We start from the raw sequence: 57,671 nt of genomic DNA on the forward strand, positions 1-57,671 counted from the left end.
GGCACCAACCATGCCTAAATTTTTCGGATAGTAGAAATAATTTACTCGTGAATCGTTGAAGCTATCCACTATTTCTTTGACATTCACAGGCGAGGCGGTATCGACTATGAGCAGCTCAAAATCAATTTCGGACTCCGACAATACGCTGGCAATGACTTGGCGCAAATAATCATCGCGATTATAAGTAGGGATAGCAACAGTTACTTTGTCCATGACGCTAATTTCTTATACTCAGGAGAAAAATACAGCGTTTTAAAAATAGCATATGGGCCAAGAACAAACATAGCTAAGAAAGAGACGAACATCCCTCGGATACTCTTAGCTCTAAAATTGAGTTTTGTGTAAGTCCAATAAACGCGCATCCAGTCAACCACTAAGCGAATATAATTGTCCGGTCGCGCAATAATATGCCGATGCTTGCCTTGAAAATACGTCCAAGCCGAACACCTATCAATGGTCAAACCGATCATTTGCCGAACATTAGGAACCCGAACAGGATGCCTTACTTTGGCATCGCAAACAAAAAGAATCTCTGTTAACGGAAGCAAACGCCGGCGCAAGTCAGAGTCTTCTTGAGTAGGATGTCGAAAATTCTCATCAAATCCCCCAATCTCCTTAAACAAGCTTCGCTTGACGGCGATGTTTGCCGACCAAAATAGACCACCTGTCATATTAATTGGGCACTCAGAAAAAATTCTATTCATTTCACCGATTGCTTCAATTGACCCCTCTAAGGCTTGAGCCGCGCCGCCGGTATGCGCAGCATAGACAGAAAGCCAATTAGCATCAATCAAAACATCATCGTCCGTAAAAACCAGCCATTCACCAGTTGCTAATTTCGCGCCGTTATTTCTGTTAGCAGCAGGACCTTTCTGAGGGCCCTTAACGAATCTAACCCAGGGATATCCTTCTTTGACTACAGTCTCTACCGCGCTTGAGCGGCTATCATCGGTGACGATCACTTCATACTCACCAAAAGCCATTGTTTGCTTGCCGGAAGCAAGCGCGTCCAAGACGTGACGAAGAGGCTCTGCGCGTTCACAGGTAGGAATTATCACTGAAAACAACATCAACTGAATTATATACCCAAAAATTGTTTTATACTTCAAAGGGGCCGAACAGGACCGTTACGCTGGGGATGGTTAATGCCAATTTGCGTTATTACACCAAGGTTGCCACCAGCCATGGATGGGTTGGGCGATTATTGCTATCAGATGTGGCACCACTGGCCCAACAGCGAAAAGCCCCAGAGATTTTTAGTACTGGACTCAGTCGATGAAAGCCGCAAATATTGGCCGCAGGTCGCAATTGACCAATTCGAGCCATCGGAAAACGGGCTTCTAGCAAGACTTTCCAAAATGAATGTCGACACTGTCTTCTTGCAATACGTCGGCTATGGTTTTGACGTAAACGGCTGTCCTTCATGGCTACCAGCAGCACTTAAAAAATGGCTGGATGGTAATAGCGGAAGACGTTTGGTTACCATGTTTCACGAAACCTGGTCTAGCGGCAAGCCTTGGCAAAAAGTCTTCTGGCTTATGGGCAAGCAAAAAAAATGCGTGTCGGACCTGATGCAGCTATCCTCGGCAATAATCACCAGTTGCGAAGTTAATCGTCAGTCTCTACTGGCACTCGGTGTAAATAAACCAGTTCAGATAATCCCTTTGGGTTGTAGTTTTGCTGTTGATGCCTCAGCAGTGAAAAACTGGAAGCAATTGCTTATTTTTGGCAAGGAATACGCCAGAGTTAGAGGTGTTCAGACTCATGTGGAGCTTCTCGAGCAACTAATCAAACAAGGCGCGATCGAACGTATAGTGCTCGCGGGTCAATGCACCGGCAAAGACCTAGCCGCCGAGTTTATTCGGGACAAACTCCCCTCTCTAAACTTAACCACAGCCTACAATTTCGACAGTTCGCAAGTACCTTCATCGGTTCAAGAAAGCGGGTTGTCCTTGATGCATACTCAATCAACCCACATTTTGAAATCGACTTCTTTCCATTTAGCGGCAAAACTGGGACAAGTCTCCATTGCTGAGGACAGCGGTCCAGCCGACACTCCATTTATTTCCGGCAAACACTATCTTGCATATCCGGTTGACAAGCCAGATATCCTTATCGGTTCACTAAACGACCAACATCTCGAATCGATTTCGCGAGATGTTTCTCAACTTGCCTCTACTTATTTGTCTTGGCGTGAAATCGCCTCAACCTGGCATCAAATCTTTGAGTCTCTCGTCTGATATATTAGGCAACCGATACCAAAGCCGTCTTGATCAAAGTCTTCAACAAACTCGTTGACCAGAAAGTATATTTTTGATCATTCATTCAGCACCCAATCGAAGATGTCCATTATTTGACTGGCAAAGGTTTTCGAATTCCAGCCCGAATCGACCAGGCTTCTTCCCGTTTTACCCATTTCAATAGCCTTGTCGGGGTTATCCTGAAAAAACCGTATCGCTCGAGTCCACCCTTCTTCATCATTGGGTTCCACCCAGAATCCAATTCCCAGGGCTTCAATATCAATGTCAATATAAGGATTTTTCGTCATTATGACAGGCTTAGCCATTGCCAAGGCATCTACCAAGCTCGACAGTCCGTTCAGATGATCAGCCGAATATAGGGGTATCGCCAAAGCCCTGGCCTTTGCGTATATTTTTACCAGGTCTGGAAAAGGCAAAAATGAATCATCAGGTCTCACCGTAACTTCTACGCAATCGGCAACTTTAATTCCAGGGCTAAAGCTTTCTTGTAAACAAAGTATGTGAGCAGGTTGATTCATCTTGGCGCAGGCTTTAGCAAAAGTCAGAAAGTCACGTCCGGTACGACCGGCCGCTACAATTGTTTCGCCATTAGAAATGTTCTCGGGATAATAATCCTTATCCGGTCCCCATGTTAAAGCTTTTGACTTGGGCTCTTTTAAGTTTGCAACTCTTTTGTTGATGCTTCCAGAAACAGCCTTACTCATTGCCGGAAAGGCATCGCAGCCATTCACCATTAGCCTTACAAACGGCTCACGTGTGGCAGCTAGCATGCCCATATTCAATGGTTGATGGGCAACTACCACCAAAGGCGTCTTAAACAGTCCCAAAGCGCGCATATAGCTCAGTAAGTATGTCTGTGTCTGACAGGGTGCATAAATCAAATCAGCATTCTTGTCAGCTAAAATGCGCGCCTGTTGTTCAAGATCTCCGATCGGCAATGGTAGCCTCAGCCGGTTATAAGTCTTTTGCAGGGAACTTAAAAACGGATCTTCAGCAAAATCAATTAGTTCGGCCTGATAATTACGCTCAGAAAAGTAGTTAATGCCATACAAATATTGATCAGGGGTCTGTCCATCTTTAACTTCTTGCCAGACACCTGCAAGTGGATAATTGTTAACTACCAATACTCGACGCATCTGTCACACTCTCCTTTTTTGAGAGCGTGTAAGCGAACGCCAGAGCTGATAATGCGGGGAAAGCAAACTTATAAATGCCGCAGCGGGATCATTTGACTGAATATCACGCGCAGCAAGCACCTTTATAGAATAAATAACTTGCCGCAAGTACGCCCCAAAATCAACAGCTTCCTTATCACCGGCATGCCAACGCCAGTATGTTTCAAGGACATCCGACAAATTCTTTTGTCTTGCATCGAGTATCGTAAGAACAGGATCAAACACGACATCATAACCTGCTTGCAACAATCGATGTCCCAACTCTCGATCCTCACTGTGCCTGCACAGACGATTAAAATTACCTATTTCCAGCACAATTGATTTTCGTAACAGACTGCCGGCAGTTACCAACAGTCCATGACGGTTGGTCGCTCCTTCAGTCATTTCATAAATGTGTCTGTTGGCCCATCGTTCAGACAATGTTCTAGGGTGGTTTAAAATAATTCGCCCAAAGACGCCGGCCTCTTTTCCAACCAGAGGCCATGATAGGGCATGTTCCAAATACTTCGGACTAATAACTTTGCCGGCATCCAGACAAAATACAAGTTCGTTGCGAGCCATCTGCATCGCCTGTGCTCTAACTGCTCCTCGCCCGGTATTGCGGTCATTTTGTATAACCTTCACACCGCAAGCATTGGCTACCGTTGCTGAATCATCTGTTGAGCCGTCATCAATCACAAAGATTTCATCGATTGCCACGGTCTGAGCCTGTAGCGACCTAATCGTCTCACCAACGGTCGACGCGTTGTTATAGCAGGGTACATAGGTGCTGATTTTTCTTACGCTGGATACAGATTCAGGGACTGCCATTCACAAGTCCCTCCAAAGCTGCGTACCATTTACTACGTAGACTTTCCTTAGCGAAAATGACCTCTGAATCTCGTCTATTCGTCTCTGAAATAGAACCGAGATCATTGTCCGCACACCAATTAATTTTCGCCGCCAAATCATTGATATCAGGCAAACGTAAATGTGCGTGCTTGACCCACTCTGTTGAGTACGCTCGCCTTTTGAACCACTGCTTTCTAACTAATAGTTCCTTCGTCGTCACATATTCATTCATTGGAGGGTAATCGGTTGTAATAACAGGCATTCCAGTAACCAATGGCTCCAGCACCATAAAACCATTGCCTTCCATTTTGGACGGTTGTATAGCCACATCACCACTTGCGTACAATTGCGCCGGGTTATCGAGATTGCCAACCTGGACTTTGATGCGCGAATCCAATTCAGGCAGCTCGATTTCCTTTTGCATACGCACAAGTAAGGATATGTCGGCTCTTTTCACTTTCTTAAAGGCAAGGATGGTATCACGCGTGCCTTTTCTATCTTGCGGATCAACCAGTCCTGCATTATGTACAAATTGTCGGGCTTTGCCTTGAATCATCCGTTTTGGAAACCGTCCAATATCAATCGCTACAGGAATATATATACGATTATTGAAACCATAACTTGCCACTATCTTGTCGGTAAAATGCGATTGGCAAACAAATAAATCACAAAGCTGCCATTCGGCATCAGTCCCGCGAAACCATTCCCAATTGGGAATGCAGACGGTCTTCAATCCTGATTCTTTTGCGACAGCTAACATGTTTCGGTGCCAGCCATGTCGTTCGGGAAATATTATTCCTTGCAAGCCGGCATATGCTTCTCTAAGTTGAGCATCACTAAAGTTCGGATCCAAAAGTCTCTCGAAATCACCGGACAATGGGTGATCAAACAATCGCTCGGAAGGAATTGCCAGGTAATAGCCAATACCCAACACAGACTGCACGTCGGCCATTTGCCGGCCAAAGCCGGAATCGTCCTTATGCCCTACTACTGCCCACTTTGCCGGATCAAACATTTTTCAATTCTACCCTACCGGATAACCGGCAAAATCCAGCCAGGCTATCGACCGGCGCATGCCTTCGTCAAAACTAACAAGTGGCTTATAACCAAGAACCTGCTCGGCTTTCTTATGTGGCACCTTGTAAGTACACAATTGCAGGGCAACCATTTCAGCACTAGGGCGTGGCTTGTTAACGAGCTGTTCTGTGTTAGTCGAACTCACTACAGAAGCATCTTGCGCAAAAACCATTTTCTTAATTGCGGCTTTCAGCCCACCTGAAACAAACGGGAGAATGCTTTGTGTGACAGGCAACGCGCGTAAATGATTAAAGAAATCCTCCCTTGAAGGTTTCATACAGGCATTCACTTCGTCATCGCTCATTCGGTAGATGCTTGCAGGATTTATTTTTAAGGCATATGCCATTTGCTCATAGTATTTAAGCCAAGTGACGGTCTCATCATCACCCACTAAAAATGCTTGCCTGTCTGCAGATTTACTCCCAAATGCCAGCCTGATTGACTCCAATAGATTGTCCACATAAATTGTGTTGCAAATACCATTTCCATTGTTCACTAGATAGGCTGTACCAGCCAACAATTCATTGGCTAACCCGGCAGTCCAACGCCAAGACCTTGGTCCGTAAACTATGCCTGGGCGAAATATCACTATTTCAACTGAGCCTTTGTCTCTGCGTTTTAAAAGCTTTGTCTCTGTTGCGACTTTGGCATTTGAATAAACAAATCTCTGTTTCTTACTCAGTTTGTCTTCTTCGCTTGTACCGGCAGCAGGATTCAAGCCGTGAACGGCAAAGCTGCTTAAATAGACTATTTTCTCAACGCCTGCCTTTTCTGCCGCACTATAAACCGCATCAGCCGAACTAATCATTGCTTGAGCATCGCCGAGTGCTGCATGCAGAACAAACCTGCTGCCTTTGAACGCTTCCACCAATGCCTCTGTGTCAGCCGCATCAGCAATTTTGCCCGCAAGATCAAAGCGAGACACTCGAGCTAGACTCCCATAGCTTCTAACAATTGGCACGACTTCGAAAAGATTCTGCAAATAAAAGAACTCAACAGCTTGCGTGCCGATGAATCCATTTGCCCCCAATATTGCCAGTTTGTCCACGCTAGCCAACTCCTTTTAGAAGTTGTGCTCTTTTCAATTCAATTTCATTGAGCCAGGGCATTGGCATCAACTGAGCCTTTTCATAACACGCCTCAATGAGCCGCATAGCTTTCATGGCTTCAGCACCAGTTACTACAGTCTCACAAACACGGTTTTCAGCAACGGACTCAACAACCGCATGCAGCTGATTGAAAAAAGCCCGCAAATGATCCGGTTGATCAATGCTCGGAAGGCATACTCTGTTTCTTAATTCATCAATCGCCTTCATAGCGCTTGCATCGCTCGAAACAACTTCGATTTTAGTTGCTTGGGTAATACCCCAAGTGACAGATCCCTTTTCACAATCAATTGCGTATTTGTTGTCTAAAAACCAATCACGACTCAAACGTACTTTTCCACTAACACCATTCCTGAATTTCAACTGCAATCGGCAGTTTGCTTCAACTCCTCCCATAGCGTCATCCTCGTACTCTTGGCTGCTTTCCACATCTCCAAAAAACCACAAGGCTAAATCCAAAAGATGCACACCAAGATCCATCAAGACCCCGCCGCCGGCTTCTTTTTTGTTAAACAAGGAACCTGTTGCAGCCGGCCATTGAAATGGACTGCCCTCACTGAAATTAAAGCTTATCGCTTTACCTAAAAGCTCCCGTGTAAGAATTTCTTTGATAGCTAAAGCTGCTGGAAATTGACGACGAAAGTGTCCAACGGCCAACAATTTGTTGCCTGCCGCTTCGAGCATTGCCTGACACTGAATGGAGGTCTGCGCCATAGGCTTCTCACACAAAACCGATGAGCCTCGCGTTAAAGCTTCGATAGTCTGTTCGGCATGAAAAGCAACCGGTGTTGCAATTATCGCAAGGTCTATATCTTTGAATTGAGCAATTTCGTCAACTGCTGATCCCGGAAACTGCAGCGACAATTTTTCCGCTCGAACCTTTGACGAATCACATACCGCTTTTACTGACACAGTACCCGAAGCACTCAGCTTCTTTAATGCCGGAGCGTAATAATGCTCAGCCACCGCACCACACCCAACGAGCGCCACATTTACAGGCTTCATTGTTCACCGCCTTTAGCTAGCGGCACAATAGCTTGAAGGACAAGTTGGCGATAACGATCCCAGGTTAATGACTTAGCTTTGGCTCTTGCTAGTTTACCCATTTCCGTCAATTGAGACTTATTGTCAGCACACCAGTTTATCTTTTCAGCGATTGCTTCCGGATTGCGAATAGGAACTAAAAATCCTGTTTTCCCCTCTTCAATCAAGTCGTCCCCACCGGCATTCGGGGTAACAATAAGAGGCAAGCCACAAAGCATTGCTTCTTGTTGAACAAGAGCGCGCCCTTCCACAATTGAAGGCAGTACAAAAACATCACATGTCTGCATCAGGCGCAAGACTTCATGATGAGGTCTTGTCGGCTCATAAGTAAAATCGGCATATTCGCCCTTGTAAAAGTCCAAGCCGGCAATAGGTGATCCCATCACGACGAGTTCAACATCGGATCGTCTTAACAATTTCATCGCCTGAAACAAATCCGCCAGCCCCTTCCTTTGTCCCATGCTACCGGCAAACAGAACACGCAATTTTTCACCAGTGCGGTCTCCGCGTTCCTGCACTTCGATCTCCGGCGTACCAAATTCAGCTACGACGCATGTCTTATTCCCTCTAAAGTTTTCCGGCAATGAATCAAGAACGAATTTGCTTGGACAGATAATTGCATCTGCCAGCATAGCTTCTTCTGTCTTCCGTTCCAATTTTTCATTAGAATCTCTTGTGCCGCCGAGTGTAGGTTCCCATTGAGGCCAACGTTGAGCTTCTTCCTTCAACAATGTCTGCACTGTTTGCCAATAGGCAATCGGCAAATCATAAAAGCACTTGATACCCAATTCATGAGCTGCCCGAAACGTCTGCAATGCCGCATCTTCATATGCGTACACCCCAGTAACCATGCCGCTTCTAGCGATTTTCCTTAGCCTTTCGGCAACCAGGCGATCAAGATCTCGATAAACAGCATCCGTTGAAGCGAAACCAGTTTCATGTTTGACTAGAGAAGAAATGCCAAGTCTTGGTGCAAGGAGTCTCAATATCTCCTTCGTCGGGTGCATAAACACCTTTTCTCGGTCGATATGGAATTGTCGTCTCAACAACTCATCAACAATACTTTTCGGTAATAGCTCTAGTAAGAAATCAGAATCTTCAAAAGCCAGAGTAGTGTGAAACTCAGCAAGCTGATTAGCTTCCTCAAGCCCTTGAAGCACAGCGCGCAAGAAAGCGTTTCCAGTTGGATGACTTACAACAATCACGATTTATCTCCAACTAGTTCCTGAAGCTTTTGGCGAAACTTTCGCAAAACTTCTTCCTTGGAAAATTGCTTTACATAGATCCTTGCCTTTTCGCTCATTGCACTGCGCTTGCTTCTATCCGCCAGTAAATTCTCCAAGGCCTCAGCAAGAACCTTTTCATCATCAGGCTCTACACGCACGCCGAAATTACCTTCTGCCAAAGCCGAAGACAATGCGCCCTCATTTTGCGTAATAGCAAGTATTGGTCTGCCTAGTGCCAACATCTTCAACAACTTGCTCGGCAAAAACGCAGTTGCTGCACCCTTCTTCTGCGGTATCAAACAAATGTCACTATCCTGCAAAAATTGCGTATGCTCATCTTCCGACAACACATCAAGCAACATCACATTATTAAGCGAGTTATCCATCTTCAACTTGGCGAGCCTGTCTACTTCCACTCCATTGCCTGCTATAGCAAAAGTAATTGGTTTGTCTCTCAGCAATTTAGCTGCTTCAAGAATGACCGGTAGTCCCTGTTTTACACCCATGTTACCGGCGTAAGTTACAAGACTATTGCCTGAAGCGATTCCCATCTTAGACTTCCAGGCACCAGATTCAAAACCAGTATAGTCACAATCGACCCAGTTAGGAAACAAAACAATTTTCGCTTTGCTTATACCCTTCAGCGAAATCAAATCGCACATTTGCTCGCTGATTGCCGAAACTACTCTTGCTTTTTTATAGGCAAATTTTTCCAAGGCATATAGCGCTCTTAGAAAAAAACCTTGCTTGAGCATCAAGAGTCCGGCTGCCGCGTCCGGTTGCAAGTCCTGCACATGGAAAACAAATTGCCTGCCCTTAATTAGACAAATAAGCCAGGCCGCAAATCCAAGCAGCAATGGTGGTGAAACAACGACATATATATCGGCGGACGGAAGCGTAAGTTGGCGAAAAAAGGATGAGAACACAAAAGACGCTTCGTGCAAAATTCTCAAAAAGGGCGTCGGTTTCTCAGGCACGTACAAGGCGCAACGGCATACTTCGACACCATTAATCACTTCCTTGCGATAAAACGGCTTATCCTTTTCAAGATGTCTCCACTGGGGATAATAGGGAAAGCCGGTGACCATCGTCACTTGGTCGCCTTGTCCAGCCAAATACTCAGCCAAACCGGTGTTATAGACACCAATCCCTGTTAATTCTGGTGCGTAGTTAATACCCCACAGATTTATTTTCATGGTGTACGTTTCTTACCGGATTCCCGCCTACAATCCCATTTTGACTGCTGCGGTTGCTACGCTAACGATATTGACACGCGTCATCTAAAAGCATACAAGTAATACATGCAATTTACACGCCTTTTGCGACATACAGCTGCCAGTCCTCTGCGAGCCATGTTGGATATTCCGGACGTTCGGCGCCGAGTGATTTTTGATCTCAAACAAAGATATTTTGATGAATTAGAAATTGAAGTACCTCTGGGCTTTGGGCTGAAAGCCCCTATCACGTCGCAGGAATTCTGGGTTTCCTTCGAAGAGATTTTCTTTGAACGAGAATACAAACTCCTGCTTGAAAACGTCATCACGGAAAAATACTTCCCCCAACGCTGGCTGGACCTTGGTTGCCATGCCGGCTATTTTTCTCTCTGGCTTGCCTACGAACGTATCAAGTCCGGGCTGACAATTAACGACTGTCGAGTTTTACTTATTGATCCCGATCCAAATGTCGCTGATCAAGTTCGCAAACTTATAACAACTAATCGGTTGGAAAGTTCATTTCAATTTTTGCCGGTTGCCATTTCCAAAGATTCCGGACAAACAAAATTTGCCGTACGCAGTTTTATGTCCTCATCATTAGCCGAACTAAGAGACGAAAAAGCCGACATTCACAGCGTCAAATCAGTAAATACAAAAGAACTTATTTCGTACATGTCACCGCCATATGACTTAATCAAAGTAGATATAGAAGGTGCAGAATTCGACTTCATGACCGCTTACGAAGAGATTTTCAAATCGGCAAAACACGTAATTCTTGAATGGCATTCCTGGCACACCGGCGGTGGTGGAAGGCAACAATTGCACGAGCTCGCGCTAGCAAACAACTTCCGAGTATTGAGCGAATTCACGTCGCCGCGGACAATTACTATCAAAGGCAAGCCGGAAACATGCGGCATGTTTCTTCTTGAGAACAAGACCTAATTATTGCTTCTTGAGTTTGCTGCCAAAGAGAATTGCATCGAGCGCAAAGCGTCCCGGTCCAATCATCAACAGAAGAAAAGACATCGCTGCATAGCCAAGAGAAGATTCATACGATCCATCATATCCAACAAATGGCTCGCCATGAGCTGCACGGAAATAGACAGCCATACTCATCATAATCAGCATTCCAAGAGAAGCAAAAGGCATCAAAAAACCAATACTCCAGGCAATGCCCCCACCAAATTCAGAAAAAGCGGCTAGCGCCTGAAAATATCCATTAATCGGTGCATTCGGACCTAACCAAGTAAATGGTTCCTGAATTTTTAACCAACCATGAAAAACAAATGCGCTCCCTGCAACCAACCTCAGGAAAAGCATTGCCAGTGAGCCTTTTGTATCAAGGCGACTGTAGTAAAGGAATTTATTCACTTGAAGTCCTCGCTTTAACTATCTGAAAATAACGCAAGAGTTTTATCTATGGCTCTATCCCAGGAAAACCATTGGCTGGACAGAGTCAATGCGCCCTGAGAAAGTTTCTCACATAATGCTTTGTCGGCAATTAATTGTCCAATGGCTTCGGCAACAGCCGCCGGATCTTTTGGCGGGCACAGATAGACATTTTCTCTATCGACGAAAACGTCTTCTGATGTAGGCGAACTTGTCGTGACAATCGGCAATCCATGGCAGGCAGCAGCGCCAAACGAACTATTGTTCAGGTGCACACCCCAATCCCAAGGCATTACTCCAAAATCTGCCGCTCGCAAATACAAAGAAGGCACTTCACTATCAAAATCAAAGTTGCCGGTCCACGTAATTTTGTTTGCAATTCCCAATTTGTCTGCCAGATCTCGCATCTCCTGGGCATACGCATCTCTGCCGACATTTTTCAGAAGCATCTCGGGACTGCCGCCAACGACAATGAGTTTGATATCGTCATTTTTTTGCGCAGCAAGTTTGAACGACTCAAGTAAAGTCTCAATGCCCTTGCCTGGATACAGATAACCCAAATAAACCAATATAAAAGACGAATTCAGTGAGAGTTTTTTCTTAGCTTGCTCAATACTCAAATTTACAATTGGCATCAACGGCGGCGGCGGAATCAATGCCAACTTTGCCTTAAGCCTTGAGTATATTTGGCATAGTTCATTACCATGCTCTTCACTCAAAACAATTATCTTGTCACTATCACGCAAGAGCGTGCCATACGCATATGCGACGTCCTGGGATCTGAACAATTCACAGACAATTCTATGAGTAACACGAATTGTCCTGGGCCACAGGTAAACCCTACAACCGATAGGCGCCTCAATGTGGGTAACAAATCGAATCTTTGGATCAATAAAACGCAAGATTGTCGGTAAAAACGTGATCATCGGATGATCGTTATAAAGGAAACCGCCGAAGTGCAAATTCACTACGTCAGGCTTTACACTTTTCACAACCTCTAATATTCGTACTAGTTCGGACCAAGTCCAACGGTGAATAGTCGAATGAACTGTTATTGACTCGTCTTGCACCACATTGTCGATTTTTGAAGTAAGAACATGCACGTCATGTCCACGCTTAGCAATGTTTTGACACAGCCGCAAAGCATAATCAGCGCCGCCCGAGCTCACGGGTGGAAAGGTTGCTGAAATAACAAGTATTTTCATGTTCTTCAGCTATTTCCGTTGTCATTTGTTATGCAGTAACAATAGCTTCGCCAATCGTCGCAACTATCGTCCGGTACAACAGCTTTTACTATCGCACCATGTGATTCAACGAACCTTTTCATTTCCTCAACAGGAATTCCATACATCTCCATTTGCGGAGTTTGTTGTTGCTGCTTACACAAATAGCCCATACGCGTTTTGAAATACCAATTCAAGAGTGGGCGCGGTATAAGACTTTTCACTATCGCTTTTATACCTTTTGGTGCCTCCAAGATTTGAGTATTTTGTCCAGGCAATTTTTCTGTCGGCTCTTGAAAAACAATGACACCACCAGGTGCCAGTATGCGAATGAATTCCCTAACGTAATTGAGGGCATACTCAGGTTTCATGTGCTGCAAAACGCGACAAGAGTAGATAAAGTTGAATTGTCCATCGACAAACTGTGACAAATTTGGTTGTCTGTTTACTTCATAGAAACAGCTTTCCGGATATTGATTGTATTCCTTTGCCAATTTGATCATTGACTCAGCAATGTCAACACCGTAGGTTTTTTCAAAGCGTTGCGCCAATGCCTGAGTTAATCTGCCGGCACCACAGCCGAAGTCGAGAGCCGAGCCATAGTTAATCCGCAATCCCTGCTGCCCGACGAATTCAAGAGCCTTGTCGATTTCGTCTCTACCGGTACGGAAAAACTCATCCCGGTTCCACTTATTGCCTTCTTTGCCCGGGAAAGAAAGAATCGCCCAGAAGGGATCCCTTCTGCCGAACTCATTCCAATTTTGCTCTAGTTGCTTTAGATCCATATCTTGCTCGGATATAACCTAGCACTATAAGTAGGTGTGAGGCAAGCCAAGACATAGTATTATTCACCTATGTCTTGGAAGCGGGATATAGCTGAAGCTCTCGTGTGGTTGGCAAGTCGCTTTGTCCCTAGTGGCACGCCTAGTGCCGCACCTGAGTCCATTTTCGTTTTGAGAAATAACGACTTAGGAGACTTACTTGTAATTACGCCGTTATTTCAGGCGCTTCACGACCGATATCCCAATGCCAAAATCGTAGCCGGCGTTGGCGACTGGGCAAAACCTCTTTTGGAACTGAATCCCTATGTAAGTGAAGTCTTGCCGATGAACGCGCCCTGGCACAATCAGGTAATAGCGGATCAAAGCCTCAATGCAGCACTGACTTATATCCTTACTTCGGCTGAGGCGCAGCGGCTATCGGATAGTCATTTCGATGTAGCAATAGATGTAGTCGGCAGCCCCTTTGGACAACTTTTGCTCATTAAGGCAGGCATTCCATACCGAATAGGCGTCAGAGGCTTTGCCGGTGGTCACTCCGGCGCTCATAGTTTTGTCAATTACAATCATGAAGAGCACGTCGGACGGCAGGCTTTACGCTATGCGGAAATTCTCGGGGCGACTAACTTACCTAGCAACTATCCCCAAGTATTTCTTTCCGAAGAAGAAAAATTAGCGGCCGAAAACACTTGGCACAAAAAAGCTGTCAAAAGAATTGTGGTTGGCCCAGGCGGCGGATTTGCAACGAAATGCTGGCCGGTCGAAAACTTCAGACAATTGCTTGAGCAGTTGGATAACCAATCGGTAGAGATTATAGTAGTCGGGGCTGAAAAAGACGTGGAGAATGCATCAGCTTTATGCAAAGACTTGAAGAATGCCGGAAATCTCGCCGGTAAGCTAAGTCTCAGACAGAGTTTAGCGCTAGTGGCAACAAGCCACTTAGTCATTTGCAATTCCAGCATGTTGATGCACGCGGCAGCAGCATTTAGCATTCCACATGTGATACCACTCGGGGAATACTTCACTGACAGCAACCAGCATATGTCACAGTGGGGTTATCCAGACCTCACACACTGCCTCGGCAAAAACGCAGAGCGAAAGACGATCTATAATCCAGGTGAAGTACTGGCTGTTGTAAACAAATTACTATAGTCCTCAGTCGTACTCGTTAAAAACAGTACGCATTAATTGCTTGCGCAATTCAACCTTTTCCGGACTTGCTTTACCACTCAAACGAAGCGCCTGTAAAAGAATATATTCGGCTGCATGTCTGGCAAATAATAGTGGTTTTACAGAGGCGACATCCCGCGCGTGTCTTTTTAAAAGCTGCATACGCGCATGATGAAAATGGATAACTCTCTTGCCTGACCATTCAGACAAAGTTTCCTTGTTGTCGTGAATTACGCCAACTGCCTTAATAACAGCCAGCTTCCAGCCAAGTTTTGATAAGCGCCATGCCCAATCAACATCGCAATCCGAAAATGGAAATTCGCGAGCATCCAGCCCTCGACTTTTCTCCCACGCTGTTCGTCGAACGACCAGGGGACTAGTAAATACAACATCACAAATTGTCCATTCAATTTGCTGGTCTTCTTGATCTTCCTGTTGCCATCCATGTTTGATTGGTTGATCGAGATGAAGCATACAGGTTAGGTGTTGTCCCAAGACAAATTGCAAAACCGTCGGAAAAGAACAACCGATGCCGGCCGGTTCACCCGAATGCTTGGTCACGGTAAAGCCGACAGCTGCCAGATAACTTATGGACTTAAGTAACTTAAGCGCCTTACTTAAAGGCTCAGCGGAAGTTATGAAGTTATCTGTTTCAAAGAAGAAATAGTACTCAAGTTGCGGAAAACAGTCAGCTGCGTACCTGGTAGCTCGATTAATACCGCCACTAAATGAAGTGTCATCTCCAGGCTCAGGAATTATGAGTTCGATGCGAGTGCCGCTCTCGCGCGAATATTCATTTATCCATTCAAGACTGCCGTCTGTTGAGCCGGCATCAAAAATAACAATCGCCGACGGATAATCAATGTTCTTAAGTGCGGCAACAAGACTGGGAAGCCCTTCTTTCATAAGCGCCAGGCGATTAAACGAGTTGACAATAGCAACAAGCTTTACAGTCATGAGCCTAACTTTAGCAAATCCAATTACAATTAGAGACATGTTTGAAATTGGCTCAAAAAGATTTTGGCGATCATTAGCCGTCAAGTATTTGCCGGAATGTCTGAAGTCCCCACTCAGAAAAAGGCTACACGGCTGGACTGACAGTCAGCCGCCTTTTAATGTTTCCTTTCAGCCAAGCGATAGGGGACTCTTAGCCAAAATCACTAACGACCTGGACTTATACATAAACGAAGAATTCAAGCCAAACGTCGATTACCAGTTTGTGCAAAATGCCGATTGTATTGAAGAATCGCGAGCTTTCATTGCCTTAGCCAAAGAAGCAAAAGTCTTATTTGACGCAGGAGCCTACGCGGGGCTTTTCTCGCTTGTCTTTTGCCGAATGGGAAAAGATAAAAGAGCAATAGCTTTTGAACCATCACCTGTGATGAAGCCCAAAATTGAAACACTGATTGCCATAAACCAGCTAGAGACCCAATTGCGTCTGAAACCCAAAGCAATAGGCAGTGAGGAAGGCTCTCTAAATCTGGCTTTGGAAGACACGGGTTTTGTGCAGATACTGCCGTCCGACAGTTCCACCAAAACAATGGCTGTTGAGGTGACAACGCTTGATTTGGAATGCAAGCGTTTAAATGTCTATCCGGATTTATTAAAAATCGACGTTGAGGGCTTTGAGCTTGAAGCTCTAAAGGGAGCCGAGGAATTACTCGCGAAGAAGAAACCGGCAATCTGCTTAGAACTGCATCTTAATTACCTGGAAGAGCGTGGTATAAAACCAAAACTGGTAACAGACGAGCTAGAAAAACATGATTACCGGTTTTATTCCTGTGCCGGACAAGAACTATCCGCCGCTCAAATTTATGATTCGGTTAAACCCGTAGTTCGCTTCATCGCAAAATAGTTATTTGCGCTTTTTAAGTTCATAAGTTTTGGCAACAATGAGAAATTCATAGAAGCCATGCAGACGTGCAAAATAATAGCCTTCAATGCCGTCTAAAAATCCCTTCTGCCAAATGTAGACATAGAGAAAACGCATCAATGGGCGAAAAGGCAACGAGCGCGAAAAGGCGCGCAGCTTGCGTCTAAAACCAACGTTTTTATCTTGAATTGATGACGCGCTCTTTCCCTCATATTCATCACAAGCTACCCGGGCTTCCCAATTGGAATAACGATCATGCTTTTCTAAAAATACTTCCACCGTGGGAAACGCATAGTGGTCCATCTCCGCTTTCATGTGCGCGGTCTTGCCCTCAACAACGACATGCTCATGGACTTCATTGTCACCACTTGCCGTGTCTATTTCAGTCAGTTTTTCGTAGCGACCAAGTTTGTGTTTAAAAAGGCGAAGGTTCCAATTGGGATAGTACGCATGCTTCAACCACTTTCCCATAAACTGAAAGCGCCTGTTAACCCAATAACCGGCAATATCATTTTCAGTGCCGACTATTTGCCCGACCTCTTCCTCAAATCCCTTGGGCAGAACTTCATCGGCATCAAGAATAAACACCCATTCATTGCTAAACGGCAAATTATCCAGAGACCAATTTTTCTTCTTCGGCCAGGTGCCTGAGAATTGAAACTGCACAACCTTTGCCCCGTATGATTCAGCGATGGCAACAGACTTGTCCGTGCTTTGCGAATCGACCACAAATATTTCATTAGCCCATTTTATAGACGACAAACAGCGCGGCAAATTGCCTTCTTCATTTTTAATAGGCACGATAAAACTTACTGGTACTTTGTTCATTTCGCAGTTACGGATTAAAGGAAAGATCTGACGAACGCGTTTCTGATTGAGCAATTATTCGTTTGCCCATCACCCGCGCTGGATTGCCTGCCGCAATCATCCATGGTGGCACATCGGCAGACACAACAGCACAAGCGCCAACCACTGCACCATCACCGACATTGACACCGGGCAAAACAAAAGCACGAGCTCCCACAAAGGCATCTTCACCTACAACTATCTTAGCTGTCTGCAAGGGAATGTTAATGTCATCGAACTTATGCGTACCCGTACATAGATAAGCTTCCTGGGCAATTGTGCATCTTGCTTTGAGCTCAATTTCATCGAGCGTATAAGCATTTGCCCTGTCTCCCAAGGCACTGCGATGATGCATTGTTAAATTCCAGGGCACGAGAATTCTTGCCCGCTGATGCACAAAAGGCGTGCCATAGAGGTGTGCGCCAAATAGCCTCAACAAAAATAAGCGCCACGGATTAAACGCCTTGGGAGTCCAACTGCAAAAGAAAAGCCATACGTAGTCCCATATTATCTGCAACAGGCGCCCGCCAAGCGGTCTACCTGATTCATATGCCGACTTTTGGTCATAAGTACGTTTACTGCGCATATATTGATTCTAGCCGACTCCTGTAAGTTCTTGAAACAGAATCATTAACCGGCGAAAAGCCATCTCCACATCGAAGTAGTGGTTGAAACATTTTCCGGCGTTCTCCTTCATCTTCAGACGCTCATCTTCATTCAGTTCAAGCCAGGAATTGATCAACTCTTCGGCGCCTTCAAGGGTATCGCTGGCCACAAATCCTGCTTTGGCAGCAAGAATTTCTCTCCAGATATTCACCTTGTTGGATATAAGCACAGGCACATTGCAACCAAGCGCCTCGGCGACGACGACACCAAAATTTTCTTGATGCGAAGGCAAAATTAACACTTCGGCATTACATATTGCCGACCACTTAGTTTGACCATTGATCATTCCTGTCCACGTTACTCGCGACTGAATGCCCAACTCTTCTGCCAGGTCTTGCAATCTTGCCAGATAATGCTCCATTGCCGGTCCGGCAATAATTAGGTGCAGTTTTCTATCGACAGCTACTTTTGCAAAGGCTTTAAGCAGGAGATCACAACCTTTCTTTTCATGCACACGACCGAGAAATAAGAAAATTCGCTTGTCGGCAAGCTCAGGAAATAATTCCGCAAACTGTTTCTTCAAGATATCCGGAGAATTAGGTGGTGAAGCGGCACCATAACCAACTACCACCTGATTGCATTCATAGATAGGAAAAGACTGGAATGACAAAATGCGTTCTTCTTCTGAGGTAAATAAAACTGCCTTGGCATCTTTCAAAACCCAGTATTCAGCGAATGGCCAATACAGGCTCTTTTTCAGATGTTTTAACGGATAGTGTTGCTTAAACCAGGGATCAAGCATGCCATGAGTAAAGACAACATACGGCGTATCGGTATCCTTGAGAGCGAGCCACGTGCCAAACGACGAGTACTGCCAAATTCCATTTACAACGACAATATCGTATTTTTTTCTGTTGGCTCTTAGCCATTGAAACCAACGCAGGCTGAAGCCGTAGCTTAGAAAGCCTGGTCCCAGGGCATGAACTGGGCAGGGAAAGTCTTTTACCCAGGGGTCATTGGGACTATCCAGGCAAATGATTTCAATCTCCGTGCCGCGTCGCAAGTGCAGTTGGACCACCTGCCGAATGAACTCAATTGGTCCGCCACCGGCTGGATTTACGGAATGTATACAGTGGAGAACCTTCATGGCAAACCAATTCACAAGGAAATTTTCGGCGTTACACTAGAATAATACCCGTGATGAGCCGCCAAGAGACTAGCGAAAGGATATCTCAGCAATGAAGAGGCTAATAATGCTTATAAGCCTGCTTCTGCCCTGGTGCATAAGACGTCCAATTCTCTGCGCCCTTGGTTATCAGCTTCATCCAACTTGCCGGATTGGACTGTCCTTGATTATGGCGGACCATTTAATCATGGAAGCCAATTCTAGAATTGGCAATTTGACCGTCTGTAAAAACATCCACAAATTACACCTTGCGGAAAATGCCACCATCGGCAACTTAAATTGGATAACCGGATATCCGGCAAATGGCGTCAAGCACTTCAGACATCAAACCGATAGAAAACCTGAGCTTGTACTTCATGCTCACGCTGCAATTACCAACAGACATTTAATTGACTGCACAAATTCCATAACAGTCGGTAGTTTTACGATTGTTGCCGGATTTCAATCACAACTAATTACGCATAGCATTGATCTCAAGGAAAACAGGCAGTCATCCAATCCAATTTCCATCGGCAAATACTGTTTTGTCGGTAGCAATTCTGTTTTGTTGGGCGGCAGCGTCTTACCTGATTACTCAGTATTAGGAGCCAATTCCTTTTTGAGCAAAGCCTTTTCTGAAAGTTACTTTCTATATGCCGGCGTGCCGGCGCGCCCTGTAAAGCAACTGCCTTCAGGCTACAAATATTTCCAACGACAGATTGGTTTTGTTGACTGACTTAGTACCGAACAGGATAAATTTGGCCTAAATGCGACAAATGATTCACTACATTCGTGAAAAGTTTCATCCACTTCACACGCTTAGACGCAATCCAACAATCTACAATCTTCTGCTGGCTACTTGCAATTGGCAAGTTGCCTGTCCTTTGCGCGGTGTTCTTTGGCCTGTGTATCTGTATTCTTTAAGAGACCTCAGTTGGATAATCGGAAGTGATCTTTTCGAACCATCAATAGTGGCACTGTGTCACGCGGTTTTCAAAGTAGCCCGACCAAAAGTTTTCTGGGATATTGGCGCCAATATTGGTTATTATTCCTGGCTTCTGCTAAGCAAAGATGAGACTATAAAGAGTTATCTATTTGAGCCGGACCCCTCAAACGCAGACTGCATAAGAAAAACAATTAAAAGAGCAAAACTGTCAAACGCAACTTTATTTCAAGTCGCAGCATCGGACATCAATAGCATCACCGATTTTGCTGTCGATACCTTATCTGGTGCGACCGGCACCCTGGAAATCGACAGTGGTGAATTTAATAAAACGCAGTATGGAAGCCGGTCTCCAATAATTCAGGTACAGCAGGTTGCTCTAGATGACTTGTTCACACAAGGACTATTGCCGGCTCCGGACTTGATCAAGATTGATGTCGAGGGAGCCGAGCATCGAGTGTTGCGAGGAGCGCAAAGAGTAATACAAGAGAATCAGCCTATTCTAATTATTGAGTGCCTAAATGAAAAGACAAAAGATTTACTATCGTGGCTTCAAAAGCTTGGTTATACGCTCATGGATGCAGGAAGCGCAACCGAATACAAAACAAATACGCAAATGGTTCTGGCTATTCCACAAAAACACGACGCGAAACTATCTCTCATATTGAATGAGTGGCAGCTACTGCTTTCGAATCTCGACAAATAGTAGACAAAGGGTTTCCCAAATCTGTCCATAGTAACCTTGAAGAGATAAAGGAATTTGCCTCAAGTTGTACTTACCACGAAGATAAAGTCTTAGATCCCAGAAAGACACCCAGTGAACGGCATCAGCATCACAAAACCATGGCATGTGCAAAATGGCAGGCTCTAGATGTATCAGGAATTGAGGAGACCAAGTTATCATTGTAACCAGGCGTTTCCACGCAATCCAACAACCAATTGCTATCTGTTCCCATTTAGCTAAGTGCCTTGAAGATGGACTTATGTAAAATGGAAAATCATAACGCGGAGAAGCAAGAATCAGACTACCGCCTGCACTAGTTAACGAGAGCAAATGATCCAGACATGCTCGTGGATTGGTTATATGCTCCCAAACAAATGTAGCAAAGATAATATCGAAAGAACCACTAAGAGAAGTAATCGGCATTATATGAACGTGATCAGCCTGTGAATTTAAATACTCAACATTGCGGTCGGTTATGTCTTGAACATGAAATTCAACTTCTTGTCGTAATTCACCTAGGAAGTTTGCAAAGTTAGTACAGCCGGCACCGATCTCTAAGATCCGCAACTTGTCGTTGCTGCCATTTCGCTTTGCTAGACGCTGCGCGACAATTGCTTTGATTGGCTGCCAGAACGGACCTTGATCATTAGCACCGTGAAAGGCCGGATAATTTTCCCTCGCATAAAAGTCATCAAGCCTTGTTCTAAGTAGCGACACGCGCGTGTCGCCTTCTTTGGCAAACAACTGTGGAATCGACAAGACATTCATAGGCCGAGTCCCTTCTGTTTCATTAACCTTTCATAGAGTTCAAGATACCGCTCAGTCATTTGCTTAGGGACAAATCTTTCAATATTTCGATAACCCAGTTGCTGGAGTTCATTTCTTCTGTTTTGATCTTGTAACTCACAGATTGCTAAGGCAAGTGACTTGATATCGCCAGGCTCGCAAAAAATAGCCCCATCGCCGGCAGTCTCCGGGCAAGGTTCGATATTGCTGCTCACAACAGGACAGCCGGCAGCTTGTGCCTCAATAATTGGCCAACCAAAACCTTCACTGTACGAGGGAAAGATAAAAGCATGCGCCTGACTGTAAAGCGCCTCGAGAGTATCAGCATCACAACTTGTAACTTGAACAACACGGTCAAAAATTCCTAGCTCTTTGGCTAAGGAGTTTTGGTCATTGGTAAGCGATGAACCGGCAAAGACACACTGTCCTTTAAACTTATCTTTTATAGAGGCAAATACTTTCATGACTGACTCTCGATTTTTACGAGGTTGGCTGGAGCCGACATGCAATAGATAAGGAATTTCCGACAGCAATCCCGCAACCTTACTCAATCGTATATTTGCCTCATCAGACGGCAATTTTTTGAAACTGACGTGCATCGCTAAGGGCACCAGATAGATTTGCCTACCGCCGACATACCCAAGTAATCTTTCTGCATCAATTTTGGTCGCCGTCGAATCGCAAGCAATCATTGATGCTCTTCGTAATCCATGCAAGATCCAGAGTTGCAGAAGTCGACCCAAAGGTGTTAGCGGGCAACACGTATCTTCACCAAGTCCCGCCCTGACTGCCAACAGATCGTGGCAAGTCACAATGTGTGGAATGTCATTAACAAAGGGAACATAAACAGCATTTGAATGATCACAAATGTGGACAATATCCGCCCACTGCTTTTCCTTCAACAGATGCGGCAAAAACAATAAATACTTATCGACATAGGCCAGCCATTTGGCAAGAGACTTTCCCAATAGCCGAAACTTGCCAAGAGTTGCTGCAGGACGAATTGTTCTTACTTCAAAGCTACGCGCTTCTAGTTCAGTCGCCATCAGTTTACTGAAAGCCAGCATGGATGCTTGACCATCAGGCTCATAATTTGCCAGCAAAAGGATCTTGGTTTTAGCTCTATCGGCTAACTCCACACCCCATCCTCTTGATTCTTGCCGTAAACGCCCAAACGATTTGCGGCAATGCAGAAACCAACAAAGAGCCAACCGTATCCATTAATTGTCCCCTGCAAGGAAATTTGTCCTTGAAAAATAGTAATACCGATAAAAGCAACAAGAATTAGTGGCAATGGATTGAGCGTTCGTTTCACCGCTGTTATGGCATTCCTAATAAGCCAGCCTAACAGCCAAAATCGATACAAGATATAAGCGACTCCAAATAGACCGCATTCGAGGATGACCCGCGACCACTCGTCTTCAGCAAGAGAAAAGATAGGCGATCCAGTCGCCAGCCTAGCACCACCCATGGTGCCTGCGCCCATACCCAATCCCAACACGCTCGCCGAGGGCAAGACTTTGGCAAAGCCGGTCATCATATTAAAGAGTCGATTGGTAATCATACCTTCGGCTCCTTCGGCAGCAATTTGTCGTTCCTTCATTACCTCAAATGCGCTGCTGAAGACGGTGACATATAGCAAACCCCCTGCTAGAACAAGCGCCGGCAAGATCAAAAGCACCTTAACCCGAGGTTTTCGTTGAAAGATGATAATCGCACTTCCTAGCGAACCCAACATAACAAGCGCTCCCTGGAAGAACACCGAACGGCTACCACTTACGGCAAATGTGGCTAAAACAGCGGCTGAGGCTATAAGCAGAATTATGTTGTTAAATGGTCTCTGCTTGCGCGGTAAAAGCCATGCGGTTAAAAGAAAGGCAATGACGCTGCCAACGAACAGCGTTTGAGCTGCTGCCACTGTGAAAGTACCGGATGTTCTAACTACGCCATGAGAGACGAGCATCGCCTGGCTGCCACCAAGCGAGGAGTTAATGAAAGAATCTGCTGACGATCTGAATTGCGCCAATACCAAAAGCGCAATTGGTACACAGACTATCAAACTATGTTTAACCAGCGTCTTCAGATCCTTACCGCGAAATTGCTCGCCAATAATGAAGGCTAAGGGCAAGTACCAGAAATACATTCGCCAGCCATATATGGCAGTAAATGGGTGCAAGTGGCTGGCTACCATTTGCACAGCCATCAACGGAAAAGAGATAACAGTCAGCGCCATACCAACCTTGAAAATGGGCGTCCATTTGGGCCACATATCATTTTTAATAGCCAGAAAATAAATGCCCAAAGCAAAAGGATCGCGCACAAAGAAGAGCCATTCTTGTGCGTTAGGCAAAACCCATTTACGTAAGGCCCCCTCAAAAATTAGGAGCCAATAGATAATAAAAGTGAAAATGACAATGATGCGACGGACCTTTTCCCTGTCCGTAAGCTTTACCTTCTTCTTAGCCGGCTTTTTGCCGGACGGAGGCTTTGTAGAGCCTTTGCCGAGCTGCCCGCGTCCAAAGTTCTGTCGAGAATAAGATGCAAGCGACTTTGCCATAACATCCACCTTAGCAACATGCTATCACGCCGCTACATTGAGCTGGTTACTCTTCCAGTTCGAGAGCTTCGCGACGGCCGGCTTTAGCTAAAGCAGAAGCCAGAGCAAACTCATCAACATCGGCTATGACCATTGAACCTGAGGCGAACTCATGATGTCTCAATTGGCTGGCCAAAATCAACAAGGACTGCTTGAGCGTATGATTCATGCGCACTACAGACAATAAATGAGTCTTCGGTGAGATTAAGGCCAATGCTGCCGGCGAATCGGTAATTGCCGGCGTGTCAAAGATAACTACGTCTGCTTCAGATTTAGCAATAGTCATCATCTCGCGAATAGCGTCTGTTGCTAATAGTCCAACTCCGGCAGGTCCTGCGCCGGCAGTAATTACTTTCAAATTCTTGCCTACAGGTCGCATTAGCTTATGCCAGAGATCCGGCACCGGATTGACCAAGTAATCAGCCAGACCAGGAGAAGGTGGCAAATTAAAGACGTAATGCTGTGTTGGCTCCAGCAAGTTCGCATCTATTAATAAGACTTTCATGCCGCTTTCAGCAAAACTCATTGCCAAACCGGCAGCAATGGCGCTCTTACCGTCACCTCTATCAGCAGATGCAATGACAATTTCATTACTTTCGCCAGTGAGCAGTCCTTTAATGGATAGTCGCAACCGGTGCATGGATTCACGTAATTCAGGCACTCTATCGGCTGGTACCAATTCGCTAACCCAGCCGATGACCGGCAATGGCAAGGTGTCAAGCACAGGCGTAATTCGGCGCATACGGGGATCGAGTAGATCCAAACCAAAAAATACAGCAATCGCAAAGACCAGTCCTATGACTATTGCTGATGCAAATTTCGGCAACTTCGAGGCAATGGTCACGCCGGACACTTGCGGCCTATCAATAACTTGATAGGAAGATGTTTTGGATGAAACTGCTTCAACCAAGCGTGCTTGATTAAGCGACTTCTCCGTTTCGGAAACAGTCTCAATGGCAATTTGCTCAGCTCGCATTAACTCAGCCAATTGAACTTGTTCAGCCGGCATATTTGTTAATTGCTTGCGAGCCTGCACCAAAGATCCCTGCAATAAACCGATGCGTGTTTCCAGGACAATTCTTTCGGGCAAAGCAGCGATCAACTGCTCAAGCATTCTTGCCTTAACACCTTCAACACTGGAATCGGCTTCCGACTCTAGGGCAACTTCGTTAGCACCCAAAAGTTTGCGATACCGATTGGTCAATCTTCGTTTATCTTGCTCAATCATTCGGCGCAACTGTCGCATCTGTGGATGCTCCGGACGCAGTCGCATAGCCAATTCATTGTACCGTCCCTCACCATCGGCAATGCTCTGCTTCAGCTGAAAAACCATTGCGTCTTGAGACAATCCTTCTACCTTTAAGGCCTCACTTGGATGCACTCCTGACTTCGATGATAGGTACTCAATGCGGCTATTGAGCTCAGCCAGCGCAATCTTGGTATTTTCGATACCCTCCTCGAGTGCAGAAATTTGCTCGAGTGCCTGTTCGGTTTCTCCTTCGAGATCCAGTATGCCGTGTGATGTCTTAAATACTTGCACCTTTTCGCTCAATTCTTTCATCTGGGTTTTGTATTCGAGCAACTGACTTTCCAAAAAGATGCGAGATTGCTTGGCGCTAACTGCTGCTTGAGCACTATTTACTCTAAGAAAAGCATCAAGTACAGCTTGCACAACTTCCACACCGACATAAGCATAATTGTTGCGGTAATAAATAATAAGGATGTCCGCGTCCCGAACAGGATCTACACGAAGTCCACCACGCAGATCACCAAGCCCCGGCAGACGTTCAGCCGGCAATTTTTTCTTGAGTTCTTTAATTGCCTCTTCTAATACGAGAGTAGACTTCATTACTTCGCCGGCAGTATTAATTGGACTATTAAAGTAACTCAAAATAGGAGATAACCCGGCCCCTCCGCCTGAACCACCGCCTTCCGTCGGCAACTTCGACTGCACCCAAATACGAGCGGCCACCTCAAACACGGGCGGTGGTGTCACCGGTACAAAAAACGCCGCCGTCGCTACAACAGCAAAGGCCAAAGCCCCAGCTATAAATTTAGCGACAAACGATCGGAAGATACTTAACTCAATTGGTACTTGCATAATTAGAACACCGCTACACGAGCATTGTTTGTGGGTTCGCCATCGCTGTTGGTTTGGACGTTGACGTTAGTTACCTTGTTACTGAAGTAAATTACAAGCATAGCTAGAGCAGTAATCATGCCGGCTCTCAGTACTTCAGTTCCAACTGTTTTGATAAGTGATGTGGACGCTATTACCACATCACCAGATTGCACCGGCAATCGAGCCAGTGCTTCTCTATCTCTCATTCCTTTGGGCAGAGAAATTCGCTTGGAAAAAACAGTGCCGTCGCGATTCATTCTGCTTAAAACTACCGATCTCGTAGCAGCTGACGGCAAGAAACCACCAGCTCTTGCCAGTACGGAATATATGTCATCATTCGGTCTTAATTCGACAAGTCCGGGAGACTTCACTGTCCCCAAAACTCTAACCCATCTTCCTTTATAGGCTGCCAGGGCACCTAACGAGTCAGGATTGAAATCAGATCCACCCTGAGGAATAAAAATTGTGTCGTTAGGCTGCATAACTACATCTTGGCTCGTATCGCCTTCACTGACTAGTTTCCAAATATCTACATTTATCACTTCTTTGCTTTCAGCACGGCGCACCTGAATGCGACGAACATTGGCGGTGTCTCGCAAACCACCGGCACGCTCAATGGCTGTCATTACAGTTACGTTATTAACGCTGACCGATGCTTGGGCAGGGATTACTAAACTTGAACTTGCGGCATAGCCGGGTCCAGGAGGCATACCACCTCCAGGTCCACCAAAATAATTACCGCGACGTGCACCACCATAACCAGCACCCAGAGTAGGGCCGCCCAAGCCGCCTGTTGGACCAACACCGGCCTGTCCGAATCCAGGTATTACAGGATTTACGCCGCCAAGTGCATCACCAAAACTAAGCGATCCAATATTGCCCTGCATTGATGTATAGCCACCGTTTAGCGAATTTAGATTTCTTGCCGGCGATCCTGTCCCCGGCGCAATAAATGGCTGACTTAACGGAGGCAATCCCGAATCATCCCCAGATTGTCCTTTGTTTTTGGACATCCCGTATGCGGCCAGTCCACCGACCGCGCCCCATTTAGGCGCCCACTGAGCAAACTTGGCGCCATAGACTGCACCCAACATTGCTCCTGTGGTTTTCATTTCTGGTGAGAGTTTCGTTCTACCGCCGGTTGTTCCAATCATGCGGCTGCGCCCCATCCCAGGACCAGCACCAAAACCTAAATCAGGCGATGCGACATCTCCGCCAGCTCCAAAAGAATAAAGACCTGGATTCGCTACCTCTCCAAGAACATAAACTGAAATTGGGCGAGACTGAACTATGTTTACAACATACTGTGGATCAACAACTGTTTCCTTGGCTTTATCAATCAGTTGGTCATTGAATTGCTTAAGTGTTAAGCCACTAACTTTCATCAGTCCGACAGGATAGATATTTACGGTGCCATCAGGCAAAACGGTGACTGTTTGTGTCGGGAAGTCAGAATCATCAGTCATCGCATAGTCAGTGACGCTGAGAACATCACCAGGTCCGAGCGTGTACGCCTGTGAGCTATCCTTATCCTTGTCAACAGCGCCCTTGGTTGCTGTCGGATTGCTACTGTGCTGCGCCGGAGTTTTTCGCAAAAGTCCGTCGTCAGAAGCTTTGGAGGAATTCGTTGGCTCTGCTTGCGGAGCTCTTAAAACTTTCAATCCGGGCAAATTGTCATTATCGTCAGCGAAACACGCAAGTGGGCTGCTGACAGACACAAGAACTAGAGCACTCGCTAATGCCACTAGTTTTTTTAGAGATGCCTGGTAATTGTTCATCAAATGATCAACAAGCGACTGTAGGGGAGCCGGAAAACTTACAATTACTTTTTAAGTTGTAAATTTCCTAGTCAAGTTTATCCTATCTAGGTAGCCGGCAACTCATCTTATACATGCAGCATTAAGCGCAATTTAGAATTCATTTCTGCTGACTGATACCACACTGATATCACTACTGGTCGACAACTGCAGACACATCAGCACGTACAAGAGGATTCACATCGTGCTATCAATATATATCCATCAGGAATCGTAACGCCACCGCTTTGCAGTTTAGGCAATTATTTTTATCCAACAGTATTTATCTTAACTTCACAAGGAACGTTGAGAATACCCGCCCACTCTCTACTCTGATGAGCAAGTGGCGAAGTGGCAATCATCATGCTGGGAATTGCAAACCAATTATCAAGTATTTCATTGCCATCCCAAAGACTTAGTTGCCAATGATACAAACCGGGTCTTAAAGGCAACTCAGGAAGATCGTAGACGAATTCGTGCAGTCCCTTGCCCAGCTTCAAGTTAGTAACAGACGATCCCCACATCAGCTGACCATCGTCATCCCAAAGCGCAATGCCCTGCAAGCCCGCAGAAATTTTCTTGTGCACCCAGGCAGTAAATTTCACTTTCAACGGACCGGTTGTAGAAAGCCAATTTGACTCTTCACCGCGTCCTTCCAATATTTCCCAACCGGTAAAATGCGAAACGCTTTTCTGTTGTTCGGAAGCTATTACTTCTTCTTTTGATCGCGTCAGCCATGCAGACTCATAGCTGCTCACCACGTGAGCAGTCGGTCCTTCCATTCTTACTTTGCCATCATCAAGCCAGACACAGCGACTGCAAAGTTTACGAATGGAATTCAGCTGGTGACTCACAAACAGAATTGTTCGTCCTTCTGATACCACTGATTCCATTTTGCCCAGACATTTCTTCTGAAATTCCACATCGCCAACGGCTAGAACTTCGTCAACTAAAAGAATTTGCGGCTCTAAGTGAGCTGCAACAGAAAAAGCCAATCGAACATACATACCTGATGAATAGTGCTTTACCGGAGTATCGAGGAATTTGTCTATTCCCGCAAAGCTGACAATCTCGTTAAACTTACGATCAATCTCCTTGCGGCGCATACCCAAAATAGCACCGTTCAAATACACATTTTCCCGACCGCTAAGTTCAGGATGGAATCCAGTTCCAACTTCCAGCAAACTACCCATTCGTCCCCAAGTCTCAATGCGACCTTCGGTCGGTTCCGTGACACGAGACATGATCTTCAACAATGTGCTCTTTCCAGCACCATTGCGGCCGATGATACCAATCACCTCACCGGCATTAACTTCAAAATTTACGTCTTTCAACGCCCAAATTGTTGCTTCCGGGCTCGGCGGTTTTCCTATTCGTCTCAATCTGTGAAACGGCTCCAGAAATAGTCCTGCTAACTGTTGCGACAACAAACCATGCGGTTTCTTCGTCAAGCCGATGCGGTATCGCTTGCTCACGTTGCTAACTCTAATGGCCAAATTAGACATATGTAGCGCTCCGGCTCCGTTGCACTTTGCCTTCGCTTGCCGGCCGGCTTTCCACGCTCCGCTCCGGATTGCTCTGTCGCAATCCTTCACTCTCGCTGTAGCATGTTGAATGATACTTACACGACATCTGCGAACGTCCGTTCCATGCGCTGGAAGTAGATGATACCACTTACGAGTAATACCACTCCCACAGCAAAAGAAATGCATATTTCATTGATGGGCACTCCATAGTGACCGAAGAGACACCAGCGGAAGCCATCGATGATACCGACCAATGGATTCAAGGCATAGAGCGGCTGCCATTTCCAGGGAACCATCTTGCTGGAATAAACAACTGGAGAAGCAAACATCATGAATTGCATCAAGAATGGGAATATGTAGCTGATGTCACGGTACTCGACGGAAAGTGCCGAAAACCAAATCCCAAGCCCGAGAGCATTTATCATCGTGACAACAATTAGAACAGGAATTACAACCAGACGCCACGTCGGCAGAATGTCGTAAATCTCCATCATTAAAAGTAAAACCAATAACGCTATTGCCAAATCAACCAGTGGTGGCAACACACTTGACACTGGGAGGATCAAGCGAGGGAAGTACACTTTTGTGAAAACATTGGCATTTCTCAAAAGACCGCCCGCGGCATTAGACAGCGCCGACGAAAAATACTGCCAGGGCAACATAGCAGCGTAGTTGAAAATCGGATACGGCACACCTTCAGATGGAATACCTGCCCAACGATGGAAGAAAACCGAAAAGACAACCATCAAGGCAACCGGTTGAATAATTGCCCAAGCCGCCCCAAAAATTGTCTGCTTATATCTAACCGATATATCCCTTCCAGCCAATACCAATGCAAGCTCGCGGTATTCCCAAAGCTCATGCAAACGCAAAAATGACCAACCGTGCATAGGTTCTATAACTCGGCGCGCGTTATCGCCATTTGCGCCATTTTTAAACAATTGGCGCTCCCGGGCGACGAATTCGTTAGTAAGGTGGTTACTTTGAGTTTCCAAGCAGGTGTGTTTCTAGATGTCAGAATGAAAGCTTTATCGGCATTAATCAATGCTGGAATCGCCCATAGGATGACAGAATCGACGATTTTCCGCAATACTTTATACTAAACCACAGGGTTGCCGGCACCTGTTGTATATATACCCTCATTGTAACTATCTATTAATTTGTTCAAATAAAAGCAAAGCTTCAATAGCGCCTGCTTTACAGCTATTTGCCGCCAGTTTCATATAATTGACAGTCGACTGCATAGAATTTGCATACATAGGTGAAGTAACTATCAGGCAATTTAGCGGTTGTAAGTATAGAATTGCCGGATTGATTCTTAGCTTTCAATGCGTTGAGGTATTTGGCATGAAGCGCAAAATCGCGTTATCAACTGTGGGCTTGTGTGGAGCACTGATTCTGACATCAGCTGCCTCGGCGCGTAGTTCGGACTGGCAATCAAGCTTTGAACTCGGACGTCGAGCTTTTGCCGACGGTCGCTACGTTCAAGCCGAGCAAGAGTTTCGAACTGCTCTTGAAAGTGCCGAATCTTTCGGTAAATCCGACCCTCGCCTGGCGGAGACTCTGACAGCCCTTGCTGAACTCTATGAGAAAGAAGGCAAGTGGAGCCAAGCTGAAGCTATTTACTGGCGCTGTTTAGAAGCCCAAGAAGTTGCCCTTGGTCCTGACAACCAACAGTTGTCGGAAACGCTAAGTCGCCTGGCACAGATTTACACGCTCAAACTCAATGAACCAAGCAAAGCAAGTGGTCTGGTTGAGCTGGCAAATGCTATCGACGCCCATGCGCATGCCAAAAGCGACCTGGAAACAGTGCAGTCCTTGCACAATCTGGCAACCATCTATGCTGCACAAAACAAATCTGCCAGCGCCCAAAAGTTGCTCAAGAGCGCAATGAAATTCGGCGAGAAAGCCCTGGGCAGCCAGAACCAAGAAATGGTTGCAGTCCGTAGAGACTACATTGCTCTGACCAGAACAGGCAAAGTACAACCAGCACAGTCACAACGCGTTGTTGACTCTGTTGCAGAAAGCCAAAATACAGAAGCTCCAGCAATCCAACCAGTTGCAACTGCTGAGCCGGCTGTAAGCGAAAGCTATCTGGCTGACGATCCGGAATTACAGCAAATTGCCGAGCAAGAAAGACTGGCTCGCATGCGCGCTGCTCACGCTAAAGCCTTGGCTCAACAAGCCGCTGCTGAGCGTGTTAATGCTGAAAGATTAGCCAATGAAAGAGTAACTGCTGCTCAACAAGCCGCTGTCGATAAGGCAGCTGCTGAAAAAGCCGCTACAGATAAGGCTAATATGGAACGCCTGGCTGCCGAGCGTGCTGCTGCCGAGCGTCTTGCTGCTGAGCGCATTGCCGCTGAAAGAGTAGCTGCTGAAAAATATGCCGCCGACAAAGCGGAAGCGGAAAAATTTGCTGCAGAAAAAGCTGCTGTTGAGCGTGCGATAGCTGCTAAAGCTCTGGCTGAAAAGCTTGCCGCTGAGCGTGCCGCTGCCGAAAAGGCCATGGCTGAGAGAATGGCCGCCAAAAAAGCTTTGCTGGAAACAGCATCAGCTGAAAGAGTAGCTGCTGAAAAAGCTGCTGCTGAAAAAGCCGCGCAAGCCAAATTAATTGCTGAAAGAGAAGCTGCCGAGCGCGCTGCTGCCGAACGTGCCGCTGCCGAACGCGCAGTTGCTGAAAGAGAAGTTGCCGAGCAATCTTACAAGGCAAAGCTGGCTGCCGAACGCGCTGCTGAATCAGCAAGACTTACAGCAGAAAGACTAGCTGCTAAAAAAGCTGCCTTGGAAAAAATCGCTATTGCTCGTGCCGTACAAGAAGAAGCAGGTGCGGAGCGCGTCGCTGCCGACTCGCAATATGCTCGCAAGGCTGCCGCAGCTCGTAAAGCTGAAGCTGAGCAAGCACAGGCATTGCAATTGGCAGAGCAAAAAGCCAATGAAGCACGCATCATTGCGGAGAAATTAGAAGCTGCCCGTTTGGCGTCAGAAAGACTCTCTGCTGAAAAAGCTGCTGCTGAAAAGGCTGCCACTGAGCGTTCGCTCGTAGCCGCTAGATTAGCTTCGGAAAGACAGGCTGCCGAAAGATTGGCTACTGAGCGCCGTGCCGCAGAACAAGCTGCTGCTGAGCGCGCCAACGCCGAACTTGCCGCCAGTCGCGATCTCGTATCAGATGTAGCAATGGAAGATCCGGCCGCTGCAGCTCGTGCTGCCAGCCAGAACCGCATTGCCGTTAGTGCTGCACAAACAGCTCAAACGGAAATTGCCCGCCAGGCTCAAATTGCCAAGCAACGACTGGAACAACAAAAAGAAGAGCTGGAAAAGCTGCAAGCTGAAAGAGAAAGACTGGAACAGCAATTAGCTGAAGAGAAAGCTGCTGCTCAACGCGCTCAAGAACTAAGAGCACAAGCTCAACAGCAAGCTTCGGACAACGGCTTAATTGCTGAACAAGAAGCGGCAAGAAAAGCAGCTCAAGAAAAAGCTAGCCTTGATCGTCAAATAGCGATGGAAAAGGCAGCCGCTGAAAGAGCAGCCATGGAAAGCCAAGCAGCCGAACAACGTGTGGCATTGGAAAAAGCCAGATCACAAAGAATTGCCGCTGAAAATGCCGCCGCTCAGAAAGCCACAGCAATGAAGGTAATTGCTCAGTCAACCACTAAGGTAGCGCCAGTAAAAGCGACCACCAGCGTCCTACCTGCCGCACAGCCTGCATTAGAAGGTGATCTTGCACCAATAACCATGCCGTCAGGATTTGCTGATCAAACAGCATTGAATACTTTGCTGGAAGAAATCAAAGCAAGTGGACCGCAAAACAACAACGGTCTGGCTGTAAGAATCAACCAGTTGGCAGAGCGCTATTTGGGCAAAGGTGATCTAGTCAGCGCCGAGAATATCTTCAAGCAAACACTCAACGCATACGATCGCGTTGGCGCATTGGATACACCAGCAAGCGCTACCCTGTCGAGCAACCTGGCAGGACTTTATTTCAGCCAGAGAAAATATGAGGAATGCCAACTTATGTATGAACGTTCACTTCGCGTGTACGAACATACACTTGGTCTCAAGCATCCTTATGTATCCGGTGCTGTAAATAACCTGGCCATTGTTCTCATTCAACAAGGCAAGTACAAGGAAGCGGAAAATCTCTATCAAAATGTTCTTTCTCTCCGCGAGAAAACACTTGGACCTGATGATCTATCCGTTGCTGAAAGCTTGTTTGAATTGGGCAGCTATTATTTGAACCGCAAAGACTTCCCGCAGTCAGAGAAGCTCATCAAGCGCGCTCTAGCGATAAGAAGCAACAAGCTTCCCGAAAGAAATCCGGAAGTCATTGCCACCCTCAATTGCTACGTTAAGGTCTTGCGCCTTAACAACCGCAACAGAGAAGCCGATCAAATAGAAGCTCGCGCAGTTGCTGCAAGAATGAAACATGCGGGAATGTGACAAAATCGTAAAAGCGATTTTGTCATCCTAACTTGCCCTCGCTCTATCCTGTGTAGCCGCCGCACACTATCCTGACTTGCCGTCGCACACTATCCTGTCTTGTAGGGGCGCATTGCATGCGCCCTTCCCGAAGACAACTAAAATCTGTTTGTGTACCAACCAAAACGTTAGTAAAGATACTACCGCTTGCTTGCAGTGCCGCACTGCGCTAGATACCAGTCTATTGTTTCCTTGAGTCCCTTTTCAAAAGAAGTCTGCGCTTCAAAGCCGAAGAACTTCTTGGCTCTGGATGTATCAAGCTTTCTGCGGGGCTGACCGTTTGGCTTACTTTTATCCCAAACAATTTCACCATTAAAGTCGGTCAAGCGAGCAACAAGTTCAGTCAAGTCCTTAATTGAGATCTCAAATCCAGAGCCGAGGTTAACAGGCTCCGATCCATTGTATTTTTCAGCTGCCAAAACAATTCCTTCTGCACAGTCATCAACGTACAGGAACTCTCTTGTTGGACTACCATCGCCCCAAGCAACAACTTGCTTTTCATTTTTCTCTTTTGCTTCAACGAACTTGCGTATTAATGCTGGAATGACATGCGAAGACGAAGGATCAAAATTGTCACCAGGTCCATATAAATTTACCGGCATCAAATAAACAGCGTTGTAGTTGTACTGCTGCCTGTATGCCTGCGCTTGTACCAAAAGCATTTTTTTGGCCAAGCCATATGGTGCGTTTGTTTCTTCCGGATAGCCCAGCCAAAGATCTTCTTCTTTGAAAGGAATTGGTACCACTTTCGGATAAGCACAAATGGTCCCAATGGCAACAAACTTATCAACTCCAGCTTTGCGCGCCTCTTCCATAAGCATGGCGCCCATAACCATATTCTCGTAATAGAACCTGCCTGGATTTTCTCTGTTGGCGCCGATGCCACCGACGACTGCGGCCAAATGGATAATCAAATCGGGATTAAGGTCTGCCATCAATTGGCGAACGTCGTTTTGTTCAATTAGGTCGTATTCCTTATGTGAAGGCACTAGAACCTCGCCGACGGCTCTTTGTTTCAGAACGTTGACGACCCGCTTGCCGAGGAATCCCGAACCCCCAGTGACCAAAACACGATTGTATGGAAAACTGCCCATATATCAAGTCATAATACAACAAAGTAGGAACGGGTCCGATAAAGCCGCCGCTACTGACAATCAATTACTTGCTCGGCCGGGTAAAATGATCTAGATAGTGTCCTTGATAGTACTGACGGGGTTCCAAGATGAAAAAGCGCGTACTCATAACCGGAATAACAGGCATGGCCGGTTCACATCTGGCGGATTTGTTATTAGCAGAAGCCCCGGACTATGAAATCTTCGGCACCAAGCGCTGGCGCAGTTCTCTTACCAACGTCGCTCATTTAGATGGAAAAGTTAAGTTTATTGACTGCAATTTGACCGACAGCACAGCTTGCTTGAAGCTTATTGAAACAACACGCCCCGATTATGTCTTTCACTTAGCCGCGCAAAGCTTTGTACCGCACTCCTGGCAAAACCCCAATGCCACTTTGAGCGACAACATCATGATGCAATTGCATCTATTTGAAGCAATCAGATCAGTAGGCATTGATCCTGTAATTCAGATAGCACTGAGCTCTGAAGAGTACGGCAAAGTTTTGCCACACGAAGTGCCGGTCAAAGAAAACAATCCTTTGCGACCGCTGAGCCCATATGCGGTAAGCAAAGTTGCTCAAGACATGCTTGCTTATCAATACAATCAAAGCTATGGATTTAAAACCATTCGCACCAGAGCCTTCAATCATGAAGGACCAAGACGCGGCGAGGTGTTTGTAACATCCAACTTCGCTAAGCAAATTGCTGAAATTGAGGCAGGATTGAAACCACCACAATTGAAAGTCGGCAATCTAAATGCCAGACGCGACTGGAGCGATGTAAGAGACGTTGCTCGCGCCTACTGGCTGTCAGTTCAGCATTGCGTACCTGGAGAAGAGTACGTAATTGCCTCCGGACAGACTCGTTCCATTCAAGAGCTTTTGGACTTCCTGCTCAGCCAAACAAAATCAAAGATAGAAGTAGTTGTCGATCCAACTCGCCTGCGCCCGTCTGACGTGGAACTCCTGCAGGGCGATCCAAGTAAATTCATCAAAGCTACCGGCTGGAAGCCACGCTATACATTTGAGCAAACAATGGGCGATTTGCTCGAATACTGGCGTGAGCAAATCCGCAGCGGCAACAGTGTCATTGGTGTCGGCTCGTAATTACTTGCCTTCAACAAGCAATCCAGCAAGTCTTTGTGCTATAGGAAGTTCCAATGCTTCTTGAAGCCAAAGAAATTGCCCCTGTGGATTTAGTTCAAAAAATACAAACCGCCCATCCGGCGTCAAAGCAAAATCAAAAGCAGCATAGACCAATCCCAGGTTTTTCATGAGTTGTCGACACTTGGACTCAATATCATCCGGTAGTTTGAACTTGCTTAGTTTGTTATTTCGAGCCACGCGCCAATCCAACTTGGCTCCTTCTACTTGCGGTTCAATTTTCACCGCAAAGATTTCATCACCAACAACCATTACTCTCAAGTCGCAGATTTTTTCAATTTTTTCCTGAAAAAGCTGCAGTGAATACTTAGTTTGTTCCAAATGGGATAGATCAGTTTCACGAAATTCAAGCGTGGGCATTCCCCGTGGCTGCTCTTGTTCAGGAAAATATTGCCAGCTCGCCTCGTCGATAAGCTTGTAAATGATTCTATTTGAAAAGCGCTCAGCAAATTGTTTTATCAGTTTGGGATCGTTGCTGACTAATGTATGTGGGATTTTGAAGCCTGCATCCTGAGCAATTTTCAATTGATTCAGCTTGATTAGTGCCTCTTGCTGCTTAGTAGGATTATTTACCCAAAAGGCGTGCGACAGAGTTCTATAAATCCCCTCCAGCGCCCTTCCAGACTCCCAGTTGACCAAAGCTTCCAGCCACCGCTTGGGCATACTACCGCTCTTTGGTGTACCAGGACGCCTGTACCAAATGGCATCAAATGCACCTAATTCAAATGTTTGGGAATCCTGTGAAACAAGACTGGCACACTCATTGCCGCCCAGCTCAAACCCCAGCAAGCTTTCTTGCGGAATCCTGCGCGCGGACCAGACAACAACTTTACACTTGAGCTTGTCCAACTCGTCACAAACAGCACGAGTATGAACGTCTTTATCAGGCGCCAGAATGAGAATACTTCTGCTCATATATTTTCATCGCAAATTGCAGAAGCAACATCGCAGATTGGATCTGAATATTTCGACCACAAGGGCGCACAAATGTTATCAGGCTCACCCCACATTATGTCCGCATACTCACTGGTCTGACGCAGCCACCAGGCACGTAAAAAGAAAGGCACCAAATTGGCTAGCTGAGAATTGTCCATGTAGCCTATATTACATCAAGGAAGAATCTTGCAGAATCGCTTCGGACTGCTGATAAAATTTATAAAGTGACTAGCCAAACAAACACTGCAAAAAAAATGCTGCTCATTAGCCTAGATGGGCTATCAGCTGAGCAGTTCCGATATCTGTCAACAACATTTGGCTTACTCAATACCTATTTAAAGTCAGGCATTAAGAAGCTGACCAGCAATACTCTGAGTTCAACTCAGGGAGCATGGGGCGAAATCTTATCCGGCAAGCCTTGGTGGGAAACCGGCTGTGTAGGATACGCCGTTCCAAAAAATAGTCTTTGCGACTTGGAAGTTAGCAGCGAGTCTTCTTACAAGCTTGATTCCGCAATGACACAGCTACCAAGTCTTGTCGTCAACGTGCCTTTGTTGGAACCAAAAGACAGGCTCTGGCTTTCCGAAGGCTTGTCAGCCATCAGCGTTAATCCGAAAAGACTGATGTCTAGTGAACCTTTTAAGTCGTATCAAGCCCGTCCGTTTTCTTCACCGGCATATTTCTTGGGAAAACCTTTTGAAGGCACTCGACTCTGTCTTGAAGCGGAAAAGCAAAGACTCATCTGCGCCGAAGCCTTGGCTCGCGAAAACAATTGGCAATTAGGCATCATCCGCCTAACTACTTTTGATCAGTTAGCTCACTTGCTCGGCAACGACTATCTTGGCAAAACCACTCTGGCAATCCGCCCGGAAATTGAGTCTTTCATCAGCGAAATCAACGATGTGCTTGAACGTATTATTGAATCTGCAAAACCATCAACAGTTGCCGTTATGTCTTCGTACTCACACGTCGAGTGCAAGAAACGCATCAGCCTGAATCAGCTATTGGCACAATTAGGATTCTGCACACTTAAGGATAAAGCCTTGGTACAAAAAGAACAGGTTTTGCGATATGAGTCAACAATTGCTCTGTCCACCAGAAAAGTTTCCTCACCCTTAATTTCTACAACAAACGCTTTTGTTGAAGAATCTTGCATCGCAGCTTCTCCTATTCAAGGTGCCATTTATGTAAACGTAAAAGACCGATTCAAAAATGGAATCGTCTCCCGCGATAGCCAGCAGTCTCATGTCAAGCAAGTTGAATCACAGCTGAAGTCGGCATTGCATGAAGCAGGTGTGACCAATTTCAATATTGAGTTAAATCCGGAACCAACAAATTCCTCAAAGACGCCTGCTCCTGATTTAATGGTGTACGCAGATGGAGTCGACTTTCATAACCTCTACGATGCTCCTGTTGTTGACTCCTTTAGCCATCCAATTAGTTGTCACTCCACAAACGGCTTTGTTTGCATAGATAATAATGACGGAGATTATTTAAGTCGCTTATCACTGCATAGGTTGTTGGAAGCGAGGCTAAATTGAATTCGCACATTTATATACTCGGCAGTCACCTTTATCATCTTCAGTCTAAAGATGGCGAACTTTTGGAACTACTAAATAAACTGCTGCCAAACTATGACAGCAGTATGCACGCGAACAATTACATCAACACTGCCATCGAAACAATTGACTTGGATGGACCTCTTCCTATACGAGGACTGGATCAATCCTTATTTGCCAAAGATAATCCGGAAATAGCGTTAATAGGACTCTTAGACCGCTGTCTAGCTGATCATGCAGGTTACCTTTGGATTGACGCCTCAGCACTCTTAACTCCACAAGGCGCACTTGTTTTGCTATCTGGTCCATCCCATAGCGGCAAAACCACCCTTACCTTGTCTATGGCATTGGCGCACAATTGGAAAATCTTGGCCGAAGATATCGTACTCATTGATTTGAAAACTGGACTACTGGTCCCATTTGCCAGACCCCTTTCGCTGCGATCGGACACAGCCGGCAAAATTAAAACAGCAACCGGACTTGATGTCGGGTCGTTTGTCTTAGAAGGATGGCTCACCAATAGCCAGTGGTACAGTCTTAAACCGGTGCCGGCCAACTTCGACCTAGCCATAGACTTAGCTGTAACCGATAAGGATGCAGCAACCAGCCTAAAAATTAACACTGTGGAGAATGGCGAGTTTCTGCGAAGCCTGATTACCCATTCAAATGCGCTTCGTTACGACAATGGTGTCCAAGTCTTATCGAGCGCGTTTGCCAAAGCAACGCTCAACTTGCTGTCAGGCGGCTCACCTAGGGACAGAATCAACCATTTGCTCAAGCTAGGCTGCTAAAATGAGCCAATGCATTATCAACGCAATGATGAAATTAAGACAACTCTGATGCCGGATGGTCATGTGGTTCTATTTAACACAAAGACCGAATGGGCTCAGGTGTTAAACCCTGTCGGCGCTCTGGTCTGGGAGTATTGCGATGGGACTACTTCCGTCATGGAAATGACAGACGAAATCAGCAAGTTGCTGGAGACCGATAAGACTGCATTGCAAAATGATGTTAATTCCTTGATTGACGAACTTTTGACCCAAGGACTAATTAAACAGGCGCAGCCAAGTAAGCCATAAGCCAGGCTGAGCTTAGCTTTTGCCGTGCTGATATAATATGCTTTAGGGGGAGCTTGGTCTTCAAGTAGGGCTAGCCATAAGGTCGAAAACCATGACACACGACAACCAAAACGACATCACCATCAAAGACGCTAACTCTCCGGCCAGCGACAAAAGCATAAGCCGGAAAGAGTTTGTGCACTTGGTCTTGAAGCGCGGTGCCATAGCAGGCGCAATCGTTGCGGCCCCCAAAATTATCGATAAATTTCTAGTACCACCAGTCTATGCAGGCACTAGCACACAACCTCATGGACACTTGGCCTAAACTGGAACAATGCTTGCCGTGGTATAACTCCTGAGGACCTGAAAGAAAGGCCCTATGGATACTGCATTAAATAATAAAGTTATGGCAACTTGGAAGACCTATGCTGGGGTCTTTTTAGTTACTGCCGCAACGCTGCTACTAGAATTACTACTGACCCGAATCTGGTCTGTCACAATGTGGTATCACTTTGCTTTTGTGGCAGTTTCACTCGCTATGTTTGGCATGACTGGCGGCGCTCTTTTAATTTACCTTATGCCGAACCGCTTCCCTCAGAACAAAACGGAAAGCCAACTATCGCTAGCTACATTATGCTTTGGCATATCTATCATTATCTCCTTCCTTTGTCACCTCGCCATGCCCTTCATGCCGGACAAATCATTGAGCGGTTTATTTGCTATGGGTCTTTCTTACTTGACCATATCCATTCCGTTTATATTTAGCGGTATCGTCATAACTCTGGCTCTCACGCGTTACTCTCAGCAAGTAAATAAGATGTATGCAGCTGATCTCTCAGGAGCTGCCATCGGTTGTCTTTTATTCATCGGAATTCTAGACTTGGTCGACGGTCCCACAGCAGTAATCGTCTCTTCACTCGTAGCCCTTTGTGCTGCACTACTACTTTCGACCAATAAGAAACAAACTATGGCAACAATCATCGCTGTGGTTTCGGTCGGGCTATTGGTAGTTCTGAATGTCTGGTCTGTGCAAATAAAACATCCTCTTGTGCGTCTAATGTGGGTAAAAGCCAACTTTCAAACGCCATCATATTTCGAACGTTGGAATTCACTATCACGCGTTTCTGTCGATGGCGACCCTGAGCACAGATTTGCTTCTCCAGATATAGCAACTTCCAATCCTAGTGAAAAGGAGAAGGGCAAGCAATTACTACTGACCGTAGACTCACTTTACTCCACGCCATTGCCTGGGTTCAGCGGGAAGCTGGCAGATGCCGATTACTTGAAGCACGATATCAGCTTTTTGGCTCACTACCTAAGACAAGACGCTAATGTACTGGTAATTGGAGTCGGTGGGGGTCGCGATATTCTGGCAGCTCTCAACTTCAATCAAAAATCAATTACCGCCGTTGAGATCAACAAAATATTTACCGATTTGCTCCTTAATACCTTTGCTGATTTCTCCAGCAATTTCGCACGTGACAAGAAAGTGACGCTTGTAAATGACGAGGCCCGTAGCTTTGCAAGCAGGCAAAAAGACAAGTTCGACATTATTCAGTTATCTTTCATCAGCACGGGTACTGCTAGTTCCACAGGCGCCTTTGCTTTGACGGAAAACTCGCTCTATACAAAAGAAGCCTGGCAAATGCTTCTTAACCATTTAACTGACGATGGGATTCTGACGTGCACTCGCAACTATTTCGTGGATGAGAAGGGACTGGCTCGTCCTGGCGAACTGCAACGCCTAATTTCCCTTGCTCGCGCCGCGCTTGAACAAAACAACATTGCCAGCCCGGAAGCTCATATTGTCTGCATATCGCATACTCCAAGCAAGGCGATAGACGAAGGCATCGCTTCAGTAACGATGCTGGTAGGCAAAAAGGCTTTTTCAGAAAAAGATTTGATAATTCTCGCTCAAGTAGCTAAGGACAACAACTTTAATATCTTGTTGACACCGAAATATTCATCGGAACCATCGCTCAAGACATTGGCATCAGGCAACGGATTAGCTGAACTCACCAATGAATTTCCCACGCGGATCGATGCACCCACGGATGACAATCCGTTTTTCTTTTACATCTTGCGATTGGAGAAGCTTTTCACAACCAAAGCCAGCGAAGTAGGCACCTATGCAATTTACACCAAAGCAATGGAAATTCTTATCGAATTACTGATTGTGGTCGTGGTGCTCACTGCTGCCTGCTTTGTCGTGCCATTGGCCTTAACCAATAAGTCTCTGAAATTGAAGCGAGATTTACCACTGCTTACATTTTTCGCCTCAGTAGGACTCGGTTTTATGTTTATCGAAGTATCGCAGCTACAGCGTCTCGTTATATTCCTCGGACATCCGACTTATAGTCTGTCTGTTGTACTTTTCTCGCTGTTGTTATCTTCCGGACTGGGCAGCTATCTGGCAGGAATAATCAAACAAGATACGACTTATAAGGGCGACTTAACAAGACTCACACTGTTACTCTTTGCACTTGGTGCATATGCGTACGTATCACCTGTAGTTGTTCATTCCCTACAAGCTGCCACTACGCCAGAGCGTGTCATAGCCACGATAGCGATGCTCTTTCCACTCGGACTGCTTATGGGTATGGCCGTTCCAGCGGGCTTGCGATTAGCTCAACAGGAGTCCGCAGAAATTCTTCCCTGGCTGTGGGGAGTTAACGGCGCAACATCTGTTTGTGCATCAGTGGTGGCAGTTGCCGTCGCTATCAACTGGGGACTTACCAATTCCTATTGGATTGGCGTAATTTGTTATCTAGCAGCATGTACGGCATTCGCTTGCGCAAGAAAATCCTTACCGGAAAGCAAGTCTTAGCGTCGCGTAACAGCTAAGGGACTACTACCAAACATCTTTTCGATTTCTTTGGTCAATTCAGTCAAATCCTTAGCAGTATCAACTGTCCGCCAGAAAAATTTGGACTTATAGGCTCTCAATTGCCCGCTCTTAGCCAATCCCGGTAAAGTTGTCTCCTCATGATCGCCGACATCCGGCAAAAGATCAGTGATATCAGAATCAAGCAAATAAATACCGGCGTTAATCCAAAAAGGCAATTCCGGCTTTTCTCTAAAGCCAGTCACCAAGGCATTTTCCTCAATATCGACAATGCCATATGGGCTGCGCAAAGGGACCGTAACCAGCGTCGCAATTGATTTATGCTGAGTATGCGTTTTGTAGAGATCGTCAATCGGCAAGTTGGTAATAAGGTCGCCGTTGAGAGCTATCAAAGGGCCACCATTGGCACTATTACGCAAATGAGTCATGCACGCCTTAAGCGCACCACCACGTCCCAGTGGCTTTTCCTCTACAAGATAGTCAATTTTGAGATCCCACTTGGAACCATCACCGAAATGCTTCTGGATAATCTCGTGTTGGTAGCCGCAGGCAATAGCCACGTGCTCAATGCCATAAGACTTTAACCAATGAAGCTGATAAGCTAAAAGCGGATTTCCAAGTATTTCCACCATCGTTTTTGGACGGTCATCCGTCAGGGGCCGAAGCCTCTCCCCGCGTCCCCCGGCTAAGATAATGGCTTTTTTCATCGTTATGATTCCCGAACTAATAAAGTAAACAAATAGATTAAAGAGCTATGATAGAGGAAATGGCAAGATATTTCGAGCTAGGAGTCTCATCTTGGAAGCCGGCACCTTTGATACTGCGTCACATCATTCGGTAGCAAAGAAAACCATTTATGGTTTGTTCGGCAAGAGATTCTTTGACCTATTGTTCGGCAGCATCGTCTTTATTTTTTCCCTACCTGTCCTGCTTTTAGCATCCCTTGTAATCATGATTGATAACCCGGGAAGCCCTATTTACAGGCAAAAACGGGTAGGCAAACACGGCACCGTCTTTGACTTGTACAAGATTCGCACCATGTACATCGACCAGGAGCATCACGGTTTTCGCACCACCGATGGTGACAGCCGCGTCACCCGTTTCGGCAAAATTCTACGCGATACTAAAATAGATGAACTGCCGCAGCTGTTTAATGTTATTAAGGGCGACATGAGCCTCATTGGACCCCGTCCATTATCCGTCAGCGAATTTGAATACATTGAACACCTTGGATTTGCTGAGACACATCCAGGCTTTTGTCCGGAAGTCGCTCCCGGGCTAACAGGTCTGGAGCAGGTCAACCGCGCCGGATTGCACATGCCTTACGTAGACCGTTTCATCTTCAACAAATTCTATGAAACTCACCTGTCGCCATGGTGGGACTTCAAAATCCTGGTCAAAACTTTCCTGCTTTGCACACCCGTCTGCATCCTGTTAGGGCTAGCCGGACTTGCCGAGCTTGCCTGGCTAACGATACCTGCCTATTTAATCGTTAAATAGGTGGCGTCTTTCGACATTAGCAGCCAGAATTGTCTTAGACAGTAATGTTGACTGGGCCGTGCGCAGTGAAATTAAACGCTTGCGAAGAGCAACTAATGTCTTCGGCAGGTCTGACTTCACACCCTCATTTACCAGCCAACCTGGGACTGGTACGCCCGGATCGATAGACATCCAATAGGATACTTCCGTCTTTCCGCTTGCGCGCGGTGTTAGTTTCCAGCCACCATCCAGCGCCTTCAAAGACCCTTCTTTGCGGTGGAATGAAATCCTCTGCATTGGTTGATAGTCCGTTTCAACAACTGCATCAATATCGGGGACAACAAGTCCTATTGCTATTTTGCAGCGCATTACGGAACGTCGAGGCTCATCCTCCAACATCTGCACATCCTTCATACGCGAGTAAATACCATTTTGAAATTCATAGGGATTAGCTAAAACAGACCAGATCTGCTCAGGACTGGCATCCAAAATGATGCGGCCCAGGACGTATCTCGATGAGCCCTTTTTGGTAAATCCAACTACAACTTGACCTTTTTCAAGGTTCTGTTTTTCCTTGGCGGTCATTTGTACTGCACCTTCAATTTCTTCATTCGTTAGAGCAGGCACCGCCGCAAATGCTCCAAGTGTGCCAATCTGCAAGCCTAAGACAAGTGCCATCACCAGGGGAAGTATTCGCATTTTCAATTTTCCTTCTGTCGTGCATGAAGCTGCGCGAAAACTCAGCCGGCAGTGAAGACACTCCCCCCTTCACGGACTTAATTTACGCTGCTAGAGATAATTGACTGGGACTTACCAAAAAGGTTCCCAGACGGCTTTTGAATGGCTTTAAATAGGTCATTCAGGACTTCAGCTGCTAACGAGAATACGTCCCCATAAGCTTCGCCTCGGCCAGGATGTGCCCCTGCATTGTGCACAACACCTGATCAGCTGTTGCCTTCGCCTTAAGATGCAGACGTCCATCAACCGCATACAGCTTGAAGAAATAGTGATGCGTCTTGCCTGGCGGTGGCGACGGTCCATCGTAACCAACTCCGCCAAAACTATTAATTCCCTGGCGACTTCCATCACTCAAATCCCGACGAGTGCTCAGTCCTTCCGGAATGCTTTCCGAATTTCCCAGCATGTCATAAATTACCCAATGAACAAATGTCCCACCAGGAGCATCTGGATCATCGCATATCAGAACCAACTTCTTCGCATGCTTGGGCACATTGCTAAACAAAAGCGGCGGCGACATATTGCTACCATCCGCAGTATAAATTTTCGGAATCGGTTCACCATCTTTAAACGCCGGACTCGAAATCTTCATCGGCCGATACGGTGGTGCACAGCCATTGGCTAAGCCCTTCGGCGCCACACCTACAGTTGCCGCAATTATTGCAAGGCAACCCACTGCAGAGCAAATCTTAGTCATTGTGCCAAATCGCATGGTTGAGCCCCTTTCGATAAGCCTTATCAGCCTCTGCGCCGCCAATTTACGGCATTTCCACAGAATTTATGCCCAACAACTCTAAGTAAACTCGCCTATGTTAAGCAAACAAGACTGGCTGAAACAACAAAGAACAGCGGAGCGCCGGATTGCGACATAGCAATCCAGAGCGAGAGCGTAGAAATGCCAAGGAGACGAGACTAAATGTCTCGTCGGGGGCAAGCGAAGGCACTGGCTCAGCAGTGCCGGAGCGTTACAAAAAGACGGTCAGGGACCAGCGCTACATGCTGGCCCCTATCCCGGAGTCTCCGGCTGCCCAATTGTTATGGATGAACGTTGCCGACGGCCCTCAAACTTATGGTGATCTGCTGCGCAGTATCCATGGCTATTGGCTGATTCTGCGATATGGACATAACGGCAGCTTGTACATTTAGCTTATTAAGCCTATCGAGGGACACTTTCGTGAGCACTGCCTGCGCGTCTTTCTTTTCTGCCTTGCCAACCAGAATACCGTCTTCGCCAACGACTATTGTTTCGGTTGGCTCTTCAGAGGGGACCGGCGCTGGAAATGCCTGGAGGTTAGAGGAGGAATAAATAATAAGAGCTGCTACTGCCCATCTCAAAAGACTCATGATGTAGGACCTCCGAACGCCGTCAATACAACGAGCTTACGGGAGTGCCTTCCAACATCACAATTGGAAAAGTTTCTAGCCAGGCTTAACTTTAGTCAATGAAATCGCTTTGCCAACGATCATCTTGAGGTCATCTGGAGAATTAGAGTGCGCGCCCCGCTCGGCACGAAAAACTAAATCCGCTCCCTTTGCCTGCAAACTAAGTGTTGAATTTTTAGTCCACGAGCAATTGATACCAATGCTTTCCAAATCACGCTCTAGAATCCGCATTACATAAGCGGCATTATCTCTGCTCGTTAACGACTGCAACTCTTCTTGTATGCCATCAGCGTCGGCGAGAATAATGTCTCGTTCTAATCTGGACAAAACACTCATGCTTTCACTGTCGCTGACGCTCAAATTAGCCTTGTCTTCGAGCGTAAAGACATTACGGTTCATCTTTTGCATTATGGCAGTCACAGCCTTGAATTCTGCCGTCGAGTCCATAAATCACCTTAATTGAGCTTGGATCAGCTATATACCCAACCTCGGCTAAATTAACTGTGTCCATTCAGCATGGGAAAGCCCCCCTGATAACCTTTCCAACTATCAGTTAATTGCTAAGATCTCGACAGATAGGCGCTTTGAGGCATCCCCCTATGTCCCACGATAGAAATCACGACAGAACTCACAAATCCGTAGAGGAAAGAGCACATTCCATTTACTCGTTTGCCTCAAATGGACAGACGGACAAATTACTGGAAGAACTCAACGCCACAAAACCCAAGGAATTATCAAAACTTGCTGCTCGCTTGCAAGAGGAAGCAAGCAAGAAGGCAAACAAAGATTTACCCGAAGTAAAAATCACACAGCAAGCAGACACCAAAGAAGGTGGATCTCTCCAGCCGATTCAATTATCCTTCGAGGGAGACAATAAGGTTTCTCGAGCACAGGTATTTTCATACGACGTGCTAAAGCACAAGTGGTACCATTCGGATCTTGACGAGAAAGCTAGAAAAATTGAGTTATACGCAGCCGATCAAAGTCCGAGCAAAGTAATAGAAACTCTTAATTCCATAAAGCCCAAAGACTTTTCTGATCTTGAACGTAAATTAAATGAACAAACAAGCCACTTCACGCTTGGCTCCGAATCTTTCCCAAAAGTGGAGGCTACTCGCAACGGTCCAACAGAGGGCGGCATGCAGCCCGTGCAGTTTGCATTAGACAACAAATCCGACTATCACGCGCACGTCTACGAATACGACGCCTTAAAACATACGTGGAAGGAAAACAAACATGCAAGCGACAGAAGAAGCTTGCAGCGTCTGGGAAGTAATTGGCAGTTATGGCTGCATGACACTAAGCACATGTTTGGACAAGCCGGCAAAGAGTTTGCCTCAGGCTCAGACAAGTGCTATCGTTTCTTCATCAAGATGGAAGGCGTGACGAAAAGCCTTGAGAGCATAAGCGGCGGCAGTTCTGAAAACAAATAAGCAACGTTAGTTGCTTCTAGAGCAATTGCTCTAACGCCTGCCAAGCCGTCATCACTTCTTGTTTAGCATGATCAATCTCAGCAGCTGTCGGGAATACTTTTACGTTCTTGCCGCGCATTAAATCGCGAAGAGTACCTAACTTTTTGAGCACATTTTCAGCCGCCGCCAATCGAGTCGGAGCAAAAACATGTGCATCTGGATGACACACTCTGGCCATGTCACGGAACATTAGTTCCTGAGCTCTACCCCAATCACGATCAGTTGATTCACACATTGCCCTAACAGCTAACTTTGCCCTGTCAACTACTTCCGCCTTAAGATTGTGGGAGACCTCGGCTTGTGATTCTGGAGCATCGGATTCTTGTTTCGGTGCCTCGGCTTCTTGCTTCGGAGCTTCAGCTTCTTGTTTCGGAGCTTCAGCTTGCTGCTTCGGTGCGTGCGGCTGAGGAGCTTCCGCCTGAGGATTCGGTCCGCCTAATTCTGGACTTCCCTTTGTGCCACCAATTGAGGTTACTGGTTTTGGTTGCTCAGGAATCTCTACTGGCTTGGCTTTGAAGCGATAGCCTAGTCCACCAGATATTGTGCCCAGAAGAGCGCCACCAGCAAAACCGGCACCGATTCCCTTCAAGGAGTCATTAGCGCCTTGCCAAACGTCGTAATTGCGTCCTTCGTTGCGTGCGTGCGCATATCCGACATTCACCCCTTCAATAGCACCACCAGCCGCACCGCCGGTACCACCGGAGACGAAGCCTCTCAATAGGTATTTCGGCAAAGTCTGAGCCTTGAATTTCGAATCGACACCGTGCATTACTTTGTCACCGGCAAAGAATGCCAATCCGGATACGGCTCCCGAGCGGAAATCTTCTGCTCCGGTGCTGAAATTGCCATGTTCTAAAGCCTTGGCACCTGTTTTAACAGCACCACCGAAGCCGGTCATGAGCAGTCCTTGTTTCATAAAGCTGCCTATACCTTTTGCTTTACCCAGATACGCTGACAAAGCCCAGTTTGCGGCCAGCGTAGCTGCTTCGGTAAGATTTTCAACGGTACTTGTGTGGTTCTTGTTGAATGAATTGAATTGTAGATCCATGTTCAAGCGAGCAGTTTGTTTTTGATTCGGATCGAAATCGACACCTGTAAGCGCTTTATGAGCTTTGGCGAAGTCATCCAATTTGCCTTCGTTAGCATATTTGCCCAGTGCCTTGATGCCATTCTGCTTATCGCTCAAATCTTTCCTGACAGCATTGGAGCCATGATCGAAAAGATTCTCCCAAGCATCTGCACCATGACCGAATACATTGCCAACACTCTTGTCTAAGCAAGTTTGTTTGCACAATAAATCAGATTGCAAGTCTTGGGCAACTTTCTTCGCTACGACAATATCGTGATCAAGCTTTCCCTGACCAGAGGCTTCAGGCTTACCTGATGGATTTTCAGCAGGGTTTTCTTTGCCGGTACCTGGAGTCGGCTCCCCTTTAGGACCCTTATTTTCTGGAGTTTTCGGGACCCTAGGCTCTGCTTTTTTGTTCGCCGGATATTTCTCATTCCAATACTTAAATGCTTGCTTGTCCAGCTCCTTAAGCTGACCGGCTTCCGGCAACTTAATATGATCGCCTTCATGTATGTAAGGCAGTTTGAAGGATCTGGTTGCCTTACCGGTTTTCTCATCAACATGGACTTTGACCTTGTCCAGCCAGCCGTTGACCACGCAAATGGCACCCAAGTGAGCATCCAGACCTAGATATTTCGCTCTGCCGAAGTTGTAGACGGCATCGTGCAGCTTTACCTCGACGTCCTTAGGACTTTCCGGAGGTCCGACCCTTTCATGAAGATGACTAAATTCCTTGCCCGACACTTGCGTATCCCCCTAGGTTTGTGAGCGAATCTAATTCGCGCATCGTGCATCATTAAATGAAAAATGGCACTCGCCAACAATGGGGAAACTACGGCTGACTCATTAAAAACGAAGCCGCGTTATACTTAGCTGCACCAGCTAAGGAGATCACACGTGCTTAAGAAGGTAGCCCTCATCGTTGTCATAGCAATCGTTGCGTTTCTTGCTTATTGTGCAACCAAACCCGATACGTTTCGTATCGAGCGTTCAATAACGATTAATGCCCCTGCAGAAAAAATCTTTCCGTATATCAATAACCTGCATGATTTTGGCTCATGGTCTCCTTACGAAAAAAAGGATCCCGCTATGAAAAGAAGCTATGCCGGTCCGGATAGCGGCAAAGGTGCTATCTACGCCTGGGAAGGCAACGATGAAATTGGACAGGGACAAATGGAGATAACAGACGCGACAGAACCACACAACGTGACCATTAGCCTGGACTTTACAAAGCCATTTAAGGCTCACAATACTGTTGAGTTTAATCTGCAACCCAAGGGTGAATCCACAAATGTCACCTGGTCGCTGGCTGGGCGTAATGAATTCATGTGCAAAGTAATGCAGACCTTCTTTGACATGGACAAAATGTGTGGCAAGGACTTTGAAGACGGTCTAAATAGCCTTAAGCAGCTAGCCGAAAAGTAATCCTGACAGTGTCGAATAGTCTGGTCAAGTTTTAATAGTCAATCTGCTAAGAGACGGAATGCCGCTTAAGTTGCCGGTCAAATTATCAACCGGACGCGCCGCATAAAGCTACAACGGATCTCCGTCCTTTAGAGGTCTTACTTTGCCTGTTCCTCTACAAACAGGACAACGCGCACCGGCAACTGGATGCCCTCTGTTGAAGCTAAGTAACTGTCCTATGTGGACCTGGCTCAAATAATGAGGTCCATCAGGTGTATTGAATTTTATCCATAGTCCAGGGTGATCAGGAGAAGTTTGCCAACGCGGATCATTGGCTTTCACACAATTCTCGGGACAAACTCCCTTCATGTAGTACTGCAAAGTTCTAGCAGTTCTGGCGGCGGAATGCTGAAGGCTAATACTGTTCTTGCCATTCTTAGCGACCCATTCATATTCTTGGATTGCTTTACTGTATTGCCTCTGATGGTAGTAGCACTGTGCCAAATAATCATGTACTCGTTCATCACTAGAACCATTTTTGACAAAACCTTGAAACGCCTTCGTAGCCTCCGGATATTTCTTCGCGTTGAATGCTTTTACAGCAGCATCGAAACCGGCCGGCAGCGGAGGTACAACCGGTTTTATAGGCACTGCTACCTTAACGGGGTCTGGTGCTTCTACCGGCACGGGCGCAACTGGTACAACCGGCACTTCTTTTGATTCGGCAGGTTGCACAACTTCTGTTGTTTTCGGCTCTTCTTTCGCAACAGGCGGCGTCTCTTGTGCATACACCGGAATTATCAGAGCCGTGCACGCCAAAAGAAAAACAATTTTTTTCATTGTCGAACTCCCCAGTTTATCGAGCACCGTCAACATCAAAATTCAATTCACGTGCCTTGGCAAAATCTTGTTCCATCTTCGCATTGTTTTTCATCGCCTTGTAAATCAATCCACGCTTGAAGTAATGATGACCAAAAGTTGGATTTAACTCAATTGCCTTGTTCTCGTCGGACAATGCTTTTCTGTAAAAACCTAGCACGAGATAGGCGCAAGCTCTGTTGTTCCAAGGCCAATGATCGTCAGGATTAAGCTCAATAGCTTTGGTAGTGTATCGAAGTGAACCCTTCGCATCACCACTGCGCAAATAAGTCATTCCGATGCCATTCCACGCAAGCGCACTTTGGTCATTGATCTGACTAGCTTTATCAAAATCACGGAATGCTGCCTTCTGGTCGCCTTTATCGGAAATGAGAATACCGCGATTTACATATCCCAACGTAGCGTCCGGTCGGAGCTCGATGAAGGTCGTGTAGTCTTTAATTGCTTCGTCGTTACGTCCAAGCTCTTTCAGCAATGAAGCACGATCAGAATAGTATTTGTCATTCTTAGGCTCAATCTCGATGCACTTGGACAATAAATCTACAGCCTTTTCCGTTTGTCCATCCGACACAGCTTGAACGGCTTCTTCGTAAAGTTGCTTCGAATCCACCTCTGAACTTGTGACAGCACTAGGTGCTGCTTCTTGCGTTTTAGCCGGCACTTCCGGTTCCGTAGCAGGGACAGCCTTTTTAGGAGCCACGACAGGAGCCTGAGGCACAACCGATGCCTTGGGAACAGCTAGCGGAACGCCCGGAATCATTGGCGCTCCAAATACCAAGCTTGCGCTAATTAAAACGCACGCACATAAATTAGCCACAAAGAAAGCGATTACTTCAAAGCGCCTCATAGACACCACCCCTAACGCATCAAGTTATTTAGTAAGTGCTTTGATTGTCACAGAATTAATGTCGCTTGACAAGCGGAATTTAACTCTCTGGCACAAAAACAGGGCAAACTTAGAAACAATGGACCGCAGTAACTTCCTACCCTTGCCTCTTTTGTTGAAACTAGCTCGGCTAGTTCTAATACTTATTTGCATACAAATGCCCTTTCTGTCTGCGCAGAGCCAGGCAAGCATGGAGGGAGCAGACACAGCCTTTTGGGAGCAAATAAAAGCTGTCAGCGACGGTTTTACTGAATATGCTGACAAAAATGGTGTTTTTCCTGCCTTCAACCAGTTCGGCGGACAAATGCTGCCCGTTGTGATGAAAGCACTCGATGGCAATCTTACAAATCCATACTTCAAAGAGCGTCAAGATCTGGTTCGTCAAATAAGACTCGAAGAAAGAATGATGCACGATGTAGACTTTCGCTACATGATGGATAAAACTCTTGATGATGAACGCATTGATTATTATCGAGAAAATCCACCTGCGGATTGGAAAGGAATTCCCGGTACAATTGTCGGAGTAGGTAACAGCAAAGGCGACATCATTGCCTTCTTCGGAATTGGTGCTGATGGTAAACCACTAGCAGATACGACCGAACACGAAATTCAAGTTAGATTTGCAGTTGTACATCTAAATCAAAAACAATAAGCGCAATTGCTCCTTGCAACATCTGACACTTGCCCGCATAATTGTTTCATTCGGACCAATCAGCGCCACCATTACTAAAAAAGTGAATATGAAATATAAAAGAACCGCCATAAGGCGATCACACACAGGTGCTGCTATTGCAGAGTTTGCTCCTGCATTAGCTTTACTACTCCTTTTTGTGTTCTTTCCACTTCTAGATCTAATGCCTATACTAATTGGTTATGTCGGCTGCAATTATTTAAATAGCCAGCAATCAGATCTTGCAGCACAGTCATTGCGCGCCAGAGGCTCAAGCTTTACTAACCAGGCAGAAGTACAGCCTCGCCTTGACACATTGGCCACCGATTGGAAGTCCTCATCTCTGGGCAAACTGGCCAATTTAAATAGCTCCACAACTACAATCGCAGGTCCTTTGAACAGCACCCTCCATAGCGGTTATTTGACCTGCTACGTACGAGTAACGACAGCAGTTCAATGCGCACCGTTTCTCTTATTGCCGTTTATGGGTCCGGTTCCCGGTTTGGGCGCCCCAGTAAATATTTCCATTTCATCGGAAAGGGTGGTTGAAGATGCGACCCCATAGAAAAGGCCAAAGTATTATCGAAGTTGTTGTAGGAATAATACTTATTGTTGTCGCATTACTAGGCTTAGCCGATCTTGTAGTTGTTGTTCAGGCAGGCATAATCAATGGCGACTTAGCAGCAAGGGCAGCTCGCGCAGCGGCGAATCAAGAAGACTCAGCATCAGCGACAAGCGTCGCAGAAGATGTAGCTAACAAATTTGCGACCTCAACAATCATTTCCAGCGTTGAGGACATCAAGGTTACCTTAAACTCACCGGCCAATGGTCAGCTGACGGTTGATTCAGCGATAAAGGTCAATGTGCCTTTTCCTATTCCCGGACTCAACCTAAACCCCGTCACGCTGCGTACGCAATCCGTCGGACCGATGCTGCGCTAATTTATTTACTGATAAGTGATCTTCTATCAGCTAAGACAAATGCTTGAAGTTGAGCACGCCTATATCTTGCGACAAGGTATATTGAGCCATTTTGCCGGGCAGATATTAACTTGACAACATTTTCGGCTGCCCTTATGGTTGGTGGGTTCGATCTTACTAACTATAGGCTAAACCTTTGTTCGCAAGCCACCTTTCTTAGCTGAAAATCGTTTTTTTTGGGCATATTATTCTTGCCCGACACACGTCTTTTTGATCTCGCAAACATTTCTAAGGGGTACTGCTAATGCAGAATATTAAAGAGCGCAATGCAAAAGGTAGCACTTTGGCTATCGCAGCCGCTTGCTTCATGATTATTGTCTTTATAGGCATAGGATTTGCCTATATTTCTATGGCAGTCGGCAGCAAGAAGCAAACAGAACACGCCGTGCAAAATGGCTCACTAAGCCTTATGAATGCAGTCTGTAAAATTTCCGTACCCTATAGCTCTCTCACTGCCAAGCAGCAAGAAATTGTTCATGGTGCATTCGCCGGCAAACCACCTGAAGGAATCGATCTAATTAACTACAACCAGATCATTGGTTATGCCATGAGACAGTCTCAAAACGCCATTAATGGTGCCGGTGGCGAGAATGGCCAGCAGTACAAAGAAGCTCAAGTAATTATTGACGCTATTCAAAACGACTCAGACAGCATTAGTCAGCGACTTATTGCAGAAATCAACAAGAAGATCAATGATCCATCTTTCGTTGAAAGCAATTTTTCCTCTGTAGCTAATGCCAATCCGTCCGGCTTGTACGCATTCTTTGGCGGTGGCAATAAAATTCAATTGAGAAGCTGCACGCCTGTCTATGTAAATCAATACGGCTCAAGTACCGTCCCAATTTCCAACGTATCTGTGGACTTGAACAGTTCAGCTTACGACGACTTAGCGCAGTGGGCGCAAGGTGGTCCGGATACGTCAAAGACAAATCCAGACAACAAGCAACCCTTCACCTTTGTATCGGGCTACACTGCAATTGAGCCAAACATCGTGGCTGGCTCGGGCACAGGCGCCGCTACACCATACAGAACCTTCTATGCCATCAGCATCAATCCTAATGAGCCCGTACACTTAGTAGCTGCTTCCGAAGTCACAACTCCTGCTTCGAAGGTTTCAAAAGTCGCCGGCGGTAAGATGCCACCATTCAACGGCTTAAATTTAATAGCCGATGTCCAGGGCTCCGGCTCCAACGCAAATTACCAAACATCAGTATTTGTGGTTGCCGGTGGACAAACCTCCAGCGAAACTCCCATGCTGCCACCATCAGTACCTGGAGGCTATATCACAGTAAAAAACGCCGCACCCTTAAATTTTCCCAGCATCATAGAGATAGTAGACATCCAGGAAGCTCCGGAAGCCAACGAGCTTATGACCGGCGTTTACATTACCGGCACTACTGCTCCCTTTGGATATCCACTATTCTCAACAGATCAAAAAACCCTGCAAGCTTGGGCTAAATACAACTATTTGCGTTTGAATAATAAGTCGGCAACCAAGCCGGCGACAAATGCTGATCAGCCAATCTTTAATATAGGAGGGGCAATTGCCTCGAATGAGGAGCTGGAAGCAATTCGCTACGTCAACACTAAGGATGAAATCCTCGGTGTCGGCGTTGGTCCAAATCCCACACCAACTACAATTTGCTCGGAATGTTTCTGGAATAACTTTGAAGGTAAATTGGCAAAGAAAGCCTGCCAAGACTTGAAGACCTCTTTTACGATGGCATACGGTGTGCCGAAAATATTGAGTTCCTTTAGCCCACAAAACATAACTTCTGCAGAAGCAGCTAAAGGAGCCTACCTGGCAGCCTATCAATATGCGACCAAGAATTTGGCCGAATATGATTTTGCAAAACAAAAGACAACCACCTCATCAACCATATTCATAAACGTTCGCAAAGGCGCCGGTTATGGTGGTGTTGCCGGCGATCCCGGTGAAGATCAGTGGATAACAACCACCACAACAACCGAGTCTTGGAACAAAACCGGTACCGCTCTCACATTAGCGGCAACCAAAAATATAGGGGAATGCATAAACAATATCGGCAAAACTCCTGACAGTGACTTTTATGTCGGCATATCAGGATTACAGAAATTCCCGCACGATAAAATGCTCTATGCTTCAGGCACAAACGGCTCAGGAGATTTTCTCTCCTTCATGTCCACAGTCGCAAAAGCACCAACAAATCCCGCTGAAGTTAAAAGTATTAAGGTCGGACTAGACGGCACAATTTTAGACTACATAAGCGAAGTTTCGGTTAACCACACTCCAGGCGTTGCGGCAAATGCGCCAATAATGTTAACGACCGAGGGCACGGTAGTAAAAAGAAAGGTTGCAGGACCTCTTGCTGAATTGCTTAAACCTGTGACAACGAGCTATCCGTTTGCCACTATCACCCAGTACGCTAATGGCACAGCTAAGGTAACTCCTGGAAAAGCCCTGCAGACAAGAGAAAAGTTTGCAGCGGAACTAAAAAAACAAATGACCATTAAGACCGGAAAAATTGGTTCCCTAATGCAAGCCATGCACCAAATTGTGCCTAACAAAGATCCGGAAATCTTTGGTGGTGAGGTCTATGACATTCTTACCGGGCAGACGATTGGTCTAGGCCAGACGATGTATATTTACGCGGATCAAAACAACAAAGATTCGCAGGGACAACCAAAGTTGATCCTGACCAAGACACCACCAGGCAACAATGCTAATCAAATTCCAAACGGAAAAATAGTAACGTTCCGCAATAGCTACGCTGTTATGGGAAAAACCGTCAACCCGAAAAAGGAAATGGCCATCGTTGATTCACTCTTTACAAAATTGACCAAGCTCTCCGGAGCAAGCAAGCTGAGAGGCGTTGACGAAATCACCTGGACGCCCAATACAGGCACCAACAATTACCTGGGAGAGTTAAGCTTCTCTAGTGGCTTGACTGGAATGTCCACTACAGACTTTAATATGCTACTCAGGATGATTTCACAGACGACCACAAAGAACGTCGTCAGTATCCCCAACTAATAAATCCTGTCCGGAGGACTAGTTGTGAATCGAAAAACAAATTGGTTTGCAGTTCTGGCATCGTTGTGTCTTGTGCATTCATTTTTTGGGATCGATGTATGTCATGCCCAACCTAATGCACCTACCAAGCCTAATGCAACTTCCAAGATTGATACAACCCAACCACAACGGAAAGAGCCACAAGGAAGAAAACCAACAAAACCTGGTGAATTCTATAAGCGCTCAACAACAGCGTTTAAGTCCAATGATCTGGTCCAAATACCTAACCTGCGCGAAGTCCCCCAATATACGGGATCCAATGTGGTATTTGGCTGGGGCGAGGAATATCCAAACGCCAGTGGCGGCAAGGTAATTGCCTATACTTTTTCCACTTCCGATTTGCAGAACACTGTCATCCAGTGGTATCAACAATATCTAACTCGGATTGGCTGGACTATAGAAGCAAAACCCGCAGAGTATACGGACGATACAGGGGCCATTTCGGCACACAAAGGACGCAGCGTATGCCAAATCTCCACAGAGCCGGACGATGACAACCGCATCCAAGTGCGCGTGCACTATCATGATGCGCCCAACTGACTTCTAAAACAACATAGCTAGAGTAACGAAAAATTTGCTAAGCAATGCAAATAAAGACTAATTCCAGGGATTAGTTTAAGCTCTGATGGGTAAAACCCTTTCAGGCTAATTGCAAAGCGAGGCACGCATATGTCGGTCCAGGAGCGTCTTGAATCATCTCTTGATAGTTCTAGTCCCTATTTGAACCGAGAGTTGTCGCTCCTTGCCTTCCAACAAAGAGTCTTGGAAGAGGCTCAGGACAAGTCTAATCCGCTTCTTGAGCGATTTAAATTCCTATCCATAGTCGGCTCCAACCTGGAAGAGTTTTTCATGGTGCGTGTTGCCGGTCTTAAGAGGCAACTGCAAACAAGCAACATCGCTACAGCAAAAGATGGCATGACTGTCGGCGAACAACTACAAGCAATTCGAGAAGCTGTTGTAAAACTAGTTGCCAGCGCCAATTACCTTCTCAAGAATGAACTTCTGCCGGCGTTAAACGAAGCAGGCATCGAC

Annotated in this window: 55 protein-coding genes (2 of these 55 running past the window's edge); 22 read left to right on the plus strand and 33 right to left on the minus strand. The window is 46.2% G+C overall.

The window, feature by feature from the left end:
• Positions 1-213: the 5' end (the start) of a glycosyltransferase gene (locus K2Y22_13610; GenBank protein ID MBX9879492.1), read on the minus strand. The gene continues 771 nt to the left of window position 1, outside the view; the window shows 213 of its 984 coding nt (coding positions 1-213); the start codon lies at positions 211-213; the stop codon falls past the left edge of the window.
• Entirely contained in the window at positions 201-1,109 is a 909-nt protein-coding gene (locus K2Y22_13615; protein ID MBX9879493.1) for a glycosyltransferase family 2 protein, read from the minus strand. Before K2Y22_13615 ends, K2Y22_13610 begins: the two co-directional genes overlap by 13 nt.
• 36 nt (positions 1,110-1,145) lie before the next feature.
• Here K2Y22_13615 and K2Y22_13620 point away from each other — a divergent pair, with 36 nt between their 5' ends.
• The gene (locus K2Y22_13620; protein MBX9879494.1) at positions 1,146-2,240 is read left to right on the plus strand and encodes a hypothetical protein; all 1,095 of its coding nucleotides are present in this window, start codon (positions 1,146-1,148) and stop codon (positions 2,238-2,240) included.
• Positions 2,241-2,317: 77 nt separating this feature from the next.
• Here the strand turns inward: K2Y22_13620 and K2Y22_13625 are convergent, their stop codons facing one another.
• The 7 genes from K2Y22_13625 to K2Y22_13655 are packed head-to-tail and all read right to left on the minus strand — an operon-like array spanning position 2,318 to position 9,916.
• Entirely contained in the window at positions 2,318-3,397 is a 1,080-nt protein-coding gene (locus K2Y22_13625) for a hypothetical protein (protein MBX9879495.1), read from the minus strand.
• Positions 3,398-3,400: 3 nt separating this feature from the next.
• Positions 3,401-4,246 carry a glycosyltransferase family 2 protein gene (locus K2Y22_13630; protein MBX9879496.1) on the minus strand — a complete coding sequence of 282 codons (846 nt, stop codon included), beginning with the start codon at positions 4,244-4,246 and terminating at the stop codon, positions 3,401-3,403.
• Positions 4,233-5,282: a glycosyltransferase gene (locus K2Y22_13635; GenBank protein ID MBX9879497.1), complete on the minus strand. Its 1,050-nt coding sequence runs from the start codon at positions 5,280-5,282 to the stop codon at positions 4,233-4,235. The genes K2Y22_13630 and K2Y22_13635 overlap by 14 nt, the downstream gene beginning before the upstream one ends.
• A 9-nt stretch (positions 5,283-5,291) precedes the next feature.
• Complete coding sequence (locus K2Y22_13640) at positions 5,292-6,392, minus strand: NAD(P)-dependent oxidoreductase (protein MBX9879498.1); 1,101 nt, start codon at positions 6,390-6,392, stop codon at positions 5,292-5,294.
• A 1-nt stretch (position 6,393) separates the two neighbouring features.
• Positions 6,394-7,455 (minus strand): Gfo/Idh/MocA family oxidoreductase, encoded by a 1,062-nt coding sequence (locus K2Y22_13645; GenBank protein MBX9879499.1) that lies wholly within the window; start codon positions 7,453-7,455, stop codon positions 6,394-6,396.
• The gene (locus K2Y22_13650) at positions 7,452-8,699 is read right to left on the minus strand and encodes a glycosyltransferase family 4 protein (GenBank protein MBX9879500.1); all 1,248 of its coding nucleotides are present in this window, start codon (positions 8,697-8,699) and stop codon (positions 7,452-7,454) included. Before K2Y22_13650 ends, K2Y22_13645 begins: the two co-directional genes overlap by 4 nt.
• Positions 8,696-9,916, minus strand: a complete 1,221-nt coding sequence (locus K2Y22_13655) for a WcaI family glycosyltransferase (protein MBX9879501.1) — start codon at positions 9,914-9,916, stop codon at positions 8,696-8,698. Before K2Y22_13655 ends, K2Y22_13650 begins: the two co-directional genes overlap by 4 nt.
• A 105-nt stretch (positions 9,917-10,021) precedes the next feature.
• On the opposite strand from K2Y22_13655, the gene K2Y22_13660 reads away from it, so the two are divergent.
• Positions 10,022-10,876: an FkbM family methyltransferase gene (locus tag K2Y22_13660; GenBank protein MBX9879502.1), complete on the plus strand. Its 855-nt coding sequence runs from the start codon at positions 10,022-10,024 to the stop codon at positions 10,874-10,876.
• Here K2Y22_13660 and K2Y22_13665 read toward each other — a convergent pair whose 3' ends face one another.
• The 3 genes from K2Y22_13665 to K2Y22_13675 are packed head-to-tail and all read right to left on the minus strand — an operon-like array spanning position 10,877 to position 13,331.
• Positions 10,877-11,305, minus strand: a complete 429-nt coding sequence (locus K2Y22_13665) for a DoxX family protein (GenBank protein ID MBX9879503.1) — start codon at positions 11,303-11,305, stop codon at positions 10,877-10,879.
• Between the two features lie 14 nt (positions 11,306-11,319).
• On the minus strand, positions 11,320-12,528 hold the full coding sequence (locus K2Y22_13670; GenBank protein MBX9879504.1) for a glycosyltransferase family 4 protein: 1,209 nt from the start codon (positions 12,526-12,528) through the stop codon (positions 11,320-11,322).
• 5 nt (positions 12,529-12,533) lie between these two features.
• Positions 12,534-13,331, minus strand: a complete 798-nt coding sequence (locus K2Y22_13675) for a class I SAM-dependent methyltransferase (GenBank protein MBX9879505.1) — start codon at positions 13,329-13,331, stop codon at positions 12,534-12,536.
• Positions 13,332-13,400: 69 nt separating this feature from the next.
• On the opposite strand from K2Y22_13675, the gene K2Y22_13680 reads away from it, so the two are divergent.
• On the plus strand, positions 13,401-14,477 hold the full coding sequence (locus K2Y22_13680) for a glycosyltransferase family 9 protein (protein ID MBX9879506.1): 1,077 nt from the start codon (positions 13,401-13,403) through the stop codon (positions 14,475-14,477).
• Positions 14,478-14,480: 3 nt separating this feature from the next.
• Here K2Y22_13680 and K2Y22_13685 read toward each other — a convergent pair whose 3' ends face one another.
• Entirely contained in the window at positions 14,481-15,452 is a 972-nt protein-coding gene (locus K2Y22_13685) for a hypothetical protein (GenBank protein MBX9879507.1), read from the minus strand.
• Here K2Y22_13685 and K2Y22_13690 point away from each other — a divergent pair.
• Positions 15,451-16,350 carry an FkbM family methyltransferase gene (locus tag K2Y22_13690; protein MBX9879508.1) on the plus strand — a complete coding sequence of 300 codons (900 nt, stop codon included), beginning with the start codon at positions 15,451-15,453 and terminating at the stop codon, positions 16,348-16,350. The genes K2Y22_13685 and K2Y22_13690 overlap by 2 nt on opposite strands.
• Here K2Y22_13690 and K2Y22_13695 read toward each other — a convergent pair whose 3' ends face one another.
• From K2Y22_13695 to K2Y22_13705, 3 genes are read right to left on the minus strand one after another with little or no spacing between them, the layout of a single operon-like run.
• Positions 16,351-17,196, minus strand: a complete 846-nt coding sequence (locus K2Y22_13695; GenBank protein ID MBX9879509.1) for a glycosyltransferase family 2 protein — start codon at positions 17,194-17,196, stop codon at positions 16,351-16,353.
• A gap of 7 nt (positions 17,197-17,203) precedes the next feature.
• Positions 17,204-17,800 (minus strand): hypothetical protein, encoded by a 597-nt coding sequence (locus K2Y22_13700; protein ID MBX9879510.1) that lies wholly within the window; start codon positions 17,798-17,800, stop codon positions 17,204-17,206.
• A 9-nt stretch (positions 17,801-17,809) separates the two neighbouring features.
• Entirely contained in the window at positions 17,810-18,967 is a 1,158-nt protein-coding gene (locus K2Y22_13705) for a glycosyltransferase (protein MBX9879511.1), read from the minus strand.
• 91 nt (positions 18,968-19,058) lie between these two features.
• On the opposite strand from K2Y22_13705, the gene K2Y22_13710 reads away from it, so the two are divergent.
• Complete coding sequence (locus K2Y22_13710) at positions 19,059-19,721, plus strand: hypothetical protein (protein MBX9879512.1); 663 nt, start codon at positions 19,059-19,061, stop codon at positions 19,719-19,721.
• Positions 19,722-19,752: 31 nt separating this feature from the next.
• A complete protein-coding gene (locus tag K2Y22_13715; protein ID MBX9879513.1) occupies positions 19,753-20,634 on the plus strand; it encodes an FkbM family methyltransferase in 882 nt (293 codons plus the stop codon).
• Here the strand turns inward: K2Y22_13715 and K2Y22_13720 are convergent.
• The 7 genes from K2Y22_13720 to K2Y22_13750 form a co-directional block, all read right to left on the minus strand.
• Positions 20,608-21,420: a class I SAM-dependent methyltransferase gene (locus tag K2Y22_13720; GenBank protein MBX9879514.1), complete on the minus strand. Its 813-nt coding sequence runs from the start codon at positions 21,418-21,420 to the stop codon at positions 20,608-20,610. The two genes, K2Y22_13715 and K2Y22_13720, sit on opposite strands and share 27 nt — an antisense overlap.
• On the minus strand, positions 21,417-22,577 hold the full coding sequence (locus tag K2Y22_13725) for a glycosyltransferase family 4 protein (GenBank protein MBX9879515.1): 1,161 nt from the start codon (positions 22,575-22,577) through the stop codon (positions 21,417-21,419). Before K2Y22_13725 ends, K2Y22_13720 begins: the two co-directional genes overlap by 4 nt.
• Positions 22,568-23,995: a hypothetical protein gene (locus tag K2Y22_13730; protein MBX9879516.1), complete on the minus strand. Its 1,428-nt coding sequence runs from the start codon at positions 23,993-23,995 to the stop codon at positions 22,568-22,570. The genes K2Y22_13725 and K2Y22_13730 overlap by 10 nt, the downstream gene beginning before the upstream one ends.
• Positions 23,996-24,041: 46 nt before the next feature.
• Positions 24,042-26,135: a hypothetical protein gene (locus K2Y22_13735; protein MBX9879517.1), complete on the minus strand. Its 2,094-nt coding sequence runs from the start codon at positions 26,133-26,135 to the stop codon at positions 24,042-24,044.
• Positions 26,136-26,137: 2 nt separating this feature from the next.
• A complete protein-coding gene (locus tag K2Y22_13740; GenBank protein MBX9879518.1) occupies positions 26,138-27,934 on the minus strand; it encodes an SLBB domain-containing protein in 1,797 nt (598 codons plus the stop codon).
• A 287-nt stretch (positions 27,935-28,221) separates the two neighbouring features.
• On the minus strand, positions 28,222-29,457 hold the full coding sequence (locus K2Y22_13745) for an ABC transporter ATP-binding protein (protein ID MBX9879519.1): 1,236 nt from the start codon (positions 29,455-29,457) through the stop codon (positions 28,222-28,224).
• Positions 29,458-29,573: 116 nt separating this feature from the next.
• On the minus strand, positions 29,574-30,419 hold the full coding sequence (locus tag K2Y22_13750; GenBank protein MBX9879520.1) for an ABC transporter permease: 846 nt from the start codon (positions 30,417-30,419) through the stop codon (positions 29,574-29,576).
• 406 nt (positions 30,420-30,825) lie between these two features.
• Between K2Y22_13750 and K2Y22_13755 the strand changes: the two genes are divergently transcribed.
• Positions 30,826-33,915, plus strand: a complete 3,090-nt coding sequence (locus K2Y22_13755; protein ID MBX9879521.1) for a tetratricopeptide repeat protein — start codon at positions 30,826-30,828, stop codon at positions 33,913-33,915.
• Between the two features lie 179 nt (positions 33,916-34,094).
• On the opposite strand, the gene K2Y22_13760 is transcribed toward K2Y22_13755, so the two are convergent.
• On the minus strand, positions 34,095-35,048 hold the full coding sequence (locus tag K2Y22_13760; GenBank protein ID MBX9879522.1) for a GDP-L-fucose synthase: 954 nt from the start codon (positions 35,046-35,048) through the stop codon (positions 34,095-34,097).
• Between the two features lie 128 nt (positions 35,049-35,176).
• Here K2Y22_13760 and K2Y22_13765 point away from each other — a divergent pair, with 128 nt between their 5' ends.
• Entirely contained in the window at positions 35,177-36,172 is a 996-nt protein-coding gene (locus tag K2Y22_13765; protein ID MBX9879523.1) for a GDP-mannose 4,6-dehydratase, read from the plus strand.
• Here K2Y22_13765 and K2Y22_13770 read toward each other — a convergent pair whose 3' ends face one another.
• Entirely contained in the window at positions 36,173-37,144 is a 972-nt protein-coding gene (locus tag K2Y22_13770; protein ID MBX9879524.1) for a hypothetical protein, read from the minus strand.
• A 275-nt stretch (positions 37,145-37,419) separates the two neighbouring features.
• On the opposite strand from K2Y22_13770, the gene K2Y22_13775 reads away from it, so the two are divergent.
• The 5 genes from K2Y22_13775 to K2Y22_13795 all read left to right on the plus strand — a co-directional run bounded on the left by K2Y22_13775 (position 37,420) and on the right by K2Y22_13795 (position 42,609).
• Positions 37,420-38,706, plus strand: a complete 1,287-nt coding sequence (locus tag K2Y22_13775; GenBank protein MBX9879525.1) for an alkaline phosphatase family protein — start codon at positions 37,420-37,422, stop codon at positions 38,704-38,706.
• A 104-nt stretch (positions 38,707-38,810) separates the two neighbouring features.
• Positions 38,811-39,515: a hypothetical protein gene (locus tag K2Y22_13780; GenBank protein MBX9879526.1), complete on the plus strand. Its 705-nt coding sequence runs from the start codon at positions 38,811-38,813 to the stop codon at positions 39,513-39,515.
• 9 nt (positions 39,516-39,524) lie between these two features.
• Positions 39,525-39,803, plus strand: coding sequence for a PqqD family protein (locus K2Y22_13785; protein ID MBX9879527.1), 279 nt, complete (start codon positions 39,525-39,527; stop codon positions 39,801-39,803).
• Positions 39,804-39,894: 91 nt separating this feature from the next.
• A complete protein-coding gene (locus tag K2Y22_13790) occupies positions 39,895-40,107 on the plus strand; it encodes a hypothetical protein (GenBank protein ID MBX9879528.1) in 213 nt (70 codons plus the stop codon).
• A 54-nt stretch (positions 40,108-40,161) separates the two neighbouring features.
• Complete coding sequence (locus tag K2Y22_13795; protein MBX9879529.1) at positions 40,162-42,609, plus strand: hypothetical protein; 2,448 nt, start codon at positions 40,162-40,164, stop codon at positions 42,607-42,609.
• Here the strand turns inward: K2Y22_13795 and K2Y22_13800 are convergent.
• Positions 42,606-43,334 carry a nucleotidyltransferase family protein gene (locus tag K2Y22_13800; protein ID MBX9879530.1) on the minus strand — a complete coding sequence of 243 codons (729 nt, stop codon included), beginning with the start codon at positions 43,332-43,334 and terminating at the stop codon, positions 42,606-42,608. The two genes, K2Y22_13795 and K2Y22_13800, sit on opposite strands and share 4 nt — an antisense overlap.
• 91 nt (positions 43,335-43,425) lie before the next feature.
• Here K2Y22_13800 and K2Y22_13805 point away from each other — a divergent pair, with 91 nt between their 5' ends.
• Positions 43,426-44,127, plus strand: coding sequence for a sugar transferase (locus K2Y22_13805; protein ID MBX9879531.1), 702 nt, complete (start codon positions 43,426-43,428; stop codon positions 44,125-44,127).
• On the opposite strand, the gene K2Y22_13810 is transcribed toward K2Y22_13805, so the two are convergent.
• The 4 genes from K2Y22_13810 to K2Y22_13825 all read right to left on the minus strand — a co-directional run bounded on the left by K2Y22_13810 (position 44,113) and on the right by K2Y22_13825 (position 46,674).
• The gene (locus K2Y22_13810; GenBank protein ID MBX9879532.1) at positions 44,113-44,805 is read right to left on the minus strand and encodes an SRPBCC family protein; all 693 of its coding nucleotides are present in this window, start codon (positions 44,803-44,805) and stop codon (positions 44,113-44,115) included. The two genes, K2Y22_13805 and K2Y22_13810, sit on opposite strands and share 15 nt — an antisense overlap.
• A gap of 175 nt (positions 44,806-44,980) precedes the next feature.
• Positions 44,981-45,556 (minus strand): YbhB/YbcL family Raf kinase inhibitor-like protein, encoded by a 576-nt coding sequence (locus K2Y22_13815; GenBank protein ID MBX9879533.1) that lies wholly within the window; start codon positions 45,554-45,556, stop codon positions 44,981-44,983.
• A gap of 323 nt (positions 45,557-45,879) precedes the next feature.
• Positions 45,880-46,188 (minus strand): hypothetical protein, encoded by a 309-nt coding sequence (locus K2Y22_13820; GenBank protein MBX9879534.1) that lies wholly within the window; start codon positions 46,186-46,188, stop codon positions 45,880-45,882.
• Between the two features lie 75 nt (positions 46,189-46,263).
• Positions 46,264-46,674 carry a hypothetical protein gene (locus tag K2Y22_13825; GenBank protein ID MBX9879535.1) on the minus strand — a complete coding sequence of 137 codons (411 nt, stop codon included), beginning with the start codon at positions 46,672-46,674 and terminating at the stop codon, positions 46,264-46,266.
• A gap of 152 nt (positions 46,675-46,826) precedes the next feature.
• Between K2Y22_13825 and K2Y22_13830 the strand changes: the two genes are divergently transcribed.
• Complete coding sequence (locus K2Y22_13830) at positions 46,827-47,660, plus strand: hypothetical protein (GenBank protein MBX9879536.1); 834 nt, start codon at positions 46,827-46,829, stop codon at positions 47,658-47,660.
• A 16-nt stretch (positions 47,661-47,676) separates the two neighbouring features.
• Here the strand turns inward: K2Y22_13830 and K2Y22_13835 are convergent, their stop codons facing one another.
• A complete protein-coding gene (locus K2Y22_13835) occupies positions 47,677-49,512 on the minus strand; it encodes a hypothetical protein (GenBank protein MBX9879537.1) in 1,836 nt (611 codons plus the stop codon).
• A 153-nt stretch (positions 49,513-49,665) separates the two neighbouring features.
• On the opposite strand from K2Y22_13835, the gene K2Y22_13840 reads away from it, so the two are divergent.
• A complete protein-coding gene (locus tag K2Y22_13840; GenBank protein MBX9879538.1) occupies positions 49,666-50,193 on the plus strand; it encodes an SRPBCC family protein in 528 nt (175 codons plus the stop codon).
• Between the two features lie 108 nt (positions 50,194-50,301).
• Here the strand turns inward: K2Y22_13840 and K2Y22_13845 are convergent, their stop codons facing one another.
• Both K2Y22_13845 and K2Y22_13850 read right to left on the minus strand, forming a co-directional pair.
• Entirely contained in the window at positions 50,302-51,012 is a 711-nt protein-coding gene (locus K2Y22_13845; protein ID MBX9879539.1) for a hypothetical protein, read from the minus strand.
• A 16-nt stretch (positions 51,013-51,028) separates the two neighbouring features.
• Entirely contained in the window at positions 51,029-51,811 is a 783-nt protein-coding gene (locus K2Y22_13850) for a tetratricopeptide repeat protein (protein MBX9879540.1), read from the minus strand.
• A 283-nt stretch (positions 51,812-52,094) separates the two neighbouring features.
• Between K2Y22_13850 and K2Y22_13855 the strand changes: the two genes are divergently transcribed.
• The 6 genes from K2Y22_13855 to ppk1 all read left to right on the plus strand — a co-directional run.
• Complete coding sequence (locus tag K2Y22_13855; GenBank protein ID MBX9879541.1) at positions 52,095-52,589, plus strand: hypothetical protein; 495 nt, start codon at positions 52,095-52,097, stop codon at positions 52,587-52,589.
• 13 nt (positions 52,590-52,602) lie between these two features.
• Complete coding sequence (locus tag K2Y22_13860) at positions 52,603-53,172, plus strand: hypothetical protein (GenBank protein ID MBX9879542.1); 570 nt, start codon at positions 52,603-52,605, stop codon at positions 53,170-53,172.
• Positions 53,159-53,548 (plus strand): hypothetical protein, encoded by a 390-nt coding sequence (locus K2Y22_13865; GenBank protein MBX9879543.1) that lies wholly within the window; start codon positions 53,159-53,161, stop codon positions 53,546-53,548. The genes K2Y22_13860 and K2Y22_13865 overlap by 14 nt, the downstream gene beginning before the upstream one ends.
• Before the next feature lie 283 nt (positions 53,549-53,831).
• The gene (locus K2Y22_13870; protein ID MBX9879544.1) at positions 53,832-56,600 is read left to right on the plus strand and encodes a hypothetical protein; all 2,769 of its coding nucleotides are present in this window, start codon (positions 53,832-53,834) and stop codon (positions 56,598-56,600) included.
• A gap of 24 nt (positions 56,601-56,624) precedes the next feature.
• Complete coding sequence (locus tag K2Y22_13875) at positions 56,625-57,179, plus strand: hypothetical protein (protein MBX9879545.1); 555 nt, start codon at positions 56,625-56,627, stop codon at positions 57,177-57,179.
• A gap of 129 nt (positions 57,180-57,308) precedes the next feature.
• On the plus strand, positions 57,309-57,671 hold the 5' end (the start) of the coding sequence (ppk1, locus tag K2Y22_13880) for a polyphosphate kinase 1 (GenBank protein ID MBX9879546.1). It continues 1,728 nt past the right edge of the window; only the first 363 of its 2,091 coding nucleotides appear in the window; it begins with the start codon at positions 57,309-57,311; its stop codon lies beyond the right edge, outside the window.

Source organism: Candidatus Obscuribacterales bacterium, from assembly GCA_019744775.1.
GTDB lineage: Bacteria > Cyanobacteriota > Vampirovibrionia > Obscuribacterales > Obscuribacteraceae > SBAT01.

What these genes read in the sequence shown, in the direction of transcription:
- K2Y22_13685 (MBX9879507.1), bottom strand. Translation starts at nt 15,452, where the DNA reads ATGACTGTAAAGCTTGTTGCTATTGTCAACTCGTTTAATCGCCTGGCG.
- K2Y22_13625 (MBX9879495.1), bottom strand. Translation starts at nt 3,397, where the DNA reads ATGCGTCGAGTATTGGTAGTTAACAATTATCCACTTGCAGGTGTCTGG.
- K2Y22_13620 (MBX9879494.1), top strand. Translation starts at nt 1,146, where the DNA reads ATGCCAATTTGCGTTATTACACCAAGGTTGCCACCAGCCATGGATGGG.
- K2Y22_13730 (MBX9879516.1), bottom strand. Translation starts at nt 23,995, where the DNA reads ATGGCAAAGTCGCTTGCATCTTATTCTCGACAGAACTTTGGACGCGGG.
- K2Y22_13780 (MBX9879526.1), top strand. Translation starts at nt 38,811, where the DNA reads ATGCACGCGAACAATTACATCAACACTGCCATCGAAACAATTGACTTG.
- K2Y22_13740 (MBX9879518.1), bottom strand. Translation starts at nt 27,934, where the DNA reads ATGAACAATTACCAGGCATCTCTAAAAAAACTAGTGGCATTAGCGAGT.
- K2Y22_13645 (MBX9879499.1), bottom strand. Translation starts at nt 7,455, where the DNA reads ATGAAGCCTGTAAATGTGGCGCTCGTTGGGTGTGGTGCGGTGGCTGAG.
- K2Y22_13770 (MBX9879524.1), bottom strand. Translation starts at nt 37,144, where the DNA reads ATGAGCAGAAGTATTCTCATTCTGGCGCCTGATAAAGACGTTCATACT.
- K2Y22_13630 (MBX9879496.1), bottom strand. Translation starts at nt 4,246, where the DNA reads ATGGCAGTCCCTGAATCTGTATCCAGCGTAAGAAAAATCAGCACCTAT.
- K2Y22_13800 (MBX9879530.1), bottom strand. Translation starts at nt 43,334, where the DNA reads ATGAAAAAAGCCATTATCTTAGCCGGGGGACGCGGGGAGAGGCTTCGG.
- K2Y22_13745 (MBX9879519.1), bottom strand. Translation starts at nt 29,457, where the DNA reads ATGTCTAATTTGGCCATTAGAGTTAGCAACGTGAGCAAGCGATACCGC.
- K2Y22_13850 (MBX9879540.1), bottom strand. Translation starts at nt 51,811, where the DNA reads ATGATTCCGGGCGTTCCGCTAGCTGTTCCCAAGGCATCGGTTGTGCCT.
- K2Y22_13845 (MBX9879539.1), bottom strand. Translation starts at nt 51,012, where the DNA reads ATGAAAAAAATTGTTTTTCTTTTGGCGTGCACGGCTCTGATAATTCCG.
- K2Y22_13755 (MBX9879521.1), top strand. Translation starts at nt 30,826, where the DNA reads ATGAAGCGCAAAATCGCGTTATCAACTGTGGGCTTGTGTGGAGCACTG.
- K2Y22_13775 (MBX9879525.1), top strand. Translation starts at nt 37,420, where the DNA reads ATGCTGCTCATTAGCCTAGATGGGCTATCAGCTGAGCAGTTCCGATAT.
- K2Y22_13670 (MBX9879504.1), bottom strand. Translation starts at nt 12,528, where the DNA reads ATGAAAATACTTGTTATTTCAGCAACCTTTCCACCCGTGAGCTCGGGC.
- K2Y22_13785 (MBX9879527.1), top strand. Translation starts at nt 39,525, where the DNA reads ATGCATTATCAACGCAATGATGAAATTAAGACAACTCTGATGCCGGAT.
- K2Y22_13760 (MBX9879522.1), bottom strand. Translation starts at nt 35,048, where the DNA reads ATGGGCAGTTTTCCATACAATCGTGTTTTGGTCACTGGGGGTTCGGGA.
- K2Y22_13660 (MBX9879502.1), top strand. Translation starts at nt 10,022, where the DNA reads ATGCAATTTACACGCCTTTTGCGACATACAGCTGCCAGTCCTCTGCGA.
- K2Y22_13825 (MBX9879535.1), bottom strand. Translation starts at nt 46,674, where the DNA reads ATGGACTCGACGGCAGAATTCAAGGCTGTGACTGCCATAATGCAAAAG.
- K2Y22_13715 (MBX9879513.1), top strand. Translation starts at nt 19,753, where the DNA reads ATGCGACAAATGATTCACTACATTCGTGAAAAGTTTCATCCACTTCAC.
- K2Y22_13870 (MBX9879544.1), top strand. Translation starts at nt 53,832, where the DNA reads ATGCAGAATATTAAAGAGCGCAATGCAAAAGGTAGCACTTTGGCTATC.
- K2Y22_13795 (MBX9879529.1), top strand. Translation starts at nt 40,162, where the DNA reads ATGGATACTGCATTAAATAATAAAGTTATGGCAACTTGGAAGACCTAT.
- K2Y22_13695 (MBX9879509.1), bottom strand. Translation starts at nt 17,196, where the DNA reads ATGAACAAAGTACCAGTAAGTTTTATCGTGCCTATTAAAAATGAAGAA.
- K2Y22_13815 (MBX9879533.1), bottom strand. Translation starts at nt 45,556, where the DNA reads ATGCGATTTGGCACAATGACTAAGATTTGCTCTGCAGTGGGTTGCCTT.
- K2Y22_13865 (MBX9879543.1), top strand. Translation starts at nt 53,159, where the DNA reads ATGCGACCCCATAGAAAAGGCCAAAGTATTATCGAAGTTGTTGTAGGA.
- K2Y22_13680 (MBX9879506.1), top strand. Translation starts at nt 13,401, where the DNA reads ATGTCTTGGAAGCGGGATATAGCTGAAGCTCTCGTGTGGTTGGCAAGT.
- K2Y22_13635 (MBX9879497.1), bottom strand. Translation starts at nt 5,282, where the DNA reads ATGTTTGATCCGGCAAAGTGGGCAGTAGTAGGGCATAAGGACGATTCC.
- K2Y22_13690 (MBX9879508.1), top strand. Translation starts at nt 15,451, where the DNA reads ATGAGCCTAACTTTAGCAAATCCAATTACAATTAGAGACATGTTTGAA.
- K2Y22_13855 (MBX9879541.1), top strand. Translation starts at nt 52,095, where the DNA reads ATGCCCTTTCTGTCTGCGCAGAGCCAGGCAAGCATGGAGGGAGCAGAC.
- K2Y22_13830 (MBX9879536.1), top strand. Translation starts at nt 46,827, where the DNA reads ATGTCCCACGATAGAAATCACGACAGAACTCACAAATCCGTAGAGGAA.
- K2Y22_13675 (MBX9879505.1), bottom strand. Translation starts at nt 13,331, where the DNA reads ATGGATCTAAAGCAACTAGAGCAAAATTGGAATGAGTTCGGCAGAAGG.
- K2Y22_13705 (MBX9879511.1), bottom strand. Translation starts at nt 18,967, where the DNA reads ATGAAGGTTCTCCACTGTATACATTCCGTAAATCCAGCCGGTGGCGGA.
- K2Y22_13720 (MBX9879514.1), bottom strand. Translation starts at nt 21,420, where the DNA reads ATGAATGTCTTGTCGATTCCACAGTTGTTTGCCAAAGAAGGCGACACG.
- K2Y22_13700 (MBX9879510.1), bottom strand. Translation starts at nt 17,800, where the DNA reads ATGCGCAGTAAACGTACTTATGACCAAAAGTCGGCATATGAATCAGGT.
- K2Y22_13810 (MBX9879532.1), bottom strand. Translation starts at nt 44,805, where the DNA reads ATGCGAATACTTCCCCTGGTGATGGCACTTGTCTTAGGCTTGCAGATT.
- K2Y22_13710 (MBX9879512.1), top strand. Translation starts at nt 19,059, where the DNA reads ATGAAGAGGCTAATAATGCTTATAAGCCTGCTTCTGCCCTGGTGCATA.
- K2Y22_13735 (MBX9879517.1), bottom strand. Translation starts at nt 26,135, where the DNA reads ATGCAAGTACCAATTGAGTTAAGTATCTTCCGATCGTTTGTCGCTAAA.
- K2Y22_13765 (MBX9879523.1), top strand. Translation starts at nt 35,177, where the DNA reads ATGAAAAAGCGCGTACTCATAACCGGAATAACAGGCATGGCCGGTTCA.
- K2Y22_13655 (MBX9879501.1), bottom strand. Translation starts at nt 9,916, where the DNA reads ATGAAAATAAATCTGTGGGGTATTAACTACGCACCAGAATTAACAGGG.
- K2Y22_13790 (MBX9879528.1), top strand. Translation starts at nt 39,895, where the DNA reads ATGACACACGACAACCAAAACGACATCACCATCAAAGACGCTAACTCT.
- K2Y22_13820 (MBX9879534.1), bottom strand. Translation starts at nt 46,188, where the DNA reads ATGAGTCTTTTGAGATGGGCAGTAGCAGCTCTTATTATTTATTCCTCC.